The sequence below is a fragment of the Mycobacterium ulcerans subsp. shinshuense genome (genome assembly GCF_002355775.1).
Classification (GTDB): Bacteria; Actinomycetota; Actinomycetes; order Mycobacteriales; family Mycobacteriaceae; genus Mycobacterium; species Mycobacterium marinum.
Map to the genome: position 1 here is coordinate 57672 of NZ_AP017625.1, position 57671 is coordinate 115342.

7 protein-coding genes and 4 pseudogenes (2 of these 11 cut by a window edge) are annotated in these 57671 nt (G+C 62.7%); 1 reads left to right on the plus strand and 10 read right to left on the minus strand.

Annotation, left to right across the window (positions count from 1 at the left end):
- The 5 genes and pseudogenes from SHTP_RS26455 to SHTP_RS27840 all read right to left on the minus strand — a co-directional run.
- Positions 1 to 29566, minus strand: partial view of a type I polyketide synthase gene (locus tag SHTP_RS26455; protein WP_096372705.1) — the 5' portion only. The gene continues 12857 nt to the left of window position 1, outside the view; 29566 of the gene's 42423 nt are visible here — the first part of the coding sequence; it begins with the start codon at positions 29564 to 29566; the stop codon falls past the left edge of the window.
- 224 nt (positions 29567 to 29790) lie between these two features.
- Positions 29791 to 29943, minus strand: a pseudogene (locus SHTP_RS26460) (DDE-type integrase/transposase/recombinase); the annotation flags it as partial.
- Between the two features lie 236 nt (positions 29944 to 30179).
- Positions 30180 to 30467 (minus strand): integrase core domain-containing protein, encoded by a 288-nt coding sequence (locus SHTP_RS30605; protein ID WP_420873066.1) that lies wholly within the window; start codon positions 30465 to 30467, stop codon positions 30180 to 30182.
- A gap of 71 nt (positions 30468 to 30538) precedes the next feature.
- Positions 30539 to 30712 (minus strand): annotated as a pseudogene (locus SHTP_RS30610) (IS3 family transposase); the annotation flags it as partial.
- 187 nt (positions 30713 to 30899) lie between these two features.
- A complete protein-coding gene (locus SHTP_RS27840; protein WP_157759953.1) occupies positions 30900 to 31040 on the minus strand; it encodes a hypothetical protein in 141 nt (46 codons plus the stop codon).
- Positions 31041 to 31353: 313 nt separating this feature from the next.
- Between SHTP_RS27840 and SHTP_RS26470 the strand changes: the two genes are divergently transcribed.
- The gene (locus SHTP_RS26470) at positions 31354 to 32409 is read left to right on the plus strand and encodes an IS110 family RNA-guided transposase (protein ID WP_012552881.1); all 1056 of its coding nucleotides are present in this window, start codon (positions 31354 to 31356) and stop codon (positions 32407 to 32409) included.
- A gap of 72 nt (positions 32410 to 32481) precedes the next feature.
- Here the strand turns inward: SHTP_RS26470 and SHTP_RS26475 are convergent, their stop codons facing one another.
- The 5 genes and pseudogenes from SHTP_RS26475 to SHTP_RS30790 form a co-directional block, all read right to left on the minus strand.
- The gene (locus tag SHTP_RS26475; RefSeq protein ID WP_083421624.1) at positions 32482 to 32661 is read right to left on the minus strand and encodes a helix-turn-helix domain-containing protein; all 180 of its coding nucleotides are present in this window, start codon (positions 32659 to 32661) and stop codon (positions 32482 to 32484) included.
- A gap of 300 nt (positions 32662 to 32961) precedes the next feature.
- Positions 32962 to 34728: pseudogene (locus SHTP_RS26480) on the minus strand (IS1634 family transposase).
- Between the two features lie 537 nt (positions 34729 to 35265).
- Complete coding sequence (locus tag SHTP_RS26485) at positions 35266 to 36171, minus strand: mycolactone biosynthesis thioesterase (protein ID WP_011178519.1); 906 nt, start codon at positions 36169 to 36171, stop codon at positions 35266 to 35268.
- Between the two features lie 155 nt (positions 36172 to 36326).
- On the minus strand, positions 36327 to 43541 hold the full coding sequence (gene mlsA2, locus SHTP_RS26490; protein ID WP_096372707.1) for a mycolactone polyketide synthase MLSA2: 7215 nt from the start codon (positions 43539 to 43541) through the stop codon (positions 36327 to 36329).
- 261 nt (positions 43542 to 43802) lie between these two features.
- A pseudogene (locus SHTP_RS30790) lies at positions 43803 to 57671 on the minus strand (type I polyketide synthase) (its annotated part continues 8143 nt past the right edge of the window); the annotation flags it as partial.

Genomic DNA, 57671 nt, shown 5'->3' on the forward strand with positions numbered 1-57671 from the left:
TGCGGATCAGGCCCCACACTGCGGCGTGGGCTAGGTCGGGGACCGGGTCGTGGGCACTGGTGCTGACGCCGTGGCGGGTCACGATGACCAGTCGGGTGCCGGTGGTGTCGGGGTGAGTGAGCCAGTCCTGCACCACGGTAAGTGTTTGGCGGGTCAGGGTGTGTATCCGAGAAGACACCGCGGTGTCGGATGCTTGGTGTGCCTGGAGCTCTTCGTTGCTGGGCACCGGTACCGGCCACACAACCACGTCTGCTTCGGTGGTGCTGGTGTGCAGGTCGGTGCTGGTGTGTAGGTCGTGCAGGTAGCGGGGCAGCTGTTGAGTGGGTTCGGCGATCACCCGATACCGCAGGGCATCGGTGTCGGTGTCGGTGTCGGTCGTGGTGTCGGGGTGTGGTGGCCAGCTCAGGTGTAGTAGGCCAGCTGCCGTGGCTGCCGGAGCAGACCCTGTGGCGGTGGTGAGGGGGCGGGTGATCAATGAGTCGATGATCGCCACCGGGGCTCCGGTGGTGTCACTGGTGTGCACGGTGATGGCATCGGTGTTGGTACGGGTCAGCCGTACCCGCAATCGGGTGGCGTGGGTGGCGCGCAAACTGATGCCGGTAAAGGCGTAGGGCAGCCGCACCTGGTCACCGGTGTCTGCGGTGTTGGTGTCATCGGTGTTGTTGGTGGGGGGTTGGGTCAGGGCGAGTAGGGGGTGTAAAGCGGCGTCGAATAGGGCGGGGTGGATGCCGTAGCCGTCGATGTCGGTGTCTTCGGGTAGTTCAACTTCGGCGTAGATGACATCGGGTGTGGCGTGGTCACGCCATATCCGTTGCACACCTTGGAATGTTGGGCCGTAGTTGTAGCCCTGTGCAGCTAGGTCGTCGTAGAAGTCATCCACCTCGATCGCGGCTGTGCCGGGTGGAGGCCACGGCACAGGCGTTAGGGGGAGGTGGTTGTGGTCGGCGGTTTGTGCGGTCAGGACTGCGCTGGCATGCAGAACCCACTCGGGTTGTTCATCGCCGGTGGTGGTGTTGTCATGGCCGATATGTGGGCGCGAGTGGATGTTAAGAGACTGCCGGCCCATGTCATCGGTGTCGGTGACGGTGATCTGTAGATCCGCGGTGTCGTGGCCAGCGAGCAGCAGGGGGGTGTGCACGATCAGTTCGTTGACCGAGGAATATCCGGCACGGTCAGCGACATGCAGCGCTAGCTCGACAAATCCGGTGCCTGGGAACAGCACGGCTGATTCGACGGCGTGTTCGTTTAGCCATGGTTGGGTGCGTGGGCTGATCCGGCCGGTGAACACCCATCCGCGGTTTTCGGCCAGTTCGGTGGCGGTGTCTAGCAGCGGATGCATGGCGTGGGTATTGGCCCCGCTGAAATCACCGGCGGTGGGCAGCAGCCAGTAACGCTGATGCTGGAAAGCGTAGGTGGGCAGTGTGAGGGGGCGGGCCTGGCAGTAAAGAACATTCCAGGATGGGCTGATGCCATGGCAGTGCAGCTGGCCGAGTGCTGCAGCGAACGCGACAGCATCAGGGCGATCCTTGCGTAAAGCTGGCACTGCTGCGCCGCCGCCGCCGGCTTGTTCGACGGTGTCGGTGATCGCTTGTGTCAACACCGGGTGAGGTGAGAGTTCCAGGAAAACCTGCTCACCCGCCCCGAGCAGGGCAGCGACAGTGTCATGGAACCGGACAGTGTTACGGATGTTGCGGTACCAGTAGTCCGCGGTCATTGTGGTGGTGTCGTAGGCGGTGTCGTGAGGTTCGCCGTCGACGGTGGAATACATCGCGATGGTTGATGGCCGCGGTGTCAGCTCGGGTAGCTCGTCGAGGAACTGATGGCGGATGTGTTCCATATAGGGGGAATGAGAGGGGTAGTCCACCGGGATAGCGCGAGCGTCGATGTTTTCGTGTTCGCAGGTAGTCAGCAATTCGGTGATCGCTGTGGTATCGCCGGAGACCACAGCGCTAGCGGGGCCGTTAACTGCGGCGACAGTGATCTTGCCGTCCCACCGTGCCAGCAGCTGGGTCAGTGGTTCCTCGGGCGATAGCACTGAAGCCATGGCACCGGCACCGGCCAGGTCGGTCAAGACACGGCTGCGCAAAGCCACTACCGCAGCTGCTTCGGGCAAGGTCAGGGCTCCGGCCACATGTGCCGCGGCGATCTCGCCCTGGGAGTGGCCGATGACTGCATCGGGGGTGATTCCGGCCCACCGCCAGAGTGCGGCTAACGACACCATCACCGAGAACAACACAGGCTGGACCACATCGACCCGCTCCAACGACGGGGCCTCGGGTTCGTCGTGTAACACAGCTAGCACCGACCATCCAGTGAAAGGCTGTAACGCTGCGTCGCATGCGTCGAGGGCGTGGGCGAACACGGGGAATTGGCGGTAGAGATCTGCGCCCATGCCGGGGTATTGACTGCCCTGTCCGGGGAACACGAACACTGTTTTGCCGGGGCCCTGTGGGGTCAGCAGGCCTCTGCTCAGCAGGGGGTGTGTGCCGTTGTTGGCCAGGGCGTGCAGTGCGGCCAGCGCATCGGTTGTGTCGTGGTTGTTTTCGCTGTGGTGCTCAATGCTGGTGGTGATGGTGGCGCGGTGGGGGTGGTGGCTGCGTGTGGTAGCCAGGCTGTGGGCTACATCGATCGGATCCAGATCGGGGTGGGCGCTGAGATGCTGGTACAGACGGGCCGCTTGTGCGCTTAACCCCGGCGCTGAACGCGCTGACAACGGCCACACCAGTACACCCACTGCGGGATCAGAACCCACTGCGGGATCAGAACCCACTGCGGGATCAGAACCTGTTGTGGTGTCGGGGGTTTGTGTGGTGTCGGGGGTGGGGGGTTGTTGGAGGATGAGGTGGGCGTTGGTGCCGCTGATGCCGAATGAGGACACCGCCGCGGTGCGGGGGTGGTCGGTGTTGGGCCATTGGATGGGCTCGGTTAGGAGTTGGACTGTGCCGCTGGACCAGTCGATGTGGGGGCTGGGTTGGTCGACGTGCAAGGTGGCGGGCAAGGTGGCGTGGGTGATGGCTTGGATCATCTTGACCACACCGGCGGCGCCGGCGGCGGCTTGGGTGTGGCCGATGTTGGATTTGATGGACCCCAGCCAAAGCGGTTGATCGGGCGTGTGGTGGTGGCCGTAGGTGGCGTGTAGGGCGCCGGCTTCGATGGGGTCACCCAGTGTGGTGCCGGTGCCGTGGGCTTCGACGGCGTCGACCTGGTCGTGGGTGAGGCCGGCGTTGGCTAGTGCTTGGTTGATGACGCGTTGTTGTGACGGGCCGTGGGGTGCGGTCAGTCCGTTGGATGCGCCGTCTTGGTTGATCGCCGATCCAGCGACGATCGCAAGGACCGGGTGGTTGTTGCGGCGGGCCTCGGAGAGCCGTTCAAGGACCAAGACCGCGGCGCCTTCACCCCAGCCGGTGCCATCGGCGGTAGCGGCGAAAGCTTTGCAGCGTCCATCTGGGGCCAGGCCGCGTTGGCGGGAGAACTCGGTGAAAACCGCAGGTGTGCTCATCACGGTGACGCCGCCGGCCAGTGCTAGCTGGGATTCGTTGTTGCGTAAGGATTGGCAGGCCAGGTGAATTGCCACCAACGATGACGAGCAGGCGGTGTCAACGGTGATCGCTGGACCTTCTAGGCCCAAGGTGTAGGCGATACGGCCGGACATGACGCTAGTCGAGCCGCCGGTCATCGCATACCCCTCAGCGCCATCGGAGTTGATGGCGCCGTAGGACTGGGCCCAGGCTCCGGCGAACACCCCGGTGGAGGTGCCGGCCAAGGTGTGCGCGGGAATACCCGCGGTTTCTAGCGCTTCCCAGCACACCTCCAGCAGCAGCCGCTGCTGGGGGTCCATCGCGCGTGCCTCCCGTGGAGAGATCCCAAAGAACCCGGCATCAAAACCTGCCGCATCGTCAAGGAACGCGCCGTAACGGGTGTAGGTTTTGCCGACCGCGTCCGGATCGGGATCAAACAATCCCTCCACATCCCAACCCCGATCGGCCGGAAAATTACCCACCACATCACGGCCAGCGATCACCAAGTCCCACAACTGATCCGCTGATGCGACACCACCGGGGAAACGACACGCCATCCCCACCACCGCCACCGGCTCCTCGGTACGACCAGCTGCGATCACCACCGGAGCCGGCACCAGGGCACCGATGCCAGGGATCTGTTCAAGCAGATGCTCGGCCACCGCATGGGGTGTGGGGTGATCGAAGATGAGGGTGGGGGGCAGATCCAGGCCGGTGTTGTGGGTGAGGGTGTTGCGCAGTTCAAGGGCGGTCAGCGAATCGATTCCGAGGTCTTTGAACGCGGTGGCTGGGCTGATGCTTTCGGGGGTGTGGTGGCCCAGCACGGTGGCGGTGGCCGCGGCCACGAGGGTGGCCAGTGTTTGTTGTTGCTGTTGGGGGCTAAGTCCGTTGAGGCGGGCAGCGAGATCGGTTGCGGCAGAAGCCGCCCGGCGCCGTGGTGTGGTGATCAGCGCAGACAGGATCGGGGCCAGGGTGTTGTCGCGGGCGTGTCGGGCCAGGGTGTGGGTGTTGATCGGGGCGGGTATCGAAACGGGCCGTCCGGTGGCGAGGGCGGCATCGAACAGGGCCAGTCCGTGGCTGGTGGCGATGGGCATCAAACCCAGGCGGGTCATGCGGGCTAGATCTACATCGGTTAGATGCGCGGTGACACCGGTGCGGGTCTGCCAGTAGCCCCAGGCCAGGCTGGTCGCGGGCAAGCCCAGGCGGTGGCGGTAGTCGGCGAGAGCATCTAACGCGGTGTTGGCTGCCGCGTAGTTACCCTGACCGGGACTGCCTATCATTCCGGCCATGGACGAGAACATGATGAATGCAGACAGGTTGTGTTCGTAGGTGAGTTGGTGCAGCTGCCATGCCGCGTCGATTTTGGGGGCCAGCACCTGGTCGAGTTGATCGCCGGTCAACTCGGTGATTGGGGTGTCGGCCAATACCGCGGCGGTGTGCACTACCGCGGTTAAACGGTGTTGTGTGGGCACTGAATTGACCAGGGCGGCCAGTGCTTCGGGGTCGCTGATATCGCAGGCCGTGATGGTGACATGAGCACCTAGATCGGTGAGCCGCTGCTGCAGATCGGTGGCACCGTGGGCCTGAGGTCCGCGCCGCGAGGTCAACAACAGATGCCGGACACCATGGGCAGAAACCAGATGCTCGGCAAACAAGGCACCCAGCGTCCCGGTCCCCCCGGTGATCAACACCGTGCCCTCAGGATCTACCACCACCGGCGCAGTGAGCGCACCGTCACTGCTGTGTCGGGTCAGGCGGGGGATGTGGATGGTGTCGCGGCGTATGGCCAGTTGGTTTTCGCGGGTTGGCAGGGTTAGGGCGGTGGTGAGGGTGTCGCTGTTGGTGTTGTCGTCGGTGTCGAGCAGTGTGAAGCGTCCGGGGTGTTCGTTTTGGGCGCTGCGGATCAGGCCCCACACTGCGGCGTGGGCTAGGTCGGGGACCGGGTCGTGGGCACTGGTGCTGACGCCGTGGCGGGTCACGATGACCAGTCGGGTGCCGGTGGTGTCGGGGTGAGTGAGCCAGTCCTGCACCACGGTAAGTGTTTGGCGGGTCAGGGTGTGTATCCGAGAAGACACCGCGGTGTCGGATGCTTGGTGTGCCTGGAGCTCTTCGTTGCTGGGCACCGGTACCGGCCACACAACCACGTCTGCTTCGGTGGTGCTGGTGTGCAGGTCGGTGCTGGTGTGTAGGTCGTGCAGGTAGCGGGGCAGCTGTTGAGTGGGTTCGGCGATCACCCGATACCGCAGGGCATCGGTGTCGGTGTCGGTGTCGGTCGTGGTGTCGGGGTGTGGTGGCCAGCTCAGGTGTAGTAGGCCAGCTGCCGTGGCTGCCGGAGCAGACCCTGTGGCGGTGGTGAGGGGGCGGGTGATCAATGAGTCGATGATCGCCACCGGGGCTCCGGTGGTGTCACTGGTGTGCACGGTGATGGCATCGGTGTTGGTACGGGTCAGCCGTACCCGCAATCGGGTGGCGTGGGTGGCGCGCAAACTGATGCCGGTAAAGGCGTAGGGCAGCCGCACCTGGTCACCGGTGTCTGCGGTGTTGGTGTCATCGGTGTTGTTGGTGGGGGGTTGGGTCAGGGCGAGTAGGGGGTGTAAAGCGGCGTCGAATAGGGCGGGGTGGATGCCGTAGCCGTCGATGTCGGTGTCTTCGGGTAGTTCAACTTCGGCGTAGATGACATCGGGTGTGGCGTGGTCACGCCATATCCGTTGCACACCTTGGAATGTTGGGCCGTAGTTGTAGCCCTGTGCAGCTAGGTCGTCGTAGAAGTCATCCACCTCGATCGCGGCTGTGCCGGGTGGAGGCCACGGCACAGGCGTTAGGGGGAGGTGGTTGTGGTCGGCGGTTTGTGCGGTCAGGACTGCGCTGGCATGCAGAACCCACTCGGGTTGTTCATCGCCGGTGGTGGTGTTGTCATGGCCGATATGTGGGCGCGAGTGGATGTTAAGAGACTGCCGGCCCATGTCATCGGTGTCGGTGACGGTGATCTGTAGATCCGCGGTGTCGTGGCCAGCGAGCAGCAGGGGGGTGTGCACGATCAGTTCGTTGACCGAGGAATATCCGGCACGGTCAGCGACATGCAGCGCTAGCTCGACAAATCCGGTGCCTGGGAACAGCACGGCTGATTCGACGGCGTGTTCGTTTAGCCATGGTTGGGTGCGTGGGCTGATCCGGCCGGTGAACACCCATCCGCGGTTTTCGGCCAGTTCGGTGGCGGTGTCTAGCAGCGGATGCATGGCGTGGGTATTGGCCCCGCTGAAATCACCGGCGGTGGGCAGCAGCCAGTAACGCTGATGCTGGAAAGCGTAGGTGGGCAGTGTGAGGGGGCGGGCCTGGCAGTAAAGAACATTCCAGGATGGGCTGATGCCATGGCAGTGCAGCTGGCCGAGTGCTGCAGCGAACGCGACAGCATCAGGGCGATCCTTGCGTAAAGCTGGCACTGCTGCGCCGCCGCCGCCGGCTTGTTCGACGGTGTCGGTGATCGCTTGTGTCAACACCGGGTGAGGTGAGAGTTCCAGGAAAACCTGCTCACCCGCCCCGAGCAGGGCAGCGACAGTGTCATGGAACCGGACAGTGTTACGTAGCTGTTGGGTCCAATAGTCAGGTGAGGCGAGTTGGTCGTGGCGGGCGATCTGCCCGGTGAGGTTGGACAAGATGGGCAAGGTGGGTGCGGTGAAGGTGAGTTGGGCCGCGATCTGGCGGAATTGTTCGAGGATGGGGTCCATATGTGGAGAGTGGAAAGCGTGACTGACCTGCAGTCGGGTGGTACGTCGATCTTGGGCAATGAAGTGCTCGCCGATTTGTTCGAGGCTGTCGTGATCTCCTGACAGTACGATCGACGTTGCTCCGTTGATCGCGGCGATGGACACGGCGTGGTCTAGGCCTTCAAGCAGCGGTTGTACTTCTGCTTCGCTGGCTTGTAGCGCGAGCATCGTCCCGCCGGGCGTGCAGGATTGCATCAGTCGTCCTCGGCTTGTGACCAAGGTGGCTGCGTCTTGCAGTGACAGCACACCGGCGGCGTATGCCGCGGTGAGTTCTCCGATGGAGTGGCCTAGCAGGTAGTCCGGGTGGATACCGGCGTGGGTGAACAATCGATGTAGAGCGGTTCCCAGCGCGAACAACGCCGGTTGTGCATAGAAGGTCTGGTCCAGCAGTTGCGCCATGGCAGTGTCTTGTTGGCTGAACATCACCTCAAGCAACGCAACATCGAGATGCGGGTTCAGCGCCGCAGCGACCTCGTCGAGGGCGTGGGCGAACACGGGGAATTGGCGGTAGAGATCTGCGCCCATGCCGGGGTATTGACTGCCCTGTCCGGGGAACACGAACACTGTTTTGCCGGGGCCCTGTGGGGTCAGCAGGCCTCTGCTCAGCAGGGGGTGTGTGCCGTTGTTGGCCAGGGCGTGCAGTGCGGCCAGCGCATCGGTTGTGTCGTGGTTGTTTTCGCTGTGGTGCTCAATGCTGGTGGTGATGGTGGCGCGGTGGGGGTGGTGGCTGCGTGTGGTAGCCAGGCTGTGGGCTACATCGATCGGATCCAGATCGGGGTGGGCGCTGAGATGCTGGTACAGACGGGCCGCTTGTGCGCTTAACCCCGGCGCTGAACGCGCTGACAACGGCCACACCAGTACACCCACTGCGGGATCAGAACCCACTGCGGGATCAGAACCTGTTGTGGTGTCGGGGGTTTGTGTGGTGTCGGGGGTGGGGGGTTGTTGGAGGATGAGGTGGGCGTTGGTGCCGCTGATGCCGAATGAGGACACCGCCGCGGTGCGGGGGTGGTCGGTGTTGGGCCATTGGATGGGCTCGGTTAGGAGTTGGACTGTGCCGCTGGACCAGTCGATGTGGGGGCTGGGTTGGTCGACGTGCAAGGTGGCGGGCAAGGTGGCGTGGGTGATGGCTTGGATCATCTTGACCACACCGGCGGCGCCGGCGGCGGCTTGGGTGTGGCCGATGTTGGATTTGATGGATCCCAGCCAAAGCGGTTGATCGGGCGTGTGGTGGTGGCCGTAGGTGGCGTGTAGGGCGCCGGCTTCGATGGGGTCACCCAGTGTGGTGCCGGTGCCGTGGGCTTCGACGGCGTCGACCTGGTCGTGGGTGAGGCCGGCGTTGGCTAGTGCTTGGTTGATGACGCGTTGTTGTGACGGGCCGTGGGGTGCGGTCAGTCCGTTGGATGCGCCGTCTTGGTTGATCGCCGATCCAGCGACGATCGCAAGGACCGGGTGGTTGTTGCGGCGGGCCTCGGAGAGCCGTTCAAGGACCAAGACCGCGGCGCCTTCACCAAAGCCGGTGCCATCGGCGGTAGCGGCGAAAGCTTTGCAGCGTCCATCTGGGGCCAGGCCGCGTTGGCGGGAGAACTCGGTGAAAACCGCAGGTGTGCTCATCACGGTGACGCCGCCGGCCAGTGCTAGCTGGGATTCGTTGTTGCGTAAGGATTGGCAGGCCAGGTGAATTGCCACCAACGATGACGAGCAGGCGGTGTCAACGGTGATCGCTGGACCTTCTAGGCCCAAGGTGTAGGCGATACGGCCGGACATGACGCTAGTCGAGCCGCCGGTCATCGCATACCCCTCAGCGCCATCGGAGTTGATGGCGCCGTAGGACTGGGCCCAGGCTCCGGCGAACACCCCGGTGGAGGTGCCGGCCAAGGTGTGCGCGGGAATACCCGCGGTTTCTAGCGCTTCCCAGCACACCTCCAGCAGCAGCCGCTGCTGGGGGTCCATCGCGCGTGCCTCCCGTGGAGAGATCCCAAAGAACCCGGCATCAAAACCTGCCGCATCGTCAAGGAACGCGCCGTAACGGGTGTAGGTTTTGCCGACCGCGTCCGGATCGGGATCAAACAATCCCTCCACATCCCAACCCCGATCGGCCGGAAAATTACCCACCACATCACGGCCAGCGATCACCAAGTCCCACAACTGATCCGCTGATGCGACACCACCGGGGAAACGACACGCCATCCCCACCACCGCCACCGGCTCCTCGGTACGACCAGCTGCGATCACCACCGGAGCCGGCACCAGGGCACCGATGCCAGGGATCTGTTCAAGCAGATGCTCGGCCACCGCATGGGGTGTGGGGTGATCGAAGATGAGGGTGGGGGGCAGATCCAGGCCGGTGTTGTGGGTGAGGGTGTTGCGCAGTTCAAGGGCGGTCAGCGAATCGATTCCGAGGTCTTTGAACGCGGTGGCTGGGCTGATGCTTTCGGGGGTGTGGTGGCCCAGCACGGTGGCGGTGGCCGCGGCCACGAGGGTGGCCAGTGTTTGTTGTTGCTGTTGGGGGCTAAGTCCGTTGAGGCGGGCAGCGAGATCGGTTGCGGCAGAAGCCGCCCGGCGCCGTGGTGTGGTGATCAGCGCAGACAGGATCGGGGCCAGGGTGTTGTCGCGGGCGTGTCGGGCCAGGGTGTGGGTGTTGATCGGGGCGGGTATCGAAACGGGCCGTCCGGTGGCGAGGGCGGCATCGAACAGGGCCAGTCCGTGGCTGGTGGCGATGGGCATCAAACCCAGGCGGGTCATGCGGGCTAGATCTACATCGGTTAGATGCGCGGTGACACCGGTGCGGGTCTGCCAGTAGCCCCAGGCCAGGCTGGTCGCGGGCAAGCCCAGGCGGTGGCGGTAGTCGGCGAGAGCATCTAACGCGGTGTTGGCTGCCGCGTAGTTACCCTGACCGGGACTGCCTATCATTCCGGCCATGGACGAGAACATGATGAATGCAGACAGGTTGTGTTCGTAGGTGAGTTGGTGCAGCTGCCATGCCGCGTCGATTTTGGGGGCCAGCACCTGGTCGAGTTGATCGCCGGTCAACTCGGTGATTGGGGTGTCGGCCAATACCGCGGCGGTGTGCACTACCGCGGTTAAACGGTGTTGTGTGGGCACTGAATTGACCAGGGCGGCCAGTGCTTCGGGGTCGCTGATATCGCAGGCCGTGATGGTGACATGAGCACCTAGATCGGTGAGCCGCTGCTGCAGATCGGTGGCACCGTGGGCCTGAGGTCCGCGCCGCGAGGTCAACAACAGATGCCGGACACCATGGGCAGAAACCAGATGCTCGGCAAACAAGGCACCCAGCGTCCCGGTCCCCCCGGTGATCAACACCGTGCCCTCAGGATCTACCACCACCGGCGCAGTGAGCGCACCGTCACTGCTGTGTCGGGTCAGGCGGGGGATGTGGATGGTGTCGCGGCGTATGGCCAGTTGGTTTTCGCGGGTTGGCAGGGTTAGGGCGGTGGTGAGGGTGTCGCTGTTGGTGTTGTCGTCGGTGTCGAGCAGTGTGAAGCGTCCGGGGTGTTCGTTTTGGGCGCTGCGGATCAGGCCCCACACTGCGGCGTGGGCTAGGTCGGGGACCGGGTCGTGGGCACTGGTGCTGACGCCGTGGCGGGTCACGATGACCAGTCGGGTGCCGGTGGTGTCGGAGTGAGTGAGCCAGTCCTGCACCACGGTAAGTGTTTGGCGGGTCAGGGTGTGTATCCGAGAAGACACCGCGGTGTCGGATGCTTGGTGTGCCTGGAGCTCTTCGTTGCTGGGCACCGGTACCGGCCACACAACCACGTCTGCTTCGGTGGTGCTGGTGTGCAGGTCGGTGCTGGTGTGTAGGTCGTGCAGGTAGCGGGGCAGCTGTTGAGTGGGTTCGGCGATCACCCGATACCGCAGGGCATCGGTGTCGGTGTCGGTGTCGGTCGTGGTGTCGGGGTGTGGTGGCCAGCTCAGGTGTAGTAGGCCAGCTGCCGTGGCTGCCGGAGCAGACCCTGTGGCGGTGGTGAGGGGGCGGGTGATCAATGAGTCGATGATCGCCACCGGGGCTCCGGTGGTGTCACTGGTGTGCACGGTGATGGCATCGGTGTTGGTACGGGTCAGCCGTACCCGCAATCGGGTGGCGTGGGTGGCGTGCAAACTGATGCCGGTAAAGGCGTAGGGCAGCCGCACCTGGTCACCGGTGTCTGCGGTGTTGGTGTCATCGGTGTTGTTGGTGGGGGGTTGGGTCAGGGCGAGTAGGGGGTGTAAAGCGGCGTCGAATAGGGCGGGGTGGATGCCGTAGCCGTCGATGTCGGTGTCTTCGGGTAGTTCAACTTCGGCGTAGATGACATCGGGTGTGGCGTGGTCACGCCATATCCGTTGCACACCTTGGAATGTTGGGCCGTAGTTGTAGCCCTGTGCAGCTAGGTCGTCGTAGAAGTCATCCACCTCGATCGCGGCTGTGCCGGGTGGAGGCCACGGCACAGGCGTTAGGGGGAGGTGGTTGTGGTCGGCGGTTTGTGCGGTCAGGACTGCGCTGGCATGCAGAACCCACTCGGGTTGTTCATCGCCGGTGGTGGTGTTGTCATGGCCGATATGTGGGCGCGAGTGGATGTTAAGAGACTGCCGGCCCATGTCATCGGTGTCGGTGACGGTGATCTGTAGATCCGCGGTGTCGTGGCCAGCGAGCAGCAGGGGGGTGTGCACGATCAGTTCGTTGACCGAGGAATATCCGGCACGGTCAGCGACATGCAGCGCTAGCTCGACAAATCCGGTGCCTGGGAACAGCACGGCTGATTCGACGGCGTGTTCGTTTAGCCATGGTTGGGTGCGTGGGCTGATCCGGCCGGTGAACACCCATCCGCGGTTTTCGGCCAGTTCGGTGACGGTGTCTAGCAGCGGATGCATGGCGTGGGTATTGGCCCCGCTGAAATCACCGGCGGTGGGCAGCAGCCAGTAACGCTGATGCTGGAAAGCGTAGGTGGGCAGTGTGAGGGGGCGGGCCTGGCAGTAAAGAACATTCCAGGATGGGCTGATGCCATGGCAGTGCAGCTGGCCGAGTGCTGCAGCGAACGCGACAGCATCAGGGCGATCCTTGCGTAAAGCTGGCACTGCTGCGCCGCCGCCGCCGGCTTGTTCGACGGTGTCGGTGATCGCTTGTGTCAACACCGGGTGAGGTGAGAGTTCCAGGAAAACCTGCTCACCCGCCCCGAGCAGGGCAGCGACAGTGTCATGGAACCGGACAGTGTTACGGATGTTGCGGTACCAGTAGTCCGCGGTCATTGTGGTGGTGTCGTAGGCGGTGTCGTGAGGTTCGCCGTCGACGGTGGAATACATCGCGATGGTTGATGGCCGCGGTGTCAGCTCGGGTAGCTCGTCGAGGAACTGATGGCGGATGTGTTCCATATAGGGGGAATGAGAGGGGTAGTCCACCGGGATAGCGCGAGCGTCGATGTTTTCGTGTTCGCAGGTAGTCAGCAATTCGGTGATCGCTGTGGTATCGCCGGAGACCACAGCGCTAGCGGGGCCGTTAACTGCGGCGACAGTGATCTTGCCGTCCCACCGTGCCAGCAGCTGGGTCAGTGGTTCCTCGGGCGATAGCACTGAAGCCATGGCACCGGCACCGGCCAGGTCGGTCAAGACACGGCTGCGCAAAGCCACTACCGCAGCTGCTTCGGGCAAGGTCAGGGCTCCGGCCACATGTGCCGCGGCGATCTCGCCCTGGGAGTGGCCGATGACTGCATCGGGGGTGATTCCGGCCCACCGCCAGAGTGCGGCTAACGACACCATCACCGAGAACAACACAGGCTGGACCACATCGACCCGCTCCAACGACGGGGCCTCGGGTTCGTCGTGTAACACAGCTAGCACCGACCATCCAGTGAAAGGCTGTAACGCTGCGTCGCATGCGTCGAGGGCGTGGGCGAACACGGGGAATTGGCGGTAGAGATCTGCGCCCATGCCGGGGTATTGACTGCCCTGTCCGGGGAACACGAACACTGTTTTGCCGGGGCCCTGTGGGGTCAGCAGGCCTCTGCTCAGCAGGGGGTGTGTGCCGTTGTTGGCCAGGGCGTGCAGTGCGGCCAGCGCATCGGTTGTGTCGTGGTTGTTTTCGCTGTGGTGCTCAATGCTGGTGGTGATGGTGGCGCGGTGGGGGTGGTGGCTGCGTGTGGTAGCCAGGCTGTGGGCTACATCGATCGGATCCAGATCGGGGTGGGCGCTGAGATGCTGGTACAGACGGGCCGCTTGTGCGCTTAACCCCGGCGCTGAACGCGCTGACAACGGCCACACCAGTACACCCACTGCGGGATCAGAACCCACTGCGGGATCAGAACCCACTGCGGGATCAGAACCCACTGCGGGATCAGAACCTGTTGTGGTGTCGGGGGTTTGTGTGGTGTCGGGGGTGGGGGGTTGTTGGAGGATGAGGTGGGCGTTGGTGCCGCTGATGCCGAATGAGGACACCGCCGCGGTGCGGGGGTGGTCGGTGTTGGGCCATTGGATGGGCTCGGTTAGGAGTTGGACTGTGCCGCTGGACCAGTCGATGTGGGGGCTGGGTTGGTCGACGTGCAAGGTGGCGGGCAAGGTGGCGTGGGTGATGGCTTGGATCATCTTGACCACACCGGCGGCGCCGGCGGCGGCTTGGGTGTGGCCGATGTTGGATTTGATGGATCCCAGCCAAAGCGGTTGATCGGGCGTGTGGTGGTGGCCGTAGGTGGCGTGTAGGGCGCCGGCTTCGATGGGGTCACCCAGTGTGGTGCCGGTGCCGTGGGCTTCGACGGCGTCGACCTGGTCGTGGGTGAGGCCGGCGTTGGCTAGTGCTTGGTTGATGACGCGTTGTTGTGACGGGCCGTGGGGTGCGGTCAGTCCGTTGGATGCGCCGTCTTGGTTGATCGCCGATCCAGCGACGATCGCAAGGACCGGGTGGTTGTTGCGGCGGGCCTCGGAGAGCCGTTCAAGGACCAAGACCGCGGCGCCTTCACCAAAGCCGGTGCCATCGGCGGTAGCGGCGAAAGCTTTGCAGCGTCCATCTGGGGCCAGGCCGCGTTGGCGGGAGAACTCGGTGAAAACCGCAGGTGTGCTCATCACGGTGACGCCGCCGGCCAGTGCTAGCTGGGATTCGTTGTTGCGTAAGGATTGGCAGGCCAGGTGAATTGCCACCAGCGATGACGAGCAGGCGGTGTCAACGGTGATCGCTGGACCTTCTAGGCCCAAGGTGTAGGCGATACGGCCGGACATGACGCTAGTCGCGCCGCCGGTCATCGCATACCCCTCAGCGCCATCGGAGTTGGTGGCGCCGTAGGACTGGGCCCAGGCTCCGACGAACACCCCGGTGGAGGTGCCGGCCAAGGTGTGCGCGGGAATACCCGCGGTTTCTAGCGCTTCCCAGCACACCTCCAGCAGCAGCCGCTGCTGGGGGTCCATCGCGCGTGCCTCCCGTGGAGAGATCCCAAAGAACCCGGCATCAAAACCTGCCGCATCGTCAAGGAACGCGCCGTAACGGGTGTAGGTTTTGCCGACCGCGTCCGGATCGGGATCAAACAATCCCTCCACATCCCAACCCCGATCGGCCGGAAAATTACCCACCACATCACGGCCAGCGATCACCAAGTCCCACAACTGATCCGCTGATGCGACACCACCGGGGAAACGACACGCCATCCCCACCACCGCCACCGGCTCCTCGGTACGACCAGCTGCGATCACCACCGGAGCCGGCATCAGGGCACCGATGCCAGGGATCTGTTCAAGCAGATGCTCGGCCACCGCATGGGGTGTGGGGTGATCGAAGATAAGAGTGGACGAAAGGTTGAGGCCGGTCGCAGTTTGGAGGTGGTCGCGCAGTTCAAGGGCGGTCAGCGAATCAAATCCGAGGTCTTTGAATGACTCATGAGTATCGAGACTCTCAGTTGAGGCGTACCCGAGAACGGATGCGGCTTGATCAAGGACCAACTTCCGGGTGACTGCACGCTGTTCTGTCGCCGTTAGTCCGGCTAATTTGCTCGTCAGGAGCGTCTCCGTCGATGCAGAGCTCGAGCGCATCGACTCGCGGTAAGCCATTACCTCTGTGATTTCGTGTAGGAAGGGCCTCGGTCGCGCCAAAGCGAATGTGGGGTAGAACCGATCCCAGTTGACGCTCGCAACAGTCAATGTTGCTTGCGGTCTGTCAATGGCGTCGCTTAGCGCCTGCACAGCTAAATCTGCTGACATCGATTTCAAGCCAATAAGGTTTAGTCCCGAAGCGGATGGCCGGTCTCCCATGCCGCCGCCAGCCCACAGTCCCCAAGCGACCGATGTTGCTGGTAACCCCAACGTGCGCCGTTTCTCGGCGAGCGAATCTAAGAATGCGTTAGCGGCAGCATATGCGCCTTGACTTTTGCCGCCCCAGATTCCGGCTACTGACGAGAACATGACAAACGCTGATAGTGTGAGGTTAGACGTGATGTCACTCAATACTTGGGCACCGTGAACCTTCGGCGCCAATTCGTCACTAAAGGATTCGTCCTCGAGTTCTGTTAGCAGAGTTGGCTGGTGTCGTCCTGCAAGATGAAAGACCGCATCAAGGGATTTACCTGCTATTGCAGCCTCGACTGAAGTGCGGTCTGTCACGTCGCAGGCGTGCACTGTCACACTGGCGCCAGCCGCGCGGAGGTCATCCACTAGCTCTGTAGCTCCATCGGCTGCCATCCCGCGACGGCTGGTTAAGAGCAAATCTACCGATTCATATTTGTGGGCCAACCACCTTGCGACGTGTGCGCCTAACGCGCCTGTGCCGCCTGTGATTAACACGGTCCCCCTCGGAGCCCACGCGGTCGAGGATTTGGATGTCGTGGTTGCCGGGGCGTGGATCAATCTCCGTAGGAAAACCCCAGACGGCCTGATCGCAAACTGATCTTCATCCGTCGGCTGCGCGAGGAGGGCGCACAAGCGCTCCCATGCTGCATCGTCGGGTGACTCGGGGAGGTCTACTAAGCCACCCCACGATCCCGGGTGCTCTAATGCGACGACTCTCCCCAGACCCCACACCAGGGCTGCTGACGGGCATCGGATCAAATCGTCGGCGCTGACCGATACCGCGCCCTGCGTTAGGCACCACAAAGGAACGTCCAAGTGGACATCGCCCATTGCTTGCACAAGATTTAATGTCTTGACCGCGCCGCTATCGGAGAATTCGGACCCGTGAATCCCTAAGAACGATATGACACCAGATATGTGTGAACCGAGATCTTTTAGGGAAGCGCCCATCAATGATCGATTGAAGTCCGGCTCGAAAATTGTGATAATCGTGACTAAGGCGCCGTGCGCTTCGAGCGCTGCAGCACATCCAATTACTGGGTCAGTCTTTGCAAGTTCGCTTGGAACTATCAGCAACCAAATGCCGGACAGCGTGGTCGAACTCGGCGTTGTTGGGGAAGACAGCCATGTCACCTGATAGCGCCAGGAATCAAGCTCGGACTGTGTGCGCTCCGCGCGACGCCATGAAGACAATGCAGGTAGCACGGTCTGCATGGCACTGGCGGTGACACCTATAGAATCAGCCAAGCCATCAACGTCTTCCCGCTCGACCGCCTCCCAAAAACGGGATTCAACGTTCTGGGCCTGTGGTTGACTGGCGGGATCGCCTTGACCGATACGGTTGGCGTCGAGCCAGAACCGTTGCCGCTGGAAGGCGTAGGTGGGCAGGTTAACTGTCTGGGTGCTGCGGCCGTCGAACACCGACTGCCAATCCACAGGAATGCCGGAGGTGGAAAGTCGTGCTGCAGCGCGCAATACGGCGACGGATTCAGGTTTATCGGTGGACAGTGCCGACACTGACACGGTCGGCTCGGCAGATTTCAAGGATTGCTCGATAGCTGCGCCCAACCCGCTGGCTGGACCGACTTCAATGAAGCAGCTAGCCCCCATGGCTTCCAACGAAGCGACACTATCGGCGAAACGGACTGGACGGCGGATGTGGTCCACCCAGTAACCTGCCGACCCGTAGTCGGCGTTGGCCAGCTGACCAGTCACGTTCGAAATCAGTGGAATCTGCGGTTGCTCCACAACGATTTCAGAAGCGAGCCGAGCGAACTCCTCCAACATCGGCTCCATCAACGATGAATGAAAGGCATGCGAAACCGCAAGTTCGTGCGCCCTGTAGCCCCTATCCGCCAATCGATTAGCGATCAAACGGACTGCCGCCTGATCACCAGAGATCACGACTGACCCTGGCGCATTGAGCGCCGCGATATCGACCCCTTCAACCAGCAAAGGCTCGACTTCATGCTGGCTGGCGGCTACCGCGACCATCGCTCCACCGGCGGGCAGGGCCTGCATCAGTCGGCCCCGCGCTGAAACTAATTTAGCCGCGTCCTGCAGGCTCAAAACGCCAGCCACTTGTGCAGCGGCCAGCTCTCCTACCGAATGGCCTATCACGTAATCCGGAACGACACCCCAGAAGCGCAGCAACGCAAACAGTGCGACCTCGACAGCAAACAACGACGGCTGGGCGAACTCCGTTGAATTGAGCAGGCCTTCATCGTCGCCCCACATAACTTGGCGTAGCGGCAACCGCAGATACTGGTCCAGCGCATCAACAACGTCATCAAACGCCGCCGCGAATACCGGGAATTGTTCATAAAGCTGCGCGCCCATGCCCAACCGCTGTGATCCCTGGCCGGGAAACACCATTACAGTCTCGCCCGCTGCGCGGGCCCGGCCCACCACTACATCGGCGCCCAAGTCACCAGAAGCCAACTCGGCCAACCCGCGCTGCAACTGGTGACGATCCGCACCCACAACTACTGCGCGATGCTCAAACATCGATCGAGTGGCTATCAATGACCACCCCAGGTCGATTGCATCGACAACTGGATCATCGTCAAGGCGCGTCAACAATCGGCTCGCCTGCGCAGACAACGCCTCAGCCGACTTCGCTGAAATCACCCAGGGCACAAACGATAATCCCGTGCCTGCATCGGTGATTGTTGCGCAGGGAGATTGTGCGGGGCTGCAGTCCTCGGGGGTTTGTGTGGGGTTGGGGGTGGGGGGTTGTTGGAGGATGAGGTGGGCGTTGGTGCCGCTGATGCCGAATGAGGACACCGCCGCGGTGCGGGGGTGGTCGGTGTTGGGCCATTGGATGGGCTCGGTTAGGAGTTGGACTGTGCCGCTGGACCAGTCGATGTGGGGGCTGGGTTGGTCGACGTGCAAGGTGGCGGGCAAGGTGGCGTGGGTGATGGCTTGGATCATCTTGACCACACCGGCGGCGCCGGCGGCGGCTTGGGTGTGGCCGATGTTGGATTTGATGGATCCCAGCCAAAGCGGTTGATCGGGCGTGTGGTGGTGGCCGTAGGTGGCGTGTAGGGCGCCGGCTTCGATGGGGTCACCCAGTGTGGTGCCGGTGCCGTGGGCTTCGACGGCGTCGACCTGGTCGTGGGTGAGGCCGGCGTTGGCTAGTGCTTGGTTGATGACGCGTTGTTGTGACGGGCCGTGGGGTGCGGTCAGTCCGTTGGATGCGCCGTCTTGGTTGATCGCCGATCCAGCGACGATCGCAAGGACCGGGTGGTTGTTGCGGCGGGCCTCGGAGAGCCGTTCAAGGACCAAGACCGCGGCGCCTTCACCCCAGCCGGTGCCATCGGCGGTAGCGGCGAAAGCTTTGCAGCGTCCATCTGGGGCCAGGCCGCGTTGGCGGGAGAACTCGGTGAAAATCGCAGGTGTGCTCATCACGGTGACGCCGCCGGCCAGTGCTAGCTGGGATTCGTTGTTGCGTAAGGATTGGCAGGCCAGGTGAATTGCCACCAGCGATGACGAGCAGGCGGTGTCAACGGTGATCGCTGGACCTTCTAGGCCCAAGGTGTAGGCGATACGGCCGGACATGACGCTAGTCGCGCCGCCGGTCATCGCATACCCCTCAGCGCCATCGGAGTTGGTGGCGCCGTAGGACTGGGCCCAGGCTCCGACGAACACCCCGGTGGAGGTGCCGGCCAAGGTGTGCGCGGGAATACCCGCGGTTTCTAGCGCTTCCCAGCACACCTCCAGCAGCAGCCGCTGCTGGGGGTCCATCGCGCGTGCCTCCCGTGGAGAGATCCCAAAGAACCCGGCATCAAAACCTGCCGCATCGTCAAGGAACGCGCCGTAACGGGTGTAGGTTTTGCCGACCGCGTCCGGATCGGGATCAAACAATCCCTCCACATCCCAACCCCGATCGGCCGGAAAATTACCCACCACATCACGGCCAGCGATCACCAAGTCCCACAACTGATCCGCTGATGCGACACCACCGGGGAAACGACACGCCATCCCCACCACCGCCACCGGCTCCTCGGTACGACCAGCTGCGATCACCACCGGAGCCGGCACCAGGGCACCGATGCCAGGGATCTGTTCAAGCAGATGCTCGGCCACCGCATGGGGTGTGGGGTGATCGAAGATAAGAGTGGACGAAAGGTTGAGGCCGGTCGCAGTTTGGAGGTGGTCGCGCAGTTCAAGGGCGGTCAGCGAATCAAATCCGAGGTCTTTGAATGACTCATGAGTATCGAGACTCTCAGTTGAGGCGTACCCGAGAACGGATGCGGCTTGATCAAGGACCAACTTCCGGGTGACTGCACGCTGTTCTGTCGCCGTTAGTCCGGCTAATTTGCTCGTCAGGAGCGTCTCCGTCGATGCAGAGCTCGAGCGCATCGACTCGCGGTAAGCCATTACCTCTGTGATTTCGTGTAGGAAGGGCCTCGGTCGCGCCAAAGCGAATGTGGGGTAGAACCGATCCCAGTTGACGCTCGCAACAGTCAATGTTGCTTGCGGTCTGTCAATGGCGTCGCTTAGCGCCTGCACAGCTAAATCTGCTGACATCGATTTCAAGCCAATAAGGTTTAGTCCCGAAGCGGATGGCCGGTCTCCCATGCCGCCGCCAGCCCACAGTCCCCAAGCGACCGATGTTGCTGGTAACCCCAACGTGCGCCGTTTCTCGGCGAGCGAATCTAAGAATGCGTTAGCGGCAGCATATGCGCCTTGACTTTTGCCGCCCCAGATTCCGGCTACTGACGAGAACATGACAAACGCTGATAGTGTGAGGTTAGACGTGATGTCACTCAATACTTGGGCACCGTGAACCTTCGGCGCCAATTCGTCACTAAAGGATTCGTCCTCGAGTTCTGTTAGCAGAGTTGGCTGGTGTCGTCCTGCAAGATGAAAGACCGCATCAAGGGATTTACCTGCTATTGCAGCCTCGACTGAAGTGCGGTCTGTCACGTCGCAGGCGTGCACTGTCACACTGGCGCCAGCCGCGCGGAGGTCATCCACTAGCTCTGTAGCTCCATCGGCTGCCATCCCGCGACGGCTGGTTAAGAGCAAATCTACCGATTCATATTTGTGGGCCAACCACCTTGCGACGTGTGCGCCTAACGCGCCTGTGCCGCCTGTGATTAACACGGTCCCCCTCGGAGCCCACGCGGTCGAGGATTTGGATGTCGTGGTTGCCGGGGCGTGGATCAATCTCCGTAGGAAAACCCCAGACGGCCTGATCGCAAACTGATCTTCATCCGTCGGCTGCGCGAGGAGGGCGCACAAGCGCTCCCATGCTGCATCGTCGGGTGACTCGGGGAGGTCTACTAAGCCACCCCACGATCCCGGGTGCTCTAATGCGACGACTCTCCCCAGACCCCACACCAGGGCTGCTGACGGGCATCGGATCAAATCGTCGGCGCTGACCGATACCGCGCCCTGCGTTAGGCACCACAAAGGAACGTCCAAGTGGACATCGCCCATTGCTTGCACAAGATTTAATGTCTTGACCGCGCCGCTATCGGAGAATTCGGACCCGTGAATCCCTAAGAACGATATGACACCAGATATGTGTGAACCGAGATCTTTTAGGGAAGCGCCCATCAATGATCGATTGAAGTCCGGCTCGAAAATTGTGATAATCGTGACTAAGGCGCCGTGCGCTTCGAGCGCTGCAGCACATCCAATTACTGGGTCAGTCTTTGCAAGTTCGCTTGGAACTATCAGCAACCAAATGCCGGACAGCGTGGTCGAACTCGGCGTTGTTGGGGAAGACAGCCATGTCACCTGATAGCGCCAGGAATCAAGCTCGGACTGTGTGCGCTCCGCGCGACGCCATGAAGACAATGCAGGTAGCACGGTCTGCATGGCACTGGCGGTGACACCTATAGAATCAGCCAAGCCATCAACGTCTTCCCGCTCGACCGCCTCCCAAAAACGGGATTCAACGTTCTGGGCCTGTGGTTGACTGGCGGGATCGCCTTGACCGATACGGTTGGCGTCGAGCCAGAACCGTTGCCGCTGGAAGGCGTAGGTGGGCAGGTTAACTGTCTGGGTGCTGCGGCCGTCGAACACCGACTGCCAATCCACAGGAATGCCGGAGGTGGAAAGTCGTGCTGCAGCGCGCAATACGGCGACGGATTCAGGTTTATCGGTGGACAGTGCCGACACTGACACGGTCGGCTCGGCAGATTTCAAGGATTGCTCGATAGCTGCGCCCAACCCGCTGGCTGGACCGACTTCAATGAAGCAGCTAGCCCCCATGGCTTCCAACGAAGCGACACTATCGGCGAAACGGACTGGACGGCGGATGTGGTCCACCCAGTAACCTGCCGACCCGTAGTCGGCGTTGGCCAGCTGACCAGTCACGTTCGAAATCAGTGGAATCTGCGGTTGCTCCACAACGATTTCAGAAGCGAGCCGAGCGAACTCCTCCAACATCGGCTCCATCAACGATGAATGAAAGGCATGCGAAACCGCAAGTTCGTGCGCCCTGTAGCCCCTATCCGCCAATCGATTAGCGATCAAACGGACTGCCGCCTGATCACCAGAGATCACGACTGACCCTGGCGCATTGAGCGCCGCGATATCGACCCCTTCAACCAGCAAAGGCTCGACTTCATGCTGGCTGGCGGCTACCGCGACCATCGCTCCACCGGCGGGCAGGGCCTGCATCAGTCGGCCCCGCGCTGAAACTAATTTAGCCGCGTCCTGCAGGCTCAAAACGCCAGCCACTTGTGCAGCGGCCAGCTCTCCTACCGAATGGCCTATCACGTAATCCGGAACGACACCCCAGAAGCGCAGCAACGCAAACAGTGCGACCTCGACAGCAAACAACGACGGCTGGGCGAACTCCGTTGAATTGAGCAGGCCTTCATCGTCGCCCCACATAACTTGGCGTAGCGGCAACCGCAGATACTGGTCCAGCGCATCAACAACGTCATCAAACGCCGCCGCGAATACCGGGAATTGTTCATAAAGCTGCGCGCCCATGCCCAACCGCTGTGATCCCTGACCGGGAAACACCATTACAGTCTCGCCCGCTGCGCGGGCCCGGCCCACCACTACATCGGCGCCCAAGTCACCAGAAGCCAACTCGGCCAACCCGCGCTGCAACTGGTGACGATCCGCACCCACAACTACTGCGCGATGCTCAAACATCGATCGAGTGGCTATCAATGACCACCCCAGGTCGATTGCATCGACAACTGGATCATCGTCAAGGCGCGTCAACAATCGGCTCGCCTGCGCAGACAACGCCTCAGCCGACTTCGCTGAAATCACCCAGGGCACAAACGATAATCCCGTGCCTGCATCGGTGATTGTTGCGCAGGGAGATTGTGCGGGGCTGCAGTCCTCGGGGGTTTGTGTGGGGTTGGGGGTGGGGGGTTGTTGGAGGATGAGGTGGGCGTTGGTGCCGCTGATGCCGAATGAGGACACCGCCGCGGTGCGGGGGTGGTCGGTGTTGGGCCATTGGATGGGCTCGGTTAGGAGTTGGACTGTGCCGCTGGACCAGTCGATGTGGGGGCTGGGTTGGTCGACGTGCAAGGTGGCGGGCAAGGTGGCGTGGGTGATGGCTTGGATCATCTTGACCACACCGGCGGCGCCGGCGGCGGCTTGGGTGTGGCCGATGTTGGATTTGATGGATCCCAGCCAAAGCGGTTGATCGGGCGTGTGGTGGTGGCCGTAGGTGGCGTGTAGGGCGCCGGCTTCGATGGGGTCACCCAGTGTGGTGCCGGTGCCGTGGGCTTCGACGGCGTCGACCTGGTCGTGGGTGAGGCCGGCGTTGGCTAGTGCTTGGTTGATGACGCGTTGTTGTGACGGGCCGTGGGGTGCGGTCAGTCCGTTGGATGCGCCGTCTTGGTTGATCGCCGATCCAGCGACGATCGCAAGGACCGGGTGGTTGTTGCGGCGGGCCTCGGAGAGCCGTTCAAGGACCAAGACCGCGGCGCCTTCACCCCAGCCGGTGCCATCGGCGGTAGCGGCGAAAGCTTTGCAGCGTCCATCTGGGGCCAGGCCGCGTTGGCGGGAGAACTCGGTGAAAATCGCAGGTGTGCTCATCACGGTGACGCCGCCGGCCAGTGCTAGCTGGGATTCGTTGTTGCGTAAGGATTGGCAGGCCAGGTGAATTGCCACCAGCGATGACGAGCAGGCGGTGTCAACGGTGATCGCTGGACCTTCTAGGCCCAAGGTGTAGGCGATACGGCCGGACATGACGCTAGTCGCGCCGCCGGTCATCGCATACCCCTCAGCGCCATCGGAGTTGGTGGCGCCGTAGGACTGGGCCCAGGCTCCGACGAACACCCCGGTGGAGGTGCCGGCCAAGGTGTGCGCGGGAATACCCGCGGTTTCTAGCGCTTCCCAGCACACCTCCAGCAGCAGCCGCTGCTGGGGGTCCATCGCGCGTGCCTCCCGTGGAGAGATCCCAAAGAACCCGGCATCAAAACCTGCCGCATCGTCAAGGAACGCGCCGTAACGGGTGTAGGTTTTGCCGACCGCGTCCGGATCGGGATCAAACAATCCCTCCACATCCCAACCCCGATCGGCCGGAAAATTACCCACCACATCACGGCCAGCGATCACCAAGTCCCACAACTGATCCGCTGATGCGACACCACCGGGGAAACGACACGCCATCCCCACCACCGCCACCGGCTCCTCGGTACGACCAGCTGCGATCACCACCGGAGCCGGCACCAGGGCACCGATGCCAGGGATCTGTTCAAGCAGATGCTCGGCCACCGCATGGGGTGTGGGGTGATCGAAGATAAGAGTGGACGAAAGGTTGAGGCCGGTGTTGTGGGTGAGGGTGTTGCGCAGTTCAAGGGCGGTCAGCGAATCGATTCCGAGGTCTTTGAACGCGGTGGCTGGGCTGATGCTTTCGGGGGTGTGGTGGCCCAGCACGGTGGCGGTGGCCGCGGCCACGAGGGTGGCCAGTGTTTGTTGTTGCTGTTGGGGGCTAAGTCCGTTGAGGCGGGCAGCGAGATCGGTTGCGGCAGAAGCCGCCCGGCGCCGTGGTGTGGTGATCAGCGCAGACAGGATCGGGGCCAGGGTGTTGTCGCGGGCGTGTCGGGCCAGGGTGTGGGTGTTGATCGGGGCGGGTATCGAAACGGGCCGTCCGGTGGCGAGGGCGGCATCGAACAGGGCCAGTCCGTGGCTGGTGGCGATGGGCATCAAACCCAGGCGGGTCATGCGGGCTAGATCTACATCGGTTAGATGCGCGGTGACACCGGTGCGGGTCTGCCAGTAGCCCCAGGCCAGGCTGGTCGCGGGCAAGCCCAGGCGGTGGCGGTAGTCGGCGAGAGCATCTAACGCGGTGTTGGCTGCCGCGTAGTTACCCTGACCGGGACTGCCTATCATTCCGGCCATGGACGAGAACATGATGAATGCAGACAGGTTGTGTTCGTAGGTGAGTTGGTGCAGCTGCCATGCCGCGTCGATTTTGGGGGCCAGCACCTGGTCGAGTTGATCGCCGGTCAACTCGGTGATTGGGGTGTCGGCCAATACCGCGGCGGTGTGCACTACCGCGGTTAAACGGTGTTGTGTGGGCACTGAATTGACCAGGGCGGCCAGTGCTTCGGGGTCGCTGATATCGCAGGCCGTGATGGTGACATGAGCACCTAGATCGGTGAGCCGCTGCTGCAGATCGGTGGCACCGTGGGCCTGAGGTCCGCGCCGCGAGGTCAACAACAGATGCCGGACACCATGGGCAGAAACCAGATGCTCGGCAAACAAGGCACCCAGCGTCCCGGTCCCCCCGGTGATCAACACCGTGCCCTCAGGATCTACCACCACCGGCGCAGTGAGCGCACCGTCACTGCTGTGTCGGGTCAGGCGGGGGATGTGGATGGTGTCGCGGCGTATGGCCAGTTGGTTTTCGCGGGTTGGCAGGGTTAGGGCGGTGGTGAGGGTGTCGCTGTTGGTGTTGTCGTCGGTGTCGAGCAGTGTGAAGCGTCCGGGGTGTTCGTTTTGGGCGCTGCGGATCAGGCCCCACACTGCGGCGTGGGCTAGGTCGGGGACCGGGTCGTGGGCACTGGTGCTGACGCCGTGGCGGGTCACGATGACCAGTCGGGTGCCGGTGGTGTCGGGGTGAGTGAGCCAGTCCTGCACCACGGTAAGTGTTTGGCGGGTCAGGGTGTGTATCCGAGAAGACACCGCGGTGTCGGATGCTTGGTGTGCCTGGAGCTCTTCGTTGCTGGGCACCGGTACCGGCCACACAACCACGTCTGCTTCGGTGGTGCTGGTGTGCAGGTCGGTGCTGGTGTGTAGGTCGTGCAGGTAGCGGGGCAGCTGTTGAGTGGGTTCGGCGATCACCCGATACCGCAGGGCATCGGTGTCGGTGTCGGTGTCGGTCGTGGTGTCGGGGTGTGGTGGCCAGCTCAGGTGTAGTAGGCCAGCTGCCGTGGCTGCCGGAGCAGACCCTGTGGCGGTGGTGAGGGGGCGGGTGATCAATGAATCGATGATCGCCACCGGGGCTCCGGTGGTGTCACTGGTGTGCACGGTGATGGCATCGGTGTTGGTACGGGTCAGCCGTACCCGCAATCGGGTGGCGTGGGTGGCGTGCAAACTGATGCCGGTAAAGGCGTAGGGCAGCCGCACCTGGTCACCGGTGTCTGCGGTGTTGGTGTCATCGGTGTTGTTGGTGGGGGGTTGGGTCAGGGCGAGTAGGGGGTGTAAAGCGGCGTCGAATAGGGCGGGGTGGATGCCGTAGCCGTCGATGTCGGTGTCTTCGGGTAGTTCAACTTCGGCGTAGATGACATCGGGTGTGGCGTGGTCACGCCATATCCGTTGCACACCTTGGAATGTTGGGCCGTAGTTGTAGCCCTGTGCAGCTAGGTCGTCGTAGAAGTCATCCACCTCGATCGCGGCTGTGCCGGGTGGAGGCCACGGCACAGGCGTTAGGGGGAGGTGGTTGTGGTCGGCGGTTTGTGCGGTCAGGACTGCGCTGGCATGCAGAACCCACTCGGGTTGTTCATCGCCGGTGGTGGTGTTGTCATGGCCGATATGTGGGCGCGAGTGGATGTTAAGAGACTGCCGGCCCATGTCATCGGTGTCGGTGACGGTGATCTGTAGATCCGCGGTGTCGTGGCCAGCGAGCAGCAGGGGGGTGTGCACGATCAGTTCGTTGACCGAGGAATATCCGGCACGGTCAGCGACATGCAGCGCTAGCTCGACAAATCCGGTGTTCGGGAACAGCACGGCTGATTCGACGGCGTGTTCGTTTAGCCATGGTTGGGTGCGTGGGCTGATCCGGCCGGTGAACACCCATCCGCGGTTTTCGGCCAGTTCGGTGGCGGTGTCTAGCAGCGGATGCATGGCGTGGGTATTGGCCCCGCTGAAATCACCGGCGGTGGGCAGCAGCCAGTAACGCTGATGCTGGAAAGCGTAGGTGGGCAGTGTGAGGGGGCGGGCCTGGCAGTAAAGAACATTCCAGGATGGGCTGATGCCATGGCAGTGCAGCTGGCCGAGTGCTGCAGCGAACGCGACAGCATCAGGGCGATCCTTGCGTAGAGCTGGCACTGCTGCGCCGCCGCCGCCGGCTTGTTCGACGGTGTCGGTGATCGCTTGTGTCAACACCGGGTGAGGTGAGAGTTCCAGGAAAACCTGCTCACCCGCCCCGAGCAGGGCAGCGACAGTGTCATGGAACCGGACAGTGTTACGTAGCTGTTGGGTCCAATAGTCAGGTGAGGCGAGTTGGTCGTGGCGGGCGATCTGCCCGGTGAGGTTGGACAAGATGGGCAAGGTGGGTGCGGTGAAGGTGAGTTGGGCCGCGATCTGGCGGAATTGTTCGAGGATGGGGTCCATATGTGGAGAGTGGAAAGCGTGACTGACCTGCAGTCGGGTGGTACGTCGATCTTGGGCAATGAAGTGCTCGCCGATTTGTTCGAGGCTGTCGTGATCTCCTGACAGTACGATCGACGTTGCTCCGTTGATCGCGGCGATGGACACGGCGTGGTCTAGGCCTTCAAGCAGCGGTTGTACTTCTGCTTCGCTGGCTTGTAGCGCGAGCATCGTCCCGCCGGGCGTGCAGGATTGCATCAGTCGTCCTCGGCTTGTGACCAAGGTGGCTGCGTCTTGCAGTGACAGCACACCGGCGGCGTATGCCGCGGTGAGTTCTCCGATGGAGTGGCCTAGCAGGTAGTCCGGGTGGATACCGGCGTGGGTGAACAATCGATGTAGAGCGGTTCCCAGCGCGAACAACGCCGGTTGTGCATAGAAGGTCTGGTCCAGCAGTTGCGCCATGGCAGTGTCTTGTTGGCTGAACATCACCTCAAGCAACGCAACATCGAGATGCGGGTTCAGCGCCGCAGCGACCTCGTCGAGGGCGTGGGCGAACACGGGGAATTGGCGGTAGAGATCTGCGCCCATGCCGGGGTATTGACTGCCCTGTCCGGGGAACACGAACACTGTTTTGCCGGGGCCCTGTGGGGTCAGCAGGCCTCTGCTCAGCAGGGGGTGTGTGCCGTTGTTGGCCAGGGCGTGCAGTGCGGCCAGCGCATCGGTTGTGTCGTGGTTGTTTTCGCTGTGGTGCTCAATGCTGGTGGTGATGGTGGCGCGGTGGGGGTGGTGGCTGCGTGTGGTAGCCAGGCTGTGGGCTACATCGATCGGATCCAGATCGGGGTGGGCGCTGAGATGCTGGTACAGACGGGCCGCTTGTGCGCTTAACCCCGGCGCTGAACGCGCTGACAACGGCCACACCAGTACACCCACTGCGGGATCAGAACCCACTGCGGGATCAGAACCTGTTGTGGTGTCGGGGGTTTGTGTGGTGTCGGGGGTGGGGGGTTGTTGGAGGACGAGGTGGGCGTTGGTGCCACCCATGGAAAAAGATGACACGCCCGCCGTTAGCGGTTTGTCTAAGTCCGGCCATTCACTGAGAGTGGTTTGGACGCGGAGCCCTAGCTGCTCTAGCGGGATTTTTGGGTTAGGAACCGTGTAGTTGAGGCTGGGGGGAAGCTGGCGATGATGAACGGCAAGGGCAGTCTTGATTAGGCCGAGGATTCCTGCGGCGCCTTCGAGGTGACCGATATTGGTTTTGATTGACCCGACTAGCAGCGGGCTGCGCGGGACCGTGGATGTGCCGAAGACGGAGTGAAGCGAGTGGGCTTCGGTGGGATCGCCGAGTCGGGTGCCGGTGCCATGTAGCTCGACGTATTGGACTTCTGAGGGGTCGATTTCGGCTCGTTCATAAGCTTGAAGGAGCGCTTGACGCTGGCCGTCGACTCCGGGCGCTGTCAAGTCTTGAGTGGTGCCGTCGTTGTTGACTGAGCTGCCGCGGATCACACAGTAAATATGGTTGCCGTCGGCTAGGGCGTCGTTGAGACGTTTGAGGACGACGACGCCGCCGCCTTCGCCACGAACGTATCCGTTGGCACGTGCGTCGAAGGTGTAGCAGCGTCCGTCAGGTGAAAGGGCTCCAAAGTGTGCTGCGCTCAGTGCGGCGGCGAGGCTGAGGTTAAGGTGAATACCACCCGCGATAGCAAGTGAAGTTTCTTCTCTGCGCAAGCTTTCCATTGCCACGTGCACAGCCACCAGTGAGGACGATTGCCCGGTATCGATGACCAAACTAGGTCCGCGTAGACCGAGTGTGTAGGAGACACGGTTGGCTATGAGGCTGCGGTGAGTCCCCGCAAAGGTATGTGCAGTCATCGCTGCGCGGTAGGTCACCGCGGTCGTGTAATCATCGCTCATGGCGCCGGTAAACACCCCGCTACTGCTACCGGAAAGATGTTCTGGCACGATTCGAGCATCTTCGAGTGCTGCCCAGGTCAGTTCAAGCATCAATCGTTGCTGCGGATCCATCGACCCAGCTTCGGAGGGGTTAATTCCGAAGAACGCGGCGTCAAACCCTTCGACGTCATCAAGAAAGGCGCCATGCCGAAGCGCTGATCGTTGCTCATCGGTCAGTCGGTGAGCAACGAGGCCGTCTAAATTCCAACGTGCAGAAGGTATCTCATCGACCACACTGATCCCGTCTCGCAGCAGCGCCCACAGAGCGTCCGGATCAGATGCGCCAGGAACCCGGCAAGACATTCCGACCACTGCGACTGCATCACCCAACACCCGACCTCCCCTGCAGTTTTGGTGAGCATCTCCGAAGATCACGCACCCTAAATTGGGTACTATCACGTTAATTAAAATATGTAGTAGCGCAGTTGGCTGTAGTGCTGGATCAGCTTTGCATCGTTAGTATTTCAGGCGGCAGCATCGAGAACGGTGACCTCATACCCGACCGCGAACCGGTCAGCCATTTCGGTTCGCGAATCGATGGCGCTGAGCAGATGTCGTTTGGCGTTACGCCGCGACCGCACCAACACGTCTGAAACGTTGCCGTCCTGGTCGATCGCACGCCACAGACAACGGGTGATCCCGTTGACCTTCACCAACACCTCGGCCAAGTGCCACTTGTCGCCCGGGCGGGGACGACGTCGATGCAACTTGCCCACCCGCTGACCCCTTCCTAGTCCTTCCCAGTCCTTCCAGGTCGCCGATGCACACCAACGTGACAATGACCCGCCAACTGCGGCCCCAGCACACCCCGGGATCCGCTAGCGGCACAACCGAAACCATCAGCACCACCGGTTAACATCACCCACCGAGGCCAGAACCTTCGCAGCCCAATTTACACCGAACTCCACCCACTGTTGCAAGAAAAATCTTGAATCCACAACGTCTTCTAGAGCCGAGTGCCTTTGACGCAGATGTCATTTGATCTCACGGGCCACAGGGCAATGGGCCACGGGGCAATGAGTGTGGCTGCATCGGGCAGCCTACTCCGCGGGGGCAGGTAACCCAGTGCGGAGTGACGATGCCGATGATTGTGTTCGTGGTTGAAATCGTCCATGACCACGCGGTCTTCGAGTGGGTTGGTCCAGCGGCTGCGGTAGAGGCACTCCCTTCGTAGCCGGTTGTTGAACGATTCGATGTAGCGTTGTTCCACGGGGTTCTGGGCTGGATGTAGCACAGCCCTACCTTGCGGTCGCAGAACTGTCGCAGCGCTTGGGAAATGAGCTCAGGGCCATTGTCCATCCGCAGCACCTTCGGTGGGCCGCCGGCCGCGGCGAACACCCACTCGAGCCCGGCGATGAGCCGCTCGGCGGTAATCGAGCGCTCCACGATGTTCAGCAACGATTCTCGGATGTGCTCGTCGACCATTGAGGCGATCTTGACCGCTTTGCTGTCTGTGGTGAAGTCGAACTGGAAATCCATCGCCACAACACCTTCGGCGCATCTGCCTCGCCGTGCGGGGCGGTGCAGGCATCAGCACGTTTGCGCGGCTGTGCACTCGAGGCTGCAGCCCCCTGTTTTCGCTGCCGGTGTTGTTCACGTCGCGGTGCTCGTCGTGGCGCAGGGTCGCCCTCACGCAGCGAAACCCATGGCAGAGGTGTTTGGCGGACTAGGTCCGCAGCCACTGCCGTAGCAGGGCATCAGGGTCAGCCAGGGTAGCCGCGAGCGGGGTGCGGCGATAGGTGGAGTGGGCACGCCCGACCGCCTTGCACGCCAGCCGTTCCGACATGCCCAGAACCTCTTTGAGCATGTCCACGGCTCGGCGTTTGGCGTCCGGGCTCAGAATTTTCCAGTGATGATTGGATGGGTGCTGGCCGGATGGTGTGACCCCGAAGTTTCCAGTGATGATTGGGTGCTGGCCGGATGGTGTGGCCCCGAAGTTTCCTGGCCGACGATTTGTGCCTTGCGTAGGACCTGTCGACCCTGCGGCCAGCACCTAGCCCCAAGGAACCAGGGGCGCCGCCCGCGCAGGATGTGACCTCATAGGAGCGTGCTCGCCCGCAGCCCGTCACTGGCCTGTCCGCCCTGCTCGGCGATGCCCGACGACAGGAAGGACAACCGGTATGGGCCGGAGTTCACGAGCCATCATCGGCGGCGTGGATACGCACGCAGCAACTCATCACGGCGCGGTCATCGATTCACGTGGCCGGCTGCTCGCTGACGCCGAATACCCGGCCTCGGGGCGCGGTTATGCCGCGATGCTGACGTGGATGCGCAGCAAAGGAAACCTCACGAAAGTTGGCGTCGAAGGAACCGGCGCCTACGGGGCCGGGCTTGCCCGCTACCTGCACGAGCAGGGCGTCGAGGTGCTTGAGGTGCCCCGCCCCGACCGGCGCATCCGTCGGCAGCGCGGCAAGAGCGACCCGATCGATGCTGAAGCCGCGGCACGAACCGTCTTGGCAGGTCGGGCAAGCGGAGCTCCGAAGCTAGTCGATGGGCCGATCGAAGCCATCCGCATGCTGCGGGTAGCCCGCAGCGGTGCGGTCAAAGCCAAAACCGCCGCGGTCAACGCCCTGCGCGCGATGCTCATCACTACGCCCGACACGCTGCGTTCTCAGCTACACGGCCTGTCTTCGGCCCAACTCGTTGCCGCATGCACCAAGTTACGTCCCGACGCGGCTAATCTCACCGACCCGGTTCAAGCCGCCAAAGCCGCGTTGCGTTCGATCGCGACCCGCACACGCCAGCTCGAACTCGAATCACAGGCTCTGCGAACCCAACTCGACGGACTCATCAAATCGGTCGCGCCCGCCACCAGCGCCGTCTTCGGGCTCGGGCCAGACACCGCATCCGCGCTGCTGGTCACCATCGGAGACAACCCCGACCGGCTACGCAGCGAGGCGGCGTTCGCCCGCCTATGCGGAGTAGCCCCGATCCCCGCCTCATCCGGGAAAACCCACCGCCATCGGCTACACCGCGGCGGCGACAGAACCGGCAACCGCGCCCTGCACATCGCCGCAGTCGTGCGCCTGCGCTACGACCCACGCAGCCGCGCCTACGCCGACCGCCGCACCTCCGAAGGCCTATCGAAGCCCGAAATCATCCGCTGCCAGAAGCGTTACCTTGCCCGTGAAGTCTTTGACGCGCTACGCACTGACTTCACCAAACTCAACACTTGACATCTATAGGAGCGTCCTTGGCGACCTCCCGCAGGGCGTCCTTCACCAGCTCGGTCTCGGCCGGCAGCCGCTTCAGGCGGGTGTTCTGTTCCCGCAGTTCTTTGAGCTCCTTGCCCGCGTCCACGTCCACGCGCCGTAGCCGCATCGCCAGTCGTACAGCGTGGACGGCGACACCTCCAGCTCGGCCGCGATCTCTTCGTTGATCTTGCCCGCCGCGGCCAGCTCATCAGCGCGGCGCAGCTTGCGCACCACGTCCTCGGCCGAATACCCCTTACGACCAGCCCCGTCGACTCATCGTCCCTCCACGCCCTCATTCGGGGCATATGACCTCCTGATGATCACTCTGCCCTCGACTCCCGCAACGGCGGACCTACAGCATGGGCACAGATCAGGCGGACTCATTGGCTGGGGACACGCGACCATCTTCGTGGCAAATGACGCCCACCGAATCGTCTCCCTCTCTGATCGTTTAGACCGAAGTTAGCGGGCCTGGTCGGGTGGATTTATGAATTGACCTGCGGGTTTTGGGGTTTGGCGGGTTGGCGTTGGTGGCTACGCGGCGCTGGTGAGGGGGATGGTGGTTCCGATGAGGTCAAAGGCGTGTTGTTGGTCGGGGGTGGGGTGGCGAGCATCGGGATCGGGTTGGTGGTGTGGGTGAAGTTGACGTCGTTGCGGGTCAGGGTTGCCAGGTGCTCGAGCAGGCCGCTGAAGCTGCGTAGCGTGGCTCCGTTGGCGTCTTGGTGGCGTGCGGCTTTGGTTTTGGCGGCAGCTGAGCGTTGGGCGGGTGCGACAGGGTTTTCCCGGGCTGGTGGGTTTTCGTCGGTATAGGTCATGGGTGCCCAGGCTTTGCGTAGGTGCCACACCAGGTAGCAGGCGAGCATGGCGATCAGGATGTGGGCTTTGACCCGGTCGTCGAGTCGGTGATGAATGGGGCGTAGGTCCAGGTCGTCGGTTTTGATGCTGCGGAAGTCGCGTTCGACGTTGGCGAGGTTTTTATAGCTGACCACGACTGCGGCGGGGTCAAGCTCGTTGGCGGTGACGCTGGTGCGCAGCACGTAGATCCCATCAAGGGCGGCTTCGGCATCGATCTTGGTTTGGTCACGCGTCACGGTCAGTGTGGTGTCGGTGATGTCGAGATGGAAGTGTTTGGCCATCTTGAACTTTGCCAGTACTTTGCCAACTTTCACCCCGATCCGCCCGGCGCCGGCCAGCCGGCCACAAGCTACTGCGGCGATGATCGGCGCCAGCGCAGCCTCGGTGGCGGTCAGCAATTCGGCACGTTTGCGGGCGCGTTGGGTCGCCAACAGTGGGTTACGACACGCGATGAGTCGTTCGCTGGGATAGTCGGGGTGGGTGATGGTGGCCAGGTCTTGGGTATCGAACAGGCTCAGTTGCAGCGGCCCGTCATCACCGGCGAGCTTGGCGATCGCCGGTGCACGCAGCGCGGTGATCCAGCCGAAACCGGTTGCGGTGTCGGGGTCGTTGTTGAGTTCGCGCAGCGCGGCGATACGCGCGGAGGTGATCATGCCGCGATCACCGACAAGAACCAGCCGGTCCAGCCCGAAGCGCTCACGCACTACCTCGACGATGTCGGTGAACGCGGCCGGGTCAGCGGTGTTACCGGCGAACACCCGTATCGCCACTGGGCGCCCAGCGGGGTCGGTGAGCAGCCCGTACTCGATTTGGGGTAGGCCCTTCTTACCGTCACGGGAATACCCGCGTGCAGCCAGATCGCAGCATTGGCCGGTCATCCACGATGAGGACAAGTCAAACAGCGCCATCCGCGACGGATTGACCGAGGCGGCCAGGTGTTTGGCAGCCAACTGTTTTTCGATCGCGTCTTGACGGGCGAGCAGCCAGTCCATCGCCTCATAGATCTCGCCGGTCGATGCGTTGGTCACGTTCAAATCTTCGCCGAGTGTGGTGTCGGCCCACCAGGCCAGCGTGGCCAGCTTGGAGGCAGGTCGGAGCACCCGCGAGATGATCAACCCCAACACCAGATCGCGGGACCGACACCGCGGCCCCAACAGTGCGGGCAGCCCCAGCGTGCGTGCCATGGCCCCCACCGCGGCCACATGCCCATGGGGCAGTGAACGTGTGATCTCACAGACCGACTCGGGCGCTACCAGCGCCTGGCCCTTGAGGCTGGCCTCGACCACGTCGATAACGTGGGCAGGCAGCTTGGACAGATTCGCCAGGGTCTGGTGTCGAATTTTTGCCGTCGCGATAGCTTCGCCGCACCAGCACCGCCTCGTAGCGGCGCGCGTTGCCCGCCTTATCCACATGCGCACTCGGCGTACAGGCTACGTGCATCGCCATCGGCTTGGCTATACCTGAATAGTATCAACATAACCCAACTACAGATACTAGTGACACACCATTCCTAATGGCTACATATTTGGGCCGAAAACGACCCAAAACCAAAGCTCAACCACTAATTTCGCCTACCTCACAGCCGCTAACTTCGGGCTAGTCGCGATCTGGAACATCGCCACCACCAACACCGGCTACCACGATCCCGGAGGGGACTACTTCACCCGGCTCAACCCCCAGAAAGCGTGACACAACGCTGTTCGCCAACTCGAAGCCATGGGCTACCACGTCACCCTCGACCGAGCGTCCTGACCGCTCACCTTCCAAACGCACCTCACGTCAATCTTCTCGTCAGGTGAACAAATTCACTGACGCGTCTTCTGCAAAGCGCAACGTAAGTACCCCGGCGGTGGGCGCTCAATCCGGAAATCTTTGAGAAACCAGACAAGCGGCCGGCGGGCGGCGGCGCCGGATACTGGCGACGCTGTTGTCGTTTGCCGGCCGTTGATCGGCCCTGACGCCCCAGTTCGATGAATCCAGCTTTCACTCGGCCGCGAGATCGACATCTTGTTGCGCGTTGGCCAACCGTTCGGCCAGACATTGCTGGACAAACGACAGGACTGTCGTGTGGTAGTCGCCGGCGGTGTGGCCCAGGCTGATGTTGTGTCCGGCCTCGGGTTGTTCATGCAGGATGAACCGCGGCGCGCCAGAGAACAGGACGGCGATTTCATCTAGCGCTGAACTATCGCGCTGCCAAACCTTTTCGTGTTGGGCGATGCTGAAATGTACCGGCACACGCACAGCAGGGACTAGCTCCAGGAAGGTTCGGCGGGTCCAGTCGGCCATCATCTGCTCCTCGTAGGCCGGGGCGGACGAAGAAATGATGGCCGCGTTGAGGACCTCGGGCGGGTATAGTCGCTGCGGATGCCAGAGCAAATCATAGAGGCCCACCCACCGGTGTTCACCAGTGGCCGTTGTCAGGATTTCTCGGGCCTCGGGCTGATAATGCCAGCCGGTACCAGCCAACTCGATGCCGAGCAGCTCGGCACCGCGCGTCTCGGTGGCCATCCACATCGCCAGTTCGCATCCGTTTGAATGGCCCATTATGAACACCCCGGCCCCGCGTGGCCGCTGCGCCAGGATGCGATCCAGCGCCCCATAGGCCAGCGCGGCCCGCTGGTGGGGCCGGTTCATCGCGTCGGGATCACCCGCCGAGCTGCCGTAGCCGGGCCGGTCAAGGGCCACAACGGTGAATCCCGCCGCCGCGCCGGTGTGCAGCAGGGAAAGCGCGCGGTGGCCAGGGCAGTCGAAATACCGCGCGTTGGTGGCACCGCCATGCAGGGCTAAGATCACGGCCTTAGGCTCCTGATCGGGTTCGGCGACTAGCGCCGACATCGCCACGCCATCGACGTCGACCACTGTGCTGACCACTTCGGGCCAAACAATCATGCGTCGCTCCTCGTCATTGGGTACTGGCAGTGCCGTCGGAATCCCGACCAGGGAAATGCGGTCACCTTGCTCGTCACAATCGGGAAGCCTCGCCATCGGCGCTCAACTCACTAATAAATACGCTCAACTCACAAATAAATAAGGGTCCAGGTGCCTCACCTCATGTTGACAGAGCGGGCCCTGCCCAAGAATACGGGCCCATCTCTCAGTGTTACTGCGATACTCCCTGTGTCGTTCATCCAGTTTCCTATTTTGAGGGCGGTCAACGCTGCCTCATCTTGTAATAAGTTCATTGGTGTTTGGGCACGGTCAATTTTCGTGTCCGAGTGCAGTGTCATGTGCCGTGTTTCCGGTATTGGTATTCGGCGGTCTTCGTGGAATTGCAGGTAGCGGCCCAGGGCGGCAAGGTAACCGTCTACTCCGACCCTCGGTGCATTGATATGCTCGATTCGAGTCAAGACTGTCTCCACATAATCTTCGGTGCTGTTAGTCCCTTCGAGTGGATCCAACAGAACCAGACCCACAAGATCGATGTCAGCGTCTTGTAGACGTGTCATCGTTGCCTGAGCTAGCTCGCAGACAATGGAGTGCGCTACCAGAACAATGGACGTATTTGCGTAGGCGCCTGTGATGGCAGTTGCCAGCGCCTCTGCCGACGTCTCTATCGAATTTGGCAGCTGCGCGTCGTAAAAGCCGGGCGCCGCAATTTCAGCGAAGGTCAGTGAATGAATGTTCGCAGCAGCGAGGCGAGCGTACTCATTCTCTGAGGTAGAGATGCAGATCAGGGTGAGTAGCCCATCAGGAGACGCGTCAGCTATGTCCGTCACGGCCGGGAGCTGGTTGAGTTCAGCCATATTGCTGAAACTTTGGTTCAAATTGGATGCGGCCATCAATAGGTCAGCGCCGGCACGGAATTTGCCCTCATCGATCGCGTGGCTTAGCAGGGACGCAATTGGTCCGATCGGGGTATGGCTTTGGGTGAGTCGGGTGTGCAGGTGTTGGGTTAGCGCGGTGGGTGTGGGGTGATTGAAGATGAGGGTGGGGGGCAGATCCAGGCCGGTGTTGTGGGTGAGGGTGTTGCGCAGTTCGAGGGCGGTCAGCGAATCGATTCCGAGGTCTTTGAACGCGGTGGCTGGGCTGATGCTTTCGGGGGTGTGGTGGCCCAGCACGGTGGCGGTGGCCGCGGCCACGAGGGTGGCCAGTGTTTGTTGTTGCTGTTGGGGGCTAAGTCCGTTGAGGCGGGCAGCGAGATCGGTTGGGGTAGAGGCCGCCCGGCGCCGTGGTGTGGTGATCAGCGCAGACAGGATCGGGGCCAGGGTGTTGTCGCGGGCGTGTCGGGCCAGGGTGTGGGTGTTGATCGGGGCGGGTATCGAAACGGGCTGTCCGGTGGCGAGGGCGGCATCGAACAGGGCCAGTCCGTGGCTGGTGGCGATGGGCATCAAACCCAGGCGGGTCATGCGGGCTAGATCTACATCGGTTAGATGCGCGGTGACACCGGTGCGGGTCTGCCAGTAGCCCCAGGCCAGGCTGGTCGCGGGCAAGCCCAGGCGGTGGCGGTAGTCGGCGAGAGCATCTAACGCGGTGTTGGCTGCCGCGTAGTTACCCTGACCGGGACTGCCTATCATTCCGGCCATGGACGAGAACATGATGAATGCAGACAGGTTGTGTTCGTAGGTGAGTTGGTGCAGCTGCCATGCCGCGTCGATTTTGGGGGCCAGCACCTGGTCGAGTTGATCGCCGGTCAACTCGGTGATTGGGGTGTCGGCCAATACCGCGGCGGTGTGCACTACCGCGGTTAAACGGTGTTGTGTGGGCACTGAATTGACCAGGGCGGCCAGTGCTTCGGGGTCGCTGATATCGCAGGCCGTGATGGTGACATGAGCACCTAGATCGGTGAGCCGCTGCTGCAGATCGGTGGCACCGTGGGCCTGAGGTCCGCGCCGCGAGGTCAACAACAGATGCCGGACACCATGGGCAGAAACCAGATGCTCGGCAAACAAGGCACCCAGCGTCCCGGTCCCCCCGGTGATCAACACCGTGCCCTCAGGGTCTACCACCACCGGCGCAGTGAGCACGATCTTGCCTGTGTGACGGGCTTGACTCATGTCACGTAAGGCCGAGATGGCTTGGTAGATGCTGTAATTAGTGGTCGGTAGGGGTTTTAGGGTGTCGGTGGCAAACAGTGGGGACAGTTGGGCCAGTGTGCGCTGGATGTGATCGGGGGAGACGCTGAGCAGATCGAGGGCGCGGTAAATGACGCCGGGATGGGTTGCGGCGATGACCTCGGTATCACGGATGTCGGTTTTGCCGATTTCGACGAAATGGCCACCGCGGGGCAGCAGGGCTAGGGATGCTTCGACGAATTCACCACTGAGGCAGTTCAATACGACATCAACACCGGCGCCGTTGGTGGCATCGAGGAATGCGTTGGAAAAGTCCAGAGTACGCGAGGAAGCGATATGGTCGCGCGGTACCCCCAGTGCCTCAAGGGTGCTCCATTTCGCGGCGCTGGCGGTGGCGAATACTTCGGCACCCAAATGGTGTGCCAATTGAATCGCAGCCATACCCACACCGCCAGTGCCGGCATGGATCAGCACTCGTTGCCCTCGGCTTAGGCCCGAGATCTCGGCCAAAGCGATGTAGGCGGTCAGGAATACCACCGGTATGGATGCGGCTTGGGGGAAGGACCACCGGGCCGGGATCGTCATCACCATGCGGTGATCAGCGACAGTGCTGGGGGCAAACGCACCAGAGACGGTCATGCCGGTCACGGCATCACCCACGGCGAATCCGTAGACGTCGGGACCGATCTCGCTGATCACCCCGGCGGCTTCTCCGCCGAATCCGTCGTCGGGGATTAGCCCCAACGCGACGACCACGTCGTGAAAATTCAAACCAGCGGCCCGGACATCGATACGGATTTGTCCAGAGGCCAGGGCAGTGTGGGCGGTCGGTAGCAGGGCGAGGTTGGCCAGATCACCCTTGCCGGTGGTGTCAAGGCGCCAGGGGCCGCTGTCCGGTGGTGTCAGGACAGCGGTGCGGGTCAGGCGGGGGATGTGGATGGTGTCGCGGCGTATGGCCAGTTGGTTTTCGCGGGTTGGCAGGGTTAGGGCGGTGGTGAGGGTGTCGCTGTTGGTGTTGTCGTCGGTGTCGAGCAGTGTGAAGCGTCCGGGGTGTTCGTTTTGGGCGCTGCGGATCAGGCCCCACACTGCGGCGTGGGCTAGGTCGGGGACCGGGTCGTGGGCACTGGTGCTGACGCCGTGGCGGGTCACGATGACCAGTCGGGTGCCGGTGGTGTCGGGGTGAGTGAGCCAGTCCTGCACCACGGTAAGTGTTTGGCGGGTCAGGGTGTGTATCCGAGAAGACACCGCGGTGTCGGATGCTTGGTGTGCCTGGAGCTCTTCGTTGCTGGGCACCGGTACCGGCCACACAACCACGTCTGCTTCGGTGGTGCTGGTGTGCAGGTCGGTGCTGGTGTGTAGGTCGTGCAGGTAGCGGGGCAGCTGTTGAGTGGGTTCGGCGATCACCCGATACCGCAGGGCATCGGTGTCGGTGTCGGTGTCGGTCGTGGTGTCGGGGTGTGGTGGCCAGCTCAGGTGTAGTAGGCCAGCTGCCGTGGCTGCCGGAGCAGACCCTGTGGCGGTGGTGAGGGGGCGGGTGATCAATGAGTCGATGATCGCCACCGGGGCTCCGGTGGTGTCACTGGTGTGCACGGTGATGGCATCGGTGTTGGTACGGGTCAGCCGTACCCGCAATCGGGTGGCGTGGGTGGCGCGCAAACTGATGCCGGTAAAGGCGTAGGGCAGCCGCACCTGGTCACCGGTGTCTGCGGTGTTGGTGTCATCGGTGTTGTTGGTGGGGGGTTGGGTCAGGGCGAGTAGGGGGTGTAAAGCGGCGTCGAATAGGGCGGGGTGGATGCCGTAGCCGTCGATGTCGGTGTCTTCGGGTAGTTCAACTTCGGCGTAGATGACATCGGGTGTGGCGTGGTCACGCCATATCCGTTGCACACCTTGGAATGTTGGGCCGTAGTTGTAGCCCTGTGCAGCTAGGTCGTCGTAGAAGTCATCCACCTCGATCGCGGCTGTGCCGGGTGGAGGCCACGGCACAGGCGTTAGGGGGAGGTGGTTGTGGTCGGCGGTTTGTGCGGTCAGGACTGCGCTGGCATGCAGAACCCACTCGGGTTGTTCATCGCCGGTGGTGGTGTTGTCATGGCCGATATGTGGGCGCGAGTGGATGTTAAGAGACTGCCGGCCCATGTCATCGGTGTCGGTGACGGTGATCTGTAGATCCGCGGTGTCGTGGCCAGCGAGCAGCAGGGGGGTGTGCACGATCAGTTCGTTGACCGAGGAATATCCGGCACGGTCAGCGACATGCAGCGCTAGCTCGACAAATCCGGTGCCTGGGAACAGCACGGCTGATTCGACGGCGTGTTCGTTTAGCCATGGTTGGGTGCGTGGGCTGATCCGGCCGGTGAACACCCATCCGCGGTTTTCGGCCAGTTCGGTGGCGGTGTCTAGCAGCGGATGCATGGCGTGGGTATTGGCCCCGCTGAAATCACCGGCGGTGGGCAGCAGCCAGTAACGCTGATGCTGGAAAGCGTAGGTGGGCAGTGTGAGGGGGCGGGCCTGGCAGTAAAGAACATTCCAGGATGGGCTGATGCCATGGCAGTGCAGCTGGCCGAGTGCTGCAGCGAACGCGACAGCATCAGGGCGATCCTTGCGTAGAGCTGGCACTGCTGCGCCGCCGCCGCCGGCTTGTTCGACGGTGTCGGTGATCGCTTGTGTCAACACCGGGTGAGGTGAGAGTTCCAGGAAAACCTGCTCACCCGCCCCGAGCAGGGCAGCGACAGTGTCATGGAACCGGACAGTGTTACGTAGCTGTTGGGTCCAATAGTCAGGTGAGGCGAGTTGGTCGTGGCGGGCGATCTGCCCGGTGAGGTTGGACAAGATGGGCAAGGTGGGTGCGGTGAAGGTGAGTTGGGCCGCGATCTGGCGGAATTGTTCGAGGATGGGGTCCATATGTGGAGAGTGGAAAGCGTGACTGACCTGCAGTCGGGTGGTACGTCGATCTTGGGCAATGAAGTGCTCGCCGATTTGTTCGAGGCTGTCGTGATCTCCTGACAGTACGATCGACGTTGCTCCGTTGATCGCGGCGATGGACACGGCGTGGTCTAGGCCTTCAAGCAGCGGTTGTACTTCTGCTTCGCTGGCTTGTAGCGCGAGCATCGTCCCGCCGGGCGTGCAGGATTGCATCAGTCGTCCTCGGCTTGTGACCAAGGTGGCTGCGTCTTGCAGTGACAGCACACCGGCGGCGTATGCCGCGGTGAGTTCTCCGATGGAGTGGCCTAGCAGGTAGTCCGGGTGGATACCGGCGTGGGTGAACAATCGATGTAGAGCGGTTCCCAGCGCGAACAACGCCGGTTGTGCATAGAAGGTCTGGTCCAGCAGTTGCGCCATGGCAGTGTCTTGTTGGCTGAACATCACCTCAAGCAACGCAACATCGAGATGCGGGTTCAGCGCCGCAGCGACCTCGTCGAGGGCGTGGGCGAACACGGGGAATTGGCGGTAGAGATCTGCGCCCATGCCGGGGTATTGACTGCCCTGTCCGGGGAACACGAACACTGTTTTGCCGGGGCCCTGTGGGGTCAGCAGGCCTCTGCTCAGCAGGGGGTGTGTGCCGTTGTTGGCCAGGGCGTGCAGTGCGGCCAGCGCATCGGTTGTGTCGTGGTTGTTTTCGCTGTGGTGCTCAATGCTGGTGGTGATGGTGGCGCGGTGGGGGTGGTGGCTGCGTGTGGTAGCCAGGCTGTGGGCTACATCGATCGGATCCAGATCGGGGTGGGCGCTGAGATGCTGGTACAGACGGGCCGCTTGTGCGCTTAACCCCGGCGCTGAACGCGCTGACAACGGCCACACCAGTACACCCACTGCGGGATCAGAACCCACTGCGGGATCAGAACCTGTTGTGGTGTCGGGGGTTTGTGTGGTGTCGGGGGTGGGGGGTTGTTGGAGGATGAGGTGGGCGTTGGTGCCGCTGATGCCGAATGAGGACACCGCCGCGGTGCGGGGGTGGTCGGTGTTGGGCCATTGGATGGGCTCGGTTAGGAGTTGGACTGTGCCGCTGGACCAGTCGATGTGGGGGCTGGGTTGGTCGACGTGCAAGGTGGCGGGCAAGGTGGCGTGGGTGATGGCTTGGATCATCTTGACCACACCGGCGGCGCCGGCGGCGGCTTGGGTGTGGCCGATGTTGGATTTGATGGATCCCAGCCAAAGCGGTTGATCGGGCGTGTGGTGGTGGCCGTAGGTGGCGTGTAGGGCGCCGGCTTCGATGGGGTCACCCAGTGTGGTGCCGGTGCCGTGGGCTTCGACGGCGTCGACCTGGTCGTGGGTGAGGCCGGCGTTGGCTAGTGCTTGGTTGATGACGCGTTGTTGTGACGGGCCGTGGGGTGCGGTCAGTCCGTTGGATGCGCCGTCTTGGTTGATCGCCGATCCAGCGACGATCGCAAGGACCGGGTGGTTGTTGCGGCGGGCCTCGGAGAGCCGTTCAAGGACCAAGACCGCGGCGCCTTCACCCCAGCCGGTGCCATCGGCGGTAGCGGCGAAAGCTTTGCAGCGTCCATCTGGGGCCAGGCCGCGTTGGCGGGAGAACTCGGTGAAAACCGCAGGTGTGCTCATCACGGTGACGCCGCCGGCCAGTGCTAGCTGGGATTCGTTGTTGCGTAAGGATTGGCAGGCCAGGTGAATTGCCACCAGCGATGACGAGCAGGCGGTGTCAACGGTGATCGCTGGACCTTCTAGGCCCAAGGTGTAGGCGATACGGCCGGACATGACGCTAGTCGAGCCGCCGGTCATCGCATACCCCTCAGCGCCATCGGAGTTGGTGGCGCCGTAGGACTGGGCCCAGGCTCCGACGAACACCCCGGTGGAGGTGCCGGCCAAGGTGTGCGCGGGAATACCCGCGGTTTCTAGCGCTTCCCAGCACACCTCCAGCAGCAGCCGCTGCTGGGGGTCCATCGCGCGTGCCTCCCGTGGAGAGATCCCAAAGAACCCGGCATCAAAACCTGCCGCATCGTCAAGGAACGCGCCGTAACGGGTGTAGGTTTTGCCGACCGCGTCCGGATCGGGATCAAACAATCCCTCCACATCCCAACCCCGATCGGCCGGAAAATTACCCACCACATCACGGCCAGCGATCACCAAGTCCCACAACTGATCCGCTGATGCGACACCACCGGGGAAACGACACGCCATCCCCACCACCGCCACCCGCTCTGATCTCTGCTTTTCGATTTTCCGCAGACGTGCCTGTATTTGGTGGAGGTCTGTGATGGCCTGTTTTAAGTAAACGCGTAGGTTTTCTTCAGTTGACACCACGGCCGCCTTCTAGAGTAGGTGAAATTTCGCTAGTTGGAGTGCGAAACATGTTTGCTAGGGAAAACAGCTCATCGTCTGTTGCCGATTCAAGATGAAGTTCCGCAGGTAATTCTGGACTACGGGTGTCATCCCATTTCGAGAGAATTGACCGTAAACGATTAGCGATTACGTGAGCTCGATCTTCTCCCGAATTTCTGAAGATATATGATTCAATTCGGTCCAAATTTTTAAGGTTCAGCATCGAGTCTTCGGAATTTGGGCTCTCAATTTGTGTGAGTTGGGTGTGCAGGTGTTGGGTTAGCGCGGTGGGTGTGGGGTGATCGAAGATGAGGGTGGGGGGCAGATCCAGGCCGGTGTTGTGGGTGAGGGTGTTGCGCAGTTCAAGGGCGGTCAGCGAATCGATTCCGAGGTCTTTGAACGCGGTGGCTGGGCTGATGCTTTCGGGGGTGTGGTGGCCCAGCACGGTGGCGGTGGCCGCGGCCACGAGGGTGGCCAGTGTTTGTTGTTGCTGTTGGGGGCTAAGTCCGTTGAGGCGGGCAGCGAGATCGGTTGCGGCAGAAGCCGCCCGGCGCCGTGGTGTGGTGATCAGCGCAGACAGGATCGGGGCCAGGGTGTTGTCGCGGGCGTGTCGGGCCAGGGTGTGGGTGTTGATCGGGGCGGGTATCGAAACGGGCCGTCCGGTGGCGAGGGCGGCATCGAACAGGGCCAGTCCGTGGCTGGTGGCGATGGGCATCAAACCCAGGCGGGTCATGCGGGCTAGATCTACATCGGTTAGATGCGCGGTGAGACCGGTGTGAGTCTGCCAGTAGCCCCAGGCCAGGCTGGTCGCGGGCAAGCCCAGGCGGTGGCGGTAGTCGGCGAGAGCATCTAACGCGGTGTTGGCTGCCGCGTAGTTACCCTGACCGGGACTGCCTATCATTCCGGCCATGGACGAGAACATGATGAATGCAGACAGGTTGTGTTCGTAGGTGAGTTGGTGCAGCTGCCATGCCGCGTCGATTTTGGGGGCCAGCACCTGGTCGAGTTGATCGCCGGTCAACTCGGTGATTGGGGTGTCGGCCAATACCGCGGCGGTGTGCACTACCGCGGTTAAACGGTGTTGTGTGGGCACTGAATTGACCAGGGCGGCCAGTGCTTCGGGGTCGCTGATATCGCAGGCCGTGATGGTGACATGAGCACCTAGATCGGTGAGCCGCTGCTGCAGATCGGTGGCACCGTGGGCCTGAGGTCCGCGCCGCGAGGTCAACAACAGATGCCGGACACCATGGGCAGAAACCAGATGCTCGGCAAACAAGGCACCCAGCGTCCCGGTCCCCCCGGTGATCAACACCGTGCCCTCAGGATCTACCACCACCGGCGCAGTGAGCGCACCGTCACTGCTGTGTCGGGTCAGGCGGGGGATGTGGATGGTGTCGCGGCGTATGGCCAGTTGGTTTTCGCGGGTTGGCAGGGTTAGGGCGGTGGTGAGGGTGTCGCTGTTGGTGTTGTCGTCGGTGTCGAGCAGTGTGAAGCGTCCGGGGTGTTCGTTTTGGGCGCTGCGGATCAGGCCCCACACTGCGGCGTGGGCTAGGTCGGGGACCGGGTCGTGGGCACTGGTGCTGACGCCGTGGCGGGTCACGATGACCAGTCGGGTGCCGGTGGTGTCGGGGTGAGTGAGCCAGTCCTGCACCACGGTAAGTGTTTGGCGGGTCAGGGTGTGTATCCGAGAAGACACCGCGGTGTCGGATGCTTGGTGTGCCTGGAGCTCTTCGTTGCTGGGCACCGGTACCGGCCACACAACCACGTCTGCTTCGGTGGTGCTGGTGTGCAGGTCGGTGCTGGTGTGTAGGTCGTGCAGGTAGCGGGGCAGCTGTTGAGTGGGTTCGGCGATCACCCGATACCGCAGGGCATCGGTGTCGGTGTCGGTGTCGGTCGTGGTGTCGGGGTGTGGTGGCCAGCTCAGGTGTAGTAGGCCAGCTGCCGTGGCTGCCGGAGCAGACCCTGTGGCGGTGGTGAGGGGGCGGGTGATCAATGAATCGATGATCGCCACCGGGGCTCCGGTGGTGTCACTGGTGTGCACGGTGATGGCATCGGTGTTGGTACGGGTCAGCCGTACCCGCAATCGGGTGGCGTGGGTGGCGTGCAAACTGATGCCGGTAAAGGCGTAGGGCAGCCGCACCTGGTCACCGGTGTCTGCGGTGTTGGTGTCATCGGTGTTGTTGGTGGGGGGTTGGGTCAGGGCGAGTAGGGGGTGTAAAGCGGCGTCGAATAGGGCGGGGTGGATGCCGTAGCCGTCGATGTCGGTGTCTTCGGGTAGTTCAACTTCGGCGTAGATGACATCGGGTGTGGCGTGGTCACGCCATATCCGTTGCACACCTTGGAATGTTGGGCCGTAGTTGTAGCCCTGTGCAGCTAGGTCGTCGTAGAAGTCATCCACCTCGATCGCGGCTGTGCCGGGTGGAGGCCACGGCACAGGCGTTAGGGGGAGGTGGTTGTGGTCGGCGGTTTGTGCGGTCAGGACTGCGCTGGCATGCAGAACCCACTCGGGTTGTTCATCGCCGGTGGTGGTGTTGTCATGGCCGATATGTGGGCGCGAGTGGATGTTAAGAGACTGCCGGCCCATGTCATCGGTGTCGGTGACGGTGATCTGTAGATCCGCGGTGTCGTGGCCAGCGAGCAGCAGGGGGGTGTGCACGATCAGTTCGTTGACCGAGGAATATCCGGCACGGTCAGCGACATGCAGCGCTAGCTCGACAAATCCGGTGTTCGGGAACAGCACGGCTGATTCGACGGCGTGTTCGTTTAGCCATGGTTGGGTGCGTGGGCTGATCCGGCCGGTGAACACCCATCCGCGGTTTTCGGCCAGTTCGGTGGCGGTGTCTAGCAGCGGATGCATGGCGTGGGTATTGGCCCCGCTGAAATCACCGGCGGTGGGCAGCAGCCAGTAACGCTGATGCTGGAAAGCGTAGGTGGGCAGTGTGAGGGGGCGGGCCTGGCAGTAAAGAACATTCCAGGATGGGCTGATGCCATGGCAGTGCAGCTGGCCGAGTGCTGCAGCGAACGCGACAGCATCAGGGCGATCCTTGCGTAGAGCTGGCACTGCTGCGCCGCCGCCGCCGGCTTGTTCGACGGTGTCGGTGATCGCTTGTGTCAACACCGGGTGAGGTGAGAGTTCCAGGAAAACCTGCTCACCCGCCCCGAGCAGGGCAGCGACAGTGTCATGGAACCGGACAGTGTTACGTAGCTGTTGGGTCCAATAGTCAGGTGAGGCGAGTTGGTCGTGGCGGGCGATCTGCCCGGTGAGGTTGGACAAGATGGGCAAGGTGGGTGCGGTGAAGGTGAGTTGGGCCGCGATCTGGCGGAATTGTTCGAGGATGGGGTCCATATGTGGAGAGTGGAAAGCGTGACTGACCTGCAGTCGGGTGGTACGTCGATCTTGGGCAATGAAGTGCTCGCCGATTTGTTCGAGGCTGTCGTGATCTCCTGACAGTACGATCGACGTTGCTCCGTTGATCGCGGCGATGGACACGGCGTGGTCTAGGCCTTCAAGCAGCGGTTGTACTTCTGCTTCGCTGGCTTGTAGCGCGAGCATCGTCCCGCCGGGCGTGCAGGATTGCATCAGTCGTCCTCGGCTTGTGACCAAGGTGGCTGCGTCTTGCAGTGACAGCACACCGGCGGCGTATGCCGCGGTGAGTTCTCCGATGGAGTGGCCTAGCAGGTAGTCCGGGTGGATACCGGCGTGGGTGAACAATCGATGTAGAGCGGTTCCCAGCGCGAACAACGCCGGTTGTGCATAGAAGGTCTGGTCCAGCAGTTGCGCCATGGCAGTGTCTTGTTGGCTGAACATCACCTCAAGCAACGCAACATCGAGATGCGGGTTCAGCGCCGCAGCGACCTCGTCGAGGGCGTGGGCGAACACGGGGAATTGGCGGTAGAGATCTGCGCCCATGCCGGGGTATTGACTGCCCTGTCCGGGGAACACGAACACTGTTTTGCCGGGGCCCTGTGGGGTCAGCAGGCCTCTGCTCAGCAGGGGGTGTGTGCCGTTGTTGGCCAGGGCGTGCAGTGCGGCCAGCGCATCGGTTGTGTTGTGGTTGTTTTCGCTGTGGTGCTCAATGCTGGTGGTGATGGTGGCGCGGTGGGGGTGGTGGCTGCGTGTGGTAGCCAGGCTGTGGGCTACATCGATCGGATCCAGATCGGGGTGGGCGCTGAGATGCTGGTACAGACGGGCCGCTTGTGCGCTTAACCCCGGCGCTGAACGCGCTGACAACGGCCACACCAGTACACCCACTGCGGGATCAGAACCCACTGCGGGATCAGAACCCACTGCGGGATCAGAACCTGTTGTGGTGTCGGGGGTTTGTGTGGTGTCGGGGGTGGGGGGTTGTTGGAGGATGAGGTGGGCGTTGGTGCCGCTGATGCCGAATGAGGACACCGCCGCGGTGCGGGGGTGGTCGGTGTTGGGCCATTGGATGGGCTCGGTTAGGAGTTGGACTGTGCCGCTGGACCAGTCGATGTGGGGGCTGGGTTGGTCGACGTGCAAGGTGGCGGGCAAGGTGGCGTGGGTGATGGCTTGGATCATCTTGACCACACCGGCGGCGCCGGCGGCGGCTTGGGTGTGGCCGATGTTGGATTTGATGGATCCCAGCCAAAGCGGTTGATCGGGCGTGTGGTGGTGGCCGTAGGTGGCGTGTAGGGCGCCGGCTTCGATGGGGTCACCCAGTGTGGTGCCGGTGCCGTGGGCTTCGACGGCGTCGACCTGGTCGTGGGTGAGGCCGGCGTTGGCTAGTGCTTGGTTGATGACGCGTTGTTGTGACGGGCCGTGGGGTGCGGTCAGTCCGTTGGATGCGCCGTCTTGGTTGATCGCCGATCCAGCGACGATCGCAAGGACCGGGTGGTTGTTGCGGCGGGCCTCGGAGAGCCGTTCAAGGACCAAGACCGCGGCGCCTTCACCAAAGCCGGTGCCATCGGCGGTAGCGGCGAAGGCTTTGCAGCGTCCATCTGGGGCCAGGCCGCGTTGGCGGGAGAAATCGGTGAAAACCGCAGGTGTGCTCATCACGGTGACGCCGCCGGCCAGTGCTAGCTGGGATTCGTTGTTGCGTAAGGATTGGCAGGCCAGGTGAATTGCCACCAGCGATGACGAGCAGGCGGTGTCAACGGTGATCGCTGGACCTTCTAGGCCCAAGGTGTAGGCGATACGGCCGGACATGACGCTGATCGCGCCGCCGGTCATCGCATACCCCTCAGCGTCATCGGAGTTGGTGGCGCCGTAGGACTGGGCCCCGGCTCCGACGAACACCCCGGTGGAGGTGCCGGCCAAGGTGTGCGCGGGAATACCCGCGGTTTCTAGCGCTTCCCAGCACACCTCCAGCAGCAGCCGCTGCTGGGGGTCCATCGCGCGTGCCTCCCGTGGAGAGATCCCAAAGAACCCGGCATCAAAACCTGCCGCATCGTCAAGGAACGCGCCGTAACGGGTGTAGGTTTTGCCGACCGCGTCCGGATCGGGATCAAACAATCCCTCCACATCCCAACCCCGATCGGCCGGAAAATTACCCACCACATCACGGCCAGCGATCACCAAGTCCCACAACTGATCCGCTGATGCGACACCACCGGGGAAACGACACGCCATCCCCACCACCGCCACCGGCTCCTCGGTACGACCAGCTGCGATCACCACCGGAGCCGGCACCAGGGCACCGGTGGTGAGTCGGGTGTGCAGGTGTTGGGTTAGCGCGGTGGGTGTGGGGTGATCGAAGATGAGGGTGGGGGGCAGATCCAGGCCGGTGTTGTGGGTGAGGGTGTTGCGCAGTTCAAGGGCGGTCAGCGAATCGATTCCGAGGTCTTTGAACGCGGTGGCTGGGCTGATGCTTTCGGGGGTGTGGTGGCCCAGCACGGTGGCGGTGGCCGCGGCCACGAGGGTGGCCAGTGTTTGTTGTTGCTGTTGGGGGCTAAGTCCGTTGAGGCGGGCAGCGAGATCGGTTGCGGCAGAAGCCGCCCGGCGCCGTGGTGTGGTGATCAGCGCAGACAGGATCGGGGCCAGGGTGTTGTCGCGGGCGTGTCGGGCCAGGGTGTGGGTGTTGACCGGGGCGGGTATCGAAACGGGCCGTCCGGTGGCGAGGGCGGCATCGAACAGGGCCAGTCCGTGGCTGGTGGCGATGGGCATCAAACCCAGGCGGGTCATGCGGGCTAGATCTACATCGGTTAGATGCGCGGTGACACCGGTGCGGGTCTGCCAGTAGCCCCAGGCCAGGCTGGTCGCGGGCAAGCCCAGGCGGTGGCGGTAGTCGGCGAGAGCATCTAACGCGGTGTTGGCTGCCGCGTAGTTACCCTGACCGGGACTGCCTATCATTCCGGCCATGGACGAGAACATGATGAATGCAGACAGGTTGTGTTCGTAGGTGAGTTGGTGCAGCTGCCATGCCGCGTCGATTTTGGGGGCCAGCACCTGGTCGAGTTGATCGCCGGTCAACTCGGTGATTGGGGTGTCGGCCAATACCGCGGCGGTGTGCACTACCGCGGTTAAACGGTGTTGTGTGGGCACTGAATTGACCAGGGCGGCCAGTGCTTCGGGGTCGCTGATATCGCAGGCCGTGATGGTGACATGAGCACCTAGATCGGTGAGCCGCTGCTGCAGATCGGTGGCACCGTGGGCCTGAGGTCCGCGCCGCGAGGTCAACAACAGATGCCGGACACCATGGGCAGAAACCAGATGCTCGGCAAACAAGGCACCCAGCGTCCCGGTCCCCCCGGTGATCAACACCGTGCCCTCAGGGTCTACCACCACCGGCGCAGTGAGCACGATCTTGCCTGTGTGACGGGCTTGACTCATGTCACGTAAGGCCGAGATGGCTTGGTAGATGCTGTAATTAGTGGTCGGTAGGGGTTTTAGGGTGTCGGTGGCAAACAGTGGGGACAGTTGGGCCAGTGTGCGCTGGATGTGATCGGGGGAGACGCTGAGCAGATCGAGGGCGCGGTAAATGACGCCGGGATGGGTTGCGGCGATGACCTCGGTATCACGGATGTCGGTTTTGCCGATTTCGACGAAATGGCCACCGCGGGGCAGCAGGGCTAGGGATGCTTCGACGAATTCACCACTGAGGCAGTTCAATACGACATCAACACCGGCGCCGTTGGTGGCATCGAGGAATGCGTTGGAAAAGTCCAGAGTACGCGAGGAAGCGATATGGTCGCGCGGTACCCCCAGTGCCTCAAGGGTGCTCCATTTCGCGGCGCTGGCGGTGGCGAATACTTCGGCACCCAAATGGTGTGCCAATTGAATCGCAGCCATACCCACACCGCCAGTGCCGGCATGGATCAGCACTCGTTGCCCTCGGCTTAGGCCCGAGATCTCGGCCAAAGCGATGTAGGCGGTCAGGAATACCACCGGTATGGATGCGGCTTGGGGGAAGGACCACCGGGCCGGGATCGTCATCACCATGCGGTGATCAGCGACAGTGCTGGGGGCAAACGCACCAGAGACGGTCATGCCGGTCACGGCATCACCCACGGCGAATCCGTAGACGTCGGGACCGATCTCGCTGATCACCCCGGCGGCTTCTCCGCCGAATCCGTCGTCGGGGATTAGCCCCAACGCGACGACCACGTCGTGAAAATTCAAACCAGCGGCCCGGACATCGATACGGATTTGTCCAGAGGCCAGGGCAGTGTGGGCGGTCGGTAGCAGGGCGAGGTTGGCCAGATCACCCTTGCCGGTGGTGTCAAGGCGCCAGGGGCCGCTGTCCGGTGGTGTCAGGACAGCGGTGCGGGTCAGGCGGGGGATGTGGATGGTGTCGCGGCGTATGGCCAGTTGGTTTTCGCGGGTTGGCAGGGTTAGGGCGGTGGTGAGGGTGTCGCTGTTGGTGTTGTCGTCGGTGTCGAGCAGTGTGAAGCGTCCGGGGTGTTCGTTTTGGGCGCTGCGGATCAGGCCCCACACTGCGGCGTGGGCTAGGTCGGGGACCGGGTCGTGGGCACTGGTGCTGACGCCGTGGCGGGTCACGATGACCAGTCGGGTGCCGGTGGTGTCGGGGTGAGTGAGCCAGTCCTGCACCACGGTAAGTGTTTGGCGGGTCAGGGTGTGTATCCGAGAAGACACCGCGGTGTCGGATGCTTGGTGTGCCTGGAGCTCTTCGTTGCTGGGCACCGGTACCGGCCACACAACCACGTCTGCTTCGGTGGTGCTGGTGTGCAGGTCGGTGCTGGTGTGTAGGTCGTGCAGGTAGCGGGGCAGCTGTTGAGTGGGTTCGGCGATCACCCGATACCGCAGGGCATCGGTGTCGGTGTCGGTGTCGGTCGTGGTGTCGGGGTGTGGTGGCCAGCTCAGGTGTAGTAGGCCAGCTGCCGTGGCTGCCGGAGCAGACCCTGTGGCGGTGGTGAGGGGGCGGGTGATCAATGAGTCGATGATCGCCACCGGGGCTCCGGTGGTGTCACTGGTGTGCACGGTGATGGCATCGGTGTTGGTACGGGTCAGCCGTACCCGCAATCGGGTGGCGTGGGTGGCGCGCAAACTGATGCCGGTAAAGGCGTAGGGCAGCCGCACCTGGTCACCGGTGTCTGCGGTGTTGGTGTCATCGGTGTTGTTGGTGGGGGGTTGGGTCAGGGCGAGTAGGGGGTGTAAAGCGGCGTCGAATAGGGCGGGGTGGATGCCGTAGCCGTCGATGTCGGTGTCTTCGGGTAGTTCAACTTCGGCGTAGATGACATCGGGTGTGGCGTGGTCACGCCATATCCGTTGCACACCTTGGAATGTTGGGCCGTAGTTGTAGCCCTGTGCAGCTAGGTCGTCGTAGAAGTCATCCACCTCGATCGCGGCTGTGCCGGGTGGAGGCCACGGCACAGGCGTTAGGGGGAGGTGGTTGTGGTCGGCGGTTTGTGCGGTCAGGACTGCGCTGGCATGCAGAACCCACTCGGGTTGTTCATCGCCGGTGGTGGTGTTGTCATGGCCGATATGTGGGCGCGAGTGGATGTTAAGAGACTGCCGGCCCATGTCATCGGTGTCGGTGACGGTGATCTGTAGATCCGCGGTGTCGTGGCCAGCGAGCAGCAGGGGGGTGTGCACGATCAGTTCGTTGACCGAGGAATATCCGGCACGGTCAGCGACATGCAGCGCTAGCTCGACAAATCCGGTGCCTGGGAACAGCACGGCTGATTCGACGGCGTGTTCGTTTAGCCATGGTTGGGTGCGTGGGCTGATCCGGCCGGTGAACACCCATCCGCGGTTTTCGGCCAGTTCGGTGGCGGTGTCTAGCAGCGGATGCATGGCGTGGGTATTGGCCCCGCTGAAATCACCGGCGGTGGGCAGCAGCCAGTAACGCTGATGCTGGAAAGCGTAGGTGGGCAGTGGGAGGGGGCGGGCCTGGCAGTAAAGAACATTCCAGGATGGGCTGATGCCATGGCAGTGCAGCTGGCCGAGTGCTGCAGCGAACGCGACAGCATCAGGGCGATCCTTGCGTAAAGCTGGCACTGCTGCGCCGCCGCCGCCGGCTTGTTCGACGGTGTCGGTGATCGCTTGTGTCAACACCGGGTGAGGTGAGAGTTCCAGGAAAACCTGCTCACCCGCCCCGAGCAGGGCAGCGACAGTGTCATGGAACCGGACAGTGTTACGGATGTTGCGGTACCAGTAGTCCGCGGTCATTGTGGTGGTGTCGTAGGCGGTGTCGTGAGGTTCGCCGTCGACGGTGGAATACATCGCGATGGTTGATGGCCGCGGTGTCAGCTCGGGTAGCTCGTCGAGGAACTGATGGCGGATGTGTTCCATATAGGGGGAATGAGAGGGGTAGTCCACCGGGATAGCGCGAGCGTCGATGTTTTCGTGTTCGCAGGTAGTCAGCAATTCGGTGATCGCTGTGGTATCGCCGGAGACCACAGCGCTAGCGGGGCCGTTAACTGCGGCGACAGTGATCTTGCCGTCCCACCGTGCCAGCAGCTGGGTCAGTGGTTCCTCGGGCGATAGCACTGAAGCCATGGCACCGGCACCGGCCAGGTCGGTCAAGACACGGCTGCGCAAAGCCACTACCGCAGCTGCTTCGGGCAAGGTCAGGGCTCCGGCCACATGTGCCGCGGCGATCTCGCCCTGGGAGTGGCCGATGACTGCATCGGGGGTGATTCCGGCCCACCGCCAGAGTGCGGCTAACGACACCATCACCGAGAACAACACAGGCTGGACCACATCGACCCGCTCCAACGACGGGGCCTCGGGTTCGTCGTGTAACACAGCTAGCACCGACCATCCAGTGAAAGGCTGTAACGCTGCGTCGCATGCGTCGAGGGCGTGGGCGAACACGGGGAATTGGCGGTAGAGATCTGCGCCCATGCCGGGGTATTGACTGCCCTGTCCGGGGAACACGAACACTGTTTTGCCGGGGCCCTGTGGGGTCAGCAGGCCTCTGCTCAGCAGGGGGTGTGTGCCGTTGTTGGCCAGGGCGTGCAGTGCGGCCAGCGCATCGGTTGTGTCGTGGTTGTTTTCGCTGTGGTGCTCAATGCTGGTGGTGATGGTGGCGCGGTGGGGGTGGTGGCTGCGTGTGGTAGCCAGGCTGTGGGCTACATCGATCGGATCCAGATCGGGGTGGGCGCTGAGATGCTGGTACAGACGGGCCGCTTGTGCGCTTAACCCCGGCGCTGAACGCGCTGACAACGGCCACACCAGTACACCCACTGCGGGATCAGAACCCACTGCGGGATCAGAACCCACTGCGGGATCAGAACCTGTTGTGGTGTCGGGGGTTTGTGTGGTGTCGGGGGTGGGGGGTTGTTGGAGGATGAGGTGGGCGTTGGTGCCGCTGATGCCGAATGAGGACACCGCCGCGGTGCGGGGGTGGTCGGTGTTGGGCCATTGGATGGGCTCGGTTAGGAGTTGGACTGTGCCGCTGGACCAGTCGATGTGGGGGCTGGGTTGGTCGACGTGCAAGGTGGCGGGCAAGGTGGCGTGGGTGATGGCTTGGATCATCTTGACCACACCGGCGGCGCCGGCGGCGGCTTGGGTGTGGCCGATGTTGGATTTGATGGATCCCAGCCAAAGCGGTTGATCGGGCGTGTGGTGGTGGCCGTAGGTGGCGTGTAGGGCGCCGGCTTCGATGGGGTCACCCAGTGTGGTGCCGGTGCCGTGGGCTTCGACGGCGTCGACCTGGTCGTGGGTGAGGCCGGCGTTGGCTAGTGCTTGGTTGATGACGCGTTGTTGTGACGGGCCGTGGGGTGCGGTCAGTCCGTTGGATGCGCCGTCTTGGTTGATCGCCGATCCAGCGACGATCGCAAGGACCGGGTGGTTGTTGCGGCGGGCCTCGGAGAGCCGTTCAAGGACCAAGACCGCGGCGCCTTCACCAAAGCCGGTGCCATCGGCGGTAGCGGCGAAAGCTTTGCAGCGTCCATCTGGGGCCAGGCCGCGTTGGCGGGAGAAATCGGTGAAAACCGCAGGTGTGCTCATCACGGTGACGCCGCCGGCCAGTGCTAGCTGGGATTCGTTGTTGCGTAAGGATTGGCAGGCCAGGTGAATTGCCACCAGCGATGACGAGCAGGCGGTGTCAACGGTGATCGCTGGACCTTCTAGGCCCAAGGTGTAGGCGATACGGCCGGACATGACGCTAGTCGCGCCACCGGTCATCGCATACCCCTCAGCGTCATCGGAGTTGGTGGCGCCGTAGGACTGGGCCCAGGCTCCGGCGAACACCCCGGTGGAGGTGCCGGCCAAGGTGTGCGCGGGAATACCCGCGGTTTCTAGCGCTTCCCAGCACACCTCCAGCAGCAGCCGCTGCTGGGGGTCCATCGCGCGTGCCTCCCGTGGAGAGATCCCAAAGAACCCGGCATCAAAACCTGCCGCATCGTCAAGGAACGCGCCGTAACGGGTGTAGGTTTTGCCGACCGCGTCCGGATCGGGATCAAACAATCCCTCCACATCCCAACCCCGATCGGCCGGAAAATTACCCACCACATCACGGCCAGCGATCACCAAGTCCCACAACTGATCCGCTGATGCGACACCACCGGGGAAACGACACGCCATCCCCACCACCGCCACCGGCTCCTCGGTACGACCAGCTGCGATCACCACCGGAGCCGGCACCAGGGCACCGATGCCAGGGATCTGTTCAAGCAGATGCTCGGCCACCGCATGGGGTGTGGGGTGATCGAAGATGAGGGTGGGGGGCAGATCCAGGCCGGTGTTGTGGGTGAGGGTGTTGCGCAGTTCAAGGGCGGTCAGCGAATCGATTCCGAGGTCTTTGAACGCGGTGGCTGGGCTGATGCTTTCGGGGGTGTGGTGGCCCAGCACGGTGGCGGTGGCCGCGGCCACGAGGGTGGCCAGTGTTTGTTGTTGCTGTTGGGGGCTAAGTCCGTTGAGGCGGGCAGCGAGATCGGTTGCGGCAGAAGCCGCCCGGCGCCGTGGTGTGGTGATCAGCGCAGACAGGATCGGGGCCAGGGTGTTGTCGCGGGCGTGTCGGGCCAGGGTGTGGGTGTTGATCGGGGCGGGTATCGAAACGGGCCGTCCGGTGGCGAGGGCGGCATCGAACAGGGCCAGTCCGTGGCTGGTGGCGATGGGCATCAAACCCAGGCGGGTCATGCGGGCTAGATCTACATCGGTTAGATGCGCGGTGACACCGGTGCGGGTCTGCCAGTAGCCCCAGGCCAGGCTGGTCGCGGGCAAGCCCAGGCGGTGGCGGTAGTCGGCGAGAGCATCTAACGCGGTGTTGGCTGCCGCGTAGTTACCCTGACCGGGACTGCCTATCATTCCGGCCATGGACGAGAACATGATGAATGCAGACAGGTTGTGTTCGTAGGTGAGTTGGTGCAGCTGCCATGCCGCGTCGGTTTTGGGGGCCAGCACCTGGTCGAGTTGATCGCCGGTCAACTCGGTGATTGGGGTGTCGGCCAATACCGCGGCGGTGTGCACTACCGCGGTTAAACGGTGTTGTGTGGGCACTGAATTGACCAGGGCGGCCAGTGCTTCGGGGTCGCTGATATCGCAGGCCGTGATGGTGACATGAGCACCTAGATCGGTGAGCCGCTGCTGCAGATCGGTGGCACCGTGGGCCTGAGGTCCGCGCCGCGAGGTCAACAACAGATGCCGGACACCATGGGCAGAAACCAGATGCTCGGCAAACAAGGCACCCAGCGTCCCGGTCCCCCCGGTGATCAACACCGTGCCCTCAGGATCTACCACCACCGGCGCAGTGAGCGCACCGTCACTGCTGTGTCGGGTCAGGCGGGGGATGTGGATGGTGTCGCGGCGTATGGCCAGTTGGTTTTCGCGGGTTGGCAGGGTTAGGGCGGTGGTGAGGGTGTCGCTGTTGGTGTTGTCGTCGGTGTCGAGCAGTGTGAAGCGTCCGGGGTGTTCGTTTTGGGCGCTGCGGATCAGGCCCCACACTGCGGCGTGGGCTAGGTCGGGGACCGGGTCGTGGGCACTGGTGCTGACGCCGTGGCGGGTCACGATGACCAGTCGGGTGCCGGTGGTGTCGGGGTGAGTGAGCCAGTCCTGCACCACGGTAAGTGTTTGGCGGGTCAGGGTGTGTATCCGAGAAGACACCGCGGTGTCGGATGCTTGGTGTGCCTGGAGCTCTTCGTTGCTGGGCACCGGTACCGGCCACACAACCACGTCTGCTTCGGTGGTGCTGGTGTGCAGGTCGGTGCTGGTGTGTAGGTCGTGCAGGTAGCGGGGCAGCTGTTGAGTGGGTTCGGCGATCACCCGATACCGCAGGGCATCGGTGTCGGTGTCGGTGTCGGTCGTGGTGTCGGGGTGTGGTGGCCAGCTCAGGTGTAGTAGGCCAGCTGCCGTGGCTGCCGGAGCAGACCCTGTGGCGGTGGTGAGGGGGCGGGTGATCAATGAATCGATGATCGCCACCGGGGCTCCGGTGGTGTCACTGGTGTGCACGGTGATGGCATCGGTGTTGGTACGGGTCAGCCGTACCCGCAATCGAGTGGCGTGGGTGGCGTGCAAACTGATGCCGGTAAAGGCGTAGGGCAGCCGCACCTGGTCACCGGTGTCTGCGGTGTTGGTGTCATCGGTGTTGTTGGTGGGGGGTTGGGTCAGGGCGAGTAGGGGGTGTAAAGCGGCGTCGAATAGGGCGGGGTGGATGCCGTAGCCGTCGATGTCGGTGTCTTCGGGTAGTTCAACTTCGGCGTAGATGACATCGGGTGTGGCGTGGTCACGCCATATCCGTTGCACAC

Excerpts from the sequence above, each read along its gene's own strand:
- SHTP_RS27840 (WP_157759953.1), bottom strand. The coding sequence starts at position 31,040 with ATGCTCAAAGAGGTTCTGGGCATGTCGGAACGGCTGGCGTGCAAGGCG.
- SHTP_RS26470 (WP_012552881.1), top strand. The coding sequence starts at position 31,354 with ATGGGCCGGAGTTCACGAGCCATCATCGGCGGCGTGGATACGCACGCA.
- SHTP_RS26485 (WP_011178519.1), bottom strand. The coding sequence starts at position 36,171 with ATGATTGTTTGGCCCGAAGTGGTCAGCACAGTGGTCGACGTCGATGGC.